General features: G+C 71.3%; 49 protein-coding genes and 2 tRNA genes (1 of these 51 running past the window's edge). 16 read left to right on the top strand and 35 right to left on the bottom strand.

The window, feature by feature from the left end; translation table 11 throughout:
• Nucleotides 1-176: 176 nt before the first annotated feature.
• From B1759_RS10615 to B1759_RS10605, 3 genes are all read right to left on the bottom strand, one after another.
• Nucleotides 177-1589 (bottom strand): T9SS type A sorting domain-containing protein, encoded by a 1413-nt coding sequence (locus B1759_RS10615; protein WP_095514980.1) that lies wholly within the window; start codon nucleotides 1587-1589, stop codon nucleotides 177-179.
• Nucleotides 1590-1671: 82 nt separating this feature from the next.
• Complete coding sequence (locus tag B1759_RS10610) at nucleotides 1672-3189, bottom strand: cell wall metabolism sensor histidine kinase WalK (RefSeq protein ID WP_095514979.1); 1518 nt, start codon at nucleotides 3187-3189, stop codon at nucleotides 1672-1674.
• On the bottom strand, nucleotides 3182-3901 hold the full coding sequence (locus B1759_RS10605; RefSeq protein WP_095514978.1) for a response regulator transcription factor: 720 nt from the start codon (nucleotides 3899-3901) through the stop codon (nucleotides 3182-3184). The genes B1759_RS10610 and B1759_RS10605 overlap by 8 nt, the downstream gene beginning before the upstream one ends.
• Before the next feature lie 234 nt (nucleotides 3902-4135).
• On the opposite strand from B1759_RS10605, the gene B1759_RS10600 reads away from it, so the two are divergent.
• Entirely contained in the window at nucleotides 4136-5506 is a 1371-nt protein-coding gene (locus B1759_RS10600; protein WP_095514977.1) for an amidohydrolase family protein, read from the top strand.
• Nucleotides 5507-5532: 26 nt separating this feature from the next.
• Here B1759_RS10600 and B1759_RS10595 read toward each other — a convergent pair whose 3' ends face one another.
• From B1759_RS10595 to B1759_RS10530, 15 genes are all read right to left on the bottom strand, one after another.
• A complete protein-coding gene (locus B1759_RS10595) occupies nucleotides 5533-6138 on the bottom strand; it encodes a class I SAM-dependent methyltransferase (protein WP_095514976.1) in 606 nt (201 codons plus the stop codon).
• Complete coding sequence (locus B1759_RS10590) at nucleotides 6131-6892, bottom strand: PIG-L deacetylase family protein (RefSeq protein ID WP_095514975.1); 762 nt, start codon at nucleotides 6890-6892, stop codon at nucleotides 6131-6133. Before B1759_RS10590 ends, B1759_RS10595 begins: the two co-directional genes overlap by 8 nt.
• A gap of 11 nt (nucleotides 6893-6903) precedes the next feature.
• Nucleotides 6904-8070, bottom strand: coding sequence for an acyl-CoA dehydrogenase family protein (locus B1759_RS10585; RefSeq protein WP_095514974.1), 1167 nt, complete (start codon nucleotides 8068-8070; stop codon nucleotides 6904-6906).
• Between the two features lie 3 nt (nucleotides 8071-8073).
• Entirely contained in the window at nucleotides 8074-9198 is a 1125-nt protein-coding gene (locus B1759_RS10580) for a glycosyltransferase family 2 protein (protein ID WP_158225211.1), read from the bottom strand.
• A gap of 141 nt (nucleotides 9199-9339) precedes the next feature.
• Nucleotides 9340-9711, bottom strand: a complete 372-nt coding sequence (locus tag B1759_RS10575; RefSeq protein WP_198948813.1) for a CHY zinc finger protein — start codon at nucleotides 9709-9711, stop codon at nucleotides 9340-9342.
• On the bottom strand, nucleotides 9708-10286 hold the full coding sequence (locus B1759_RS10570) for a biotin transporter BioY (protein WP_095514972.1): 579 nt from the start codon (nucleotides 10284-10286) through the stop codon (nucleotides 9708-9710). Before B1759_RS10570 ends, B1759_RS10575 begins: the two co-directional genes overlap by 4 nt.
• A 79-nt stretch (nucleotides 10287-10365) precedes the next feature.
• Nucleotides 10366-10872 (bottom strand): VOC family protein, encoded by a 507-nt coding sequence (locus B1759_RS10565; RefSeq protein WP_095514971.1) that lies wholly within the window; start codon nucleotides 10870-10872, stop codon nucleotides 10366-10368.
• A gap of 572 nt (nucleotides 10873-11444) precedes the next feature.
• Complete coding sequence (locus B1759_RS19270; RefSeq protein ID WP_143537338.1) at nucleotides 11445-12065, bottom strand: hypothetical protein; 621 nt, start codon at nucleotides 12063-12065, stop codon at nucleotides 11445-11447.
• Complete coding sequence (locus B1759_RS10560; RefSeq protein ID WP_158225210.1) at nucleotides 12055-12984, bottom strand: tyrosine-type recombinase/integrase; 930 nt, start codon at nucleotides 12982-12984, stop codon at nucleotides 12055-12057. The genes B1759_RS19270 and B1759_RS10560 overlap by 11 nt, the downstream gene beginning before the upstream one ends.
• A gap of 31 nt (nucleotides 12985-13015) precedes the next feature.
• Nucleotides 13016-13303 carry a hypothetical protein gene (locus tag B1759_RS10555; protein ID WP_095514969.1) on the bottom strand — a complete coding sequence of 96 codons (288 nt, stop codon included), beginning with the start codon at nucleotides 13301-13303 and terminating at the stop codon, nucleotides 13016-13018.
• 84 nt (nucleotides 13304-13387) lie between these two features.
• The gene (locus B1759_RS10550) at nucleotides 13388-13732 is read right to left on the bottom strand and encodes a hypothetical protein (protein WP_095514968.1); all 345 of its coding nucleotides are present in this window, start codon (nucleotides 13730-13732) and stop codon (nucleotides 13388-13390) included.
• Nucleotides 13733-13953: 221 nt separating this feature from the next.
• A tRNA-Val gene (locus B1759_RS10545) sits at nucleotides 13954-14027 on the bottom strand.
• A gap of 192 nt (nucleotides 14028-14219) precedes the next feature.
• Complete coding sequence (locus tag B1759_RS10540) at nucleotides 14220-14795, bottom strand: RNA polymerase sigma factor (protein WP_369811372.1); 576 nt, start codon at nucleotides 14793-14795, stop codon at nucleotides 14220-14222.
• Between the two features lie 214 nt (nucleotides 14796-15009).
• Nucleotides 15010-16047, bottom strand: a complete 1038-nt coding sequence (holA, locus tag B1759_RS10535; protein WP_095514966.1) for a DNA polymerase III subunit delta — start codon at nucleotides 16045-16047, stop codon at nucleotides 15010-15012.
• Between the two features lie 94 nt (nucleotides 16048-16141).
• Nucleotides 16142-16432 (bottom strand): hypothetical protein, encoded by a 291-nt coding sequence (locus tag B1759_RS10530; protein ID WP_095514965.1) that lies wholly within the window; start codon nucleotides 16430-16432, stop codon nucleotides 16142-16144.
• 120 nt (nucleotides 16433-16552) lie between these two features.
• Here B1759_RS10530 and B1759_RS10525 point away from each other — a divergent pair, with 120 nt between their 5' ends.
• Nucleotides 16553-17206, top strand: coding sequence for an MIP/aquaporin family protein (locus B1759_RS10525; protein WP_095514964.1), 654 nt, complete (start codon nucleotides 16553-16555; stop codon nucleotides 17204-17206).
• An 89-nt stretch (nucleotides 17207-17295) separates the two neighbouring features.
• Nucleotides 17296-18237, top strand: coding sequence for an aldo/keto reductase (locus tag B1759_RS10520; protein ID WP_095514963.1), 942 nt, complete (start codon nucleotides 17296-17298; stop codon nucleotides 18235-18237).
• On the opposite strand, the gene B1759_RS10515 is transcribed toward B1759_RS10520, so the two are convergent.
• From B1759_RS10515 to B1759_RS10505, 3 genes are all read right to left on the bottom strand, one after another.
• Nucleotides 18227-18700, bottom strand: coding sequence for a hypothetical protein (locus B1759_RS10515; protein WP_095514962.1), 474 nt, complete (start codon nucleotides 18698-18700; stop codon nucleotides 18227-18229). The genes B1759_RS10520 and B1759_RS10515 overlap by 11 nt on opposite strands.
• Before the next feature lie 5 nt (nucleotides 18701-18705).
• Nucleotides 18706-19515 carry a hypothetical protein gene (locus B1759_RS10510; protein ID WP_095514961.1) on the bottom strand — a complete coding sequence of 270 codons (810 nt, stop codon included), beginning with the start codon at nucleotides 19513-19515 and terminating at the stop codon, nucleotides 18706-18708.
• Nucleotides 19516-19663: 148 nt separating this feature from the next.
• Entirely contained in the window at nucleotides 19664-20065 is a 402-nt protein-coding gene (locus tag B1759_RS10505; protein WP_095514960.1) for a hypothetical protein, read from the bottom strand.
• A gap of 249 nt (nucleotides 20066-20314) precedes the next feature.
• Between B1759_RS10505 and typA the strand changes: the two genes are divergently transcribed.
• From typA to B1759_RS10480, 5 genes are all read left to right on the top strand, one after another.
• A complete protein-coding gene (typA, locus tag B1759_RS10500) occupies nucleotides 20315-22150 on the top strand; it encodes a translational GTPase TypA (protein ID WP_095514959.1) in 1836 nt (611 codons plus the stop codon).
• A 178-nt stretch (nucleotides 22151-22328) separates the two neighbouring features.
• Entirely contained in the window at nucleotides 22329-24491 is a 2163-nt protein-coding gene (locus B1759_RS10495; protein ID WP_143537337.1) for a carboxypeptidase regulatory-like domain-containing protein, read from the top strand.
• Nucleotides 24488-25285, top strand: a complete 798-nt coding sequence (locus tag B1759_RS10490; RefSeq protein WP_095514957.1) for a hypothetical protein — start codon at nucleotides 24488-24490, stop codon at nucleotides 25283-25285. The genes B1759_RS10495 and B1759_RS10490 overlap by 4 nt, the downstream gene beginning before the upstream one ends.
• Nucleotides 25285-25998, top strand: a complete 714-nt coding sequence (locus B1759_RS10485) for a glycosyltransferase family 2 protein (protein ID WP_095514956.1) — start codon at nucleotides 25285-25287, stop codon at nucleotides 25996-25998. Before B1759_RS10490 ends, B1759_RS10485 begins: the two co-directional genes overlap by 1 nt.
• A 217-nt stretch (nucleotides 25999-26215) precedes the next feature.
• On the top strand, nucleotides 26216-26800 hold the full coding sequence (locus B1759_RS10480) for an SEC-C metal-binding domain-containing protein (protein WP_095514955.1): 585 nt from the start codon (nucleotides 26216-26218) through the stop codon (nucleotides 26798-26800).
• A 275-nt stretch (nucleotides 26801-27075) separates the two neighbouring features.
• On the opposite strand, the gene B1759_RS10475 is transcribed toward B1759_RS10480, so the two are convergent.
• The 3 genes from B1759_RS10475 to pyrH form a co-directional block, all read right to left on the bottom strand.
• Nucleotides 27076-27162: transfer RNA gene (locus B1759_RS10475), tRNA-Ser, on the bottom strand.
• An 85-nt stretch (nucleotides 27163-27247) separates the two neighbouring features.
• Complete coding sequence (frr, locus tag B1759_RS10470; protein WP_095514954.1) at nucleotides 27248-27817, bottom strand: ribosome recycling factor; 570 nt, start codon at nucleotides 27815-27817, stop codon at nucleotides 27248-27250.
• Between the two features lie 32 nt (nucleotides 27818-27849).
• Nucleotides 27850-28626, bottom strand: coding sequence for a UMP kinase (gene pyrH / locus B1759_RS10465; RefSeq protein ID WP_095514953.1), 777 nt, complete (start codon nucleotides 28624-28626; stop codon nucleotides 27850-27852).
• Between the two features lie 208 nt (nucleotides 28627-28834).
• Here pyrH and B1759_RS10460 point away from each other — a divergent pair, with 208 nt between their 5' ends.
• Nucleotides 28835-29401, top strand: coding sequence for a TetR/AcrR family transcriptional regulator (locus tag B1759_RS10460; RefSeq protein WP_095514952.1), 567 nt, complete (start codon nucleotides 28835-28837; stop codon nucleotides 29399-29401).
• Nucleotides 29402-29530: 129 nt separating this feature from the next.
• Here the strand turns inward: B1759_RS10460 and B1759_RS10455 are convergent, their stop codons facing one another.
• On the bottom strand, nucleotides 29531-32311 hold the full coding sequence (locus B1759_RS10455) for a serine/threonine-protein kinase (protein WP_095514951.1): 2781 nt from the start codon (nucleotides 32309-32311) through the stop codon (nucleotides 29531-29533).
• 48 nt (nucleotides 32312-32359) lie between these two features.
• Complete coding sequence (locus B1759_RS10450) at nucleotides 32360-32944, bottom strand: sigma-70 family RNA polymerase sigma factor (RefSeq protein ID WP_095514950.1); 585 nt, start codon at nucleotides 32942-32944, stop codon at nucleotides 32360-32362.
• Between the two features lie 112 nt (nucleotides 32945-33056).
• On the opposite strand from B1759_RS10450, the gene B1759_RS10445 reads away from it, so the two are divergent.
• Complete coding sequence (locus B1759_RS10445) at nucleotides 33057-33575, top strand: hypothetical protein (RefSeq protein ID WP_095514949.1); 519 nt, start codon at nucleotides 33057-33059, stop codon at nucleotides 33573-33575.
• 99 nt (nucleotides 33576-33674) lie between these two features.
• Here the strand turns inward: B1759_RS10445 and B1759_RS10440 are convergent, their stop codons facing one another.
• The 6 genes from B1759_RS10440 to rplM form a co-directional block, all read right to left on the bottom strand.
• On the bottom strand, nucleotides 33675-35285 hold the full coding sequence (locus B1759_RS10440; RefSeq protein ID WP_095514948.1) for a M56 family metallopeptidase: 1611 nt from the start codon (nucleotides 35283-35285) through the stop codon (nucleotides 33675-33677).
• Complete coding sequence (locus B1759_RS10435) at nucleotides 35278-35661, bottom strand: BlaI/MecI/CopY family transcriptional regulator (protein WP_095514947.1); 384 nt, start codon at nucleotides 35659-35661, stop codon at nucleotides 35278-35280. Before B1759_RS10435 ends, B1759_RS10440 begins: the two co-directional genes overlap by 8 nt.
• A 144-nt stretch (nucleotides 35662-35805) precedes the next feature.
• Nucleotides 35806-36639: a translation elongation factor Ts gene (gene tsf, locus B1759_RS10430; protein WP_095514946.1), complete on the bottom strand. Its 834-nt coding sequence runs from the start codon at nucleotides 36637-36639 to the stop codon at nucleotides 35806-35808.
• Nucleotides 36640-36742: 103 nt separating this feature from the next.
• Complete coding sequence (gene rpsB / locus B1759_RS10425) at nucleotides 36743-37591, bottom strand: 30S ribosomal protein S2 (protein ID WP_095514945.1); 849 nt, start codon at nucleotides 37589-37591, stop codon at nucleotides 36743-36745.
• A gap of 198 nt (nucleotides 37592-37789) precedes the next feature.
• Nucleotides 37790-38179 carry a 30S ribosomal protein S9 gene (gene rpsI / locus B1759_RS10420; protein WP_095514944.1) on the bottom strand — a complete coding sequence of 130 codons (390 nt, stop codon included), beginning with the start codon at nucleotides 38177-38179 and terminating at the stop codon, nucleotides 37790-37792.
• A gap of 79 nt (nucleotides 38180-38258) precedes the next feature.
• Nucleotides 38259-38705 (bottom strand): 50S ribosomal protein L13, encoded by a 447-nt coding sequence (gene rplM, locus B1759_RS10415; protein WP_095514943.1) that lies wholly within the window; start codon nucleotides 38703-38705, stop codon nucleotides 38259-38261.
• A 294-nt stretch (nucleotides 38706-38999) separates the two neighbouring features.
• Between rplM and B1759_RS10410 the strand changes: the two genes are divergently transcribed.
• From B1759_RS10410 to B1759_RS10385, 6 genes are all read left to right on the top strand, one after another.
• Complete coding sequence (locus B1759_RS10410) at nucleotides 39000-39668, top strand: sigma-70 family RNA polymerase sigma factor (protein WP_095514942.1); 669 nt, start codon at nucleotides 39000-39002, stop codon at nucleotides 39666-39668.
• A 43-nt stretch (nucleotides 39669-39711) separates the two neighbouring features.
• Entirely contained in the window at nucleotides 39712-40644 is a 933-nt protein-coding gene (locus B1759_RS10405; protein ID WP_095514941.1) for a hypothetical protein, read from the top strand.
• Between the two features lie 65 nt (nucleotides 40645-40709).
• A complete protein-coding gene (gene ruvA / locus B1759_RS10400; RefSeq protein ID WP_095514940.1) occupies nucleotides 40710-41309 on the top strand; it encodes a Holliday junction branch migration protein RuvA in 600 nt (199 codons plus the stop codon).
• A 94-nt stretch (nucleotides 41310-41403) separates the two neighbouring features.
• Nucleotides 41404-42135, top strand: a complete 732-nt coding sequence (locus B1759_RS10395; protein ID WP_095514939.1) for a response regulator transcription factor — start codon at nucleotides 41404-41406, stop codon at nucleotides 42133-42135.
• Nucleotides 42136-42297: 162 nt separating this feature from the next.
• On the top strand, nucleotides 42298-43386 hold the full coding sequence (locus B1759_RS10390) for a cell wall metabolism sensor histidine kinase WalK (RefSeq protein WP_198948812.1): 1089 nt from the start codon (nucleotides 42298-42300) through the stop codon (nucleotides 43384-43386).
• 32 nt (nucleotides 43387-43418) lie between these two features.
• Nucleotides 43419-43883, top strand: a complete 465-nt coding sequence (locus B1759_RS10385) for a MarR family winged helix-turn-helix transcriptional regulator (RefSeq protein ID WP_095514937.1) — start codon at nucleotides 43419-43421, stop codon at nucleotides 43881-43883.
• 111 nt (nucleotides 43884-43994) lie between these two features.
• Here B1759_RS10385 and B1759_RS10380 read toward each other — a convergent pair whose 3' ends face one another.
• The 3 genes from B1759_RS10380 to B1759_RS10370 form a co-directional block, all read right to left on the bottom strand.
• Nucleotides 43995-44438: a peptidase S1 gene (locus B1759_RS10380; protein WP_095514936.1), complete on the bottom strand. Its 444-nt coding sequence runs from the start codon at nucleotides 44436-44438 to the stop codon at nucleotides 43995-43997.
• 110 nt (nucleotides 44439-44548) lie between these two features.
• Nucleotides 44549-46315: a hypothetical protein gene (locus tag B1759_RS10375; protein ID WP_095514935.1), complete on the bottom strand. Its 1767-nt coding sequence runs from the start codon at nucleotides 46313-46315 to the stop codon at nucleotides 44549-44551.
• Nucleotides 46316-46410: 95 nt separating this feature from the next.
• Nucleotides 46411-47335, bottom strand: the 3' portion of a protein-coding gene (locus B1759_RS10370; RefSeq protein WP_095514934.1) for a DUF3459 domain-containing protein. It continues 689 nt past the right edge of the window; only the last 925 of its 1614 coding nucleotides appear in the window; its start codon lies beyond the right edge, outside the window; it ends in the stop codon at nucleotides 46411-46413.

The raw sequence follows: 47335 nt of genomic DNA, 5'->3' as shown, positions 1-47335 counted from the left end.
TCCTGTCATCCTGAGCGGAGGCTGTCCTCGGCCGGAGTCCACCGCAAAGCGTCGGCGCAGCCAAGGATCTCTGCCGAGCACGCACATCCAGGTCGGCAGAGATCCTTCGACTGCGCTCGCTACCTCTCGCTCCGCTCAGGATGACAAAGGGGTGGGTTTGAGCAGGCACACAGTCCCTACCGCGCGACCGTCAGCCCTGTGCTTACGGTCCCCGCCTCGGTCACGACGCGGACCGAGTAGGCGCCCACCGGCCAGCCCTCCGCGTCCAGCGCGAGCCGCTGGCCGTCCGTCGCCGCGCCCTCGTGGAGCACCGCCACCTCCCGGCCCAGCGCGTCGAGCACGCTCACTCGCACCGCCTGCGGCGACGCCAGCGACAGCCTCACCGTCACGGCTCCGCCCGTCGGGTTCGGCCACACCGACACACCGACCGAGGCGGGCACCCCAGGCTCCGACTCGCGCGCCACCGGCTGCATCGCCTCCGCCACCCGGCCCCGCGACCGATACGACCACGACGCCAAGTTGCCGCTTCGCGAGGTCCCGGCGTACAACCTCCCGTCCGGGCCGACCTCCACTACTTGGACTCGCGTGATGTGGGCATCTGGATGAGACATCACCCCAGGCACCCGACCGATGTACGTCCACGTCTCGCCGCCGTCGGTCGTCGCCCACACCCGGCTCGGATACGCGTCTGCCACCACTGCCCACTCGGGACCACCGCCGACCTCTGCCGGGACCGCCGTGATGGAGGCCGTTCCAGCGTACTGGAAGGCGTGGACCTCGCGCCACGTCTCGCCCTCGTCGTCCGAGGCCCAGACGTAGGTGCTCGGGCGTCCTGCCTGCGTGCCGAGCACCAGCAGCCGGCCCTCCTCGGAGTCGCCCGGGCGGCCCGTCACGAAGCCGTCGAGCATCAGCATCTCCGTCAGGTCGAAGCCGATCTGCGTCGTGTCGTAGAGCGCCGGGATGGGGGCGTAGGTCTGCCCACCGTCGCGCGAGAGGACGGCCCCATAGAAGCCCGCGGCGACGACGCGGCCGGAGCGGAAGGTGTGGAGGCGGAAGCTGTAGTACTCGACCGAGGGCTCGGAACGCGTCCAGGTGTCGCCGCCGTCGTCTGAGTAGGCCGTCTCGCGCCCATCGCCGGAGACGAGGCGGCCGGGGTAGGGCGAGTCGTACGAGAACTGGTCGAGGGCGCCATTCGGGCTGATGCGTCCATCTGACCCACCAGCCGGGCTCTCGACACGGTCGAAGGTCTCGCCGCCATCGACGGAGCGGTAGAGGCCTGCCCCGACGAAGAGCGTGTCGGGTCCGACCTCATCGAATGGGTCACCGAGGAACATGACTGGGCCATCCGATGAGAAGATGAAGACCTCGCTCCAAGCTTGGCCGATCTGGTCGAGTCGGAAGACACCTGCCCCTCCACCCCAGACGGTCGGCGCGTCGCGGTCACCGGAGAAGGCGAGGGCACGAAGTTGCTGTCTCGCGTTGCCGAGGGGCTCCCATGCGGTCGTGTCGTCGAGCGCGCCCTGCGCGTCGGCGCTCGCCCCCAGCGTGAGGGCGAGCGCGAGCAGGCAGACGGAATGCAGACGCAGCATCGGGACAGAGTGAGCCCCGAAGGATAGGCACACGCTCCCACCGACCCCGCCCGCCTCGGCGCCGAGGCGGAGGGAGCGAGGGCTACGACAAGGTCTCCACGAGGTCGCCCTCCTCCACCCGCACGCGGGGCGCGACCGGCAGCACGAGCACGAAGGTGGCCCCCGCACCGAGCGTGCTCTCGACGCGCACGGTGCCCCCGTGGAGCGCCGCGATGCGCTTGACGATGGCGAGCCCGAGCCCGGCGCCGCCGTCCACCGCCCGGCTCTCGTCGGCGCGGACGAAGCGGTCGAACACGCGCGGCAGCAGCTCCGGCGCGATGCCCTCACCCGTGTCGCGGACCGAGACGGCCAGCGCGGACGCGTCGGCGCGGGCGACCTCGACCTCGACGGCGCCGCCGGGCGGCGTGTGGCGGAGCGCGTTGTCGACCAGGTTGCCCAGCGCGCGGTCTACCAGCCCCGGGTCGAGCGCCGCCAGCGGCAGCCCGTCCTCGGCGCGGATGTGGAGGCGGATGTCGCGACGGCCCGCCTCGGCGCGGCGGTCGGCGACCACGTCGGCCGCGAGGTCGGCGAGGTCGGTGGGCTCGGGGCGCGGGCGGACCTCGGCGGCGTCGAAGCGGGCGAGGTCGAACAGGTCGGCGACGAGGCCGGAGAGCCGCTCGGCGCTGCGGAGGGCGCGGGCGGTGTGCGCCTCGCGCTCGTCGGCGGGCGCGTCGGGGCGCAGGACGAGGGTTTCGAGGTAGCCCTGGAGCGACGCGAGCGGGCTCCGGAGGTCGTGGCTCACGTTGGCGACGAGATCGCGCCGTTGGCGGTCGGTGCGCCGGAGCGCGTCCACCTGCGCCTCGATGCGGGCGGCCATGCGGTTGAAGGCCCGGCCGAGCGCGCCGATCTCGTCCGCCCCGTCCTCGCTCGCGCGGACGGCGAGCGCGCCCCGCTCGACGGCGCCGACGGTCGCGGTGAGTCGCTGGAGGCGGCTCGTGAGGCCCCAGAACGCCAGCACGCCGACGAGGGCCGTCAGTCCGAGGGCGAGCAGCAGGCCGCGGGCGGCGGCCCCGCCGAGGGCGCTCGGCCAGAGCGCCGCCGCCACGTCGTCGTAGCGCTCGCCCTGGAGGATGACGTACAGGTAGCAGCCCGCCTCGCCCATGATCTCGATGGGGGCCACGCTGAAGGGCCGCGCCTCGCCCGGCCGCGCGGGGTCCGGCCCGAGGACCGGCGGCATCGCGCCTGCCATCAGCCGGTCCAGCGGCGCCGTCTCCACGACTGGCTCCAGCGGGCGCCCGCGGGCGTCCATGAACCACGACTTGATCATGCCGTCGCTGCCGAGCAGGTACACGTCGATCCGCCGGTTGACCTGCGACAGCCCCGCGATGATGTCCGCGATGGCGACCGTGTCGATGTCGGTCATCAGGTGCGGCTGGAAGCGCGGTGCCAGTTCGGCGGCGAAGTCGAGGTGGAGCGCCTGGTCGGCCGTGGCGACGGCGTCGCGGGCCGAGCGCGCCGTGAGCGCCAGCACGGCGACGCCGAGCACCAGAAGCAGCGCCAGGAACAGGCCCGACAGGCGGACGCCGAACCGGCTCCAGAACGGAATGGCGGGCTCAGGCATCGGCGACCTCGGCGGGCTCTGCGAATCGGTACCCGACGCCCCAGACGGTCTGGACGAAGACGGGCGAGGCGGGGTCCGGCTCCACCTTCGCGCGGAGCCGGTTGATGTGCGTGTTGACGGTGTGGGCGTAGCCCGCGAACTGGACGCCCCAGACCTTGTCCAGCAGCTCCTGCCGGCTGAACGCGCGACCGGGGTGCCGCGCGAACAGCACCAGCAGCTCCAGTTCCTTCTTCGTCACGTCCACCGGCTCGCCGTCGATCTCGACGCGGGCGCGCTGGGGGAAGACGGTCAGCGGCCCGAACCGCAACGCCTCGTCGGGGTCGGCCGGGGGCCGGTCGTAATCCACGCGGCGCAGCAGGGCGCGGACACGCGCCATCACCTCGCGGACGGAGAACGGCTTCGGGACGTAGTCGTCGGCGCCGGTCTCCAGGCCGAGCACGCGGTCGGTCTCGGAGCCGCGCGCGGTCAGCATCAGCACCGGCACGGTCCGGTCGGCCTCGCGGAGACGGCGGCAGACCTCCATGCCGCCCAGGCCGGGCAGCATCAGGTCCAGCACGACGAGGTCGAACGGGTCGGCGAGGGCGCGCTGGAGCGCGAGCGCCCCGTCGGCGACGGCCTCGACGGCGTAGCCCGCCTCGCGGAGGTGGAGGCCGAGCAGGTCGGCGAGGTCGCGGTCGTCCTCGACGAGCAGCACGCGGGCGGCGGCGGTCATGGGTCGGGAGGGTGTGGCAGTGGACGCGGCGCGGCGCCCGGGTCTTTCGGCAGGCCCGCCTCGGGGCCGAGGCGGACGGTACCAGTGTCGCCCCGACTCGCGCCCGAGTCCTCACGGGTCTGTAAACACCCGGCGCCGGGCCGTCGCCTGGACGTGGCGCCACGGGCTGGCGGAGGATGAGGAGAACCCGGGGCCCCGACCAGTTGCAGATTCCGCCATCCCCTCCATCCTCGGATGCGCTCGCTCGCCCTCGTCCTCCTCTCGCTCCTCGCCGGCTGCGAGGCGCCCCCCATCGGCCCCTCCGAGACGACCGTGCGCGTCCTCCGCGGCGCGACGCTGATCGACGGCACCGGCGGGCCTCCCCTCGCCGACGCCGTGGTGGTGGTCGCCGACGGACGGATCGCGGCGGTCGGGCGCGACGGCGAGGTCGCGATTCCCGACGGCGCCCGCGTGGACGACCTCGCGGGCGGCTTCCTGATTCCGGGCCTCATCGACGTGCACGCCCACGCCCTCGTGCCGACGTGCGACGGAGCCGGATTCGACGAGGCGCTGTCCGAGCGGCTGGTGGCGGCCCTCCTCCGGTTCGGCGTGACGACGGCGCGGAGCCCGGCGACGCCGACGGCCCACGGCGTCGCCCTCCGGGATCGCATCGCGGCGGGCGCGATCCCCGGCCCCCGGCTCCTCGTAGCGGGCGAGTTGATCGACGGCCGCGAGACGACGCCCGAGGCCGTCCGCGCGGAGGTCGACGCGCAGGCCGCGGCGGGCGTGGACTTCGTCAAGCTGTACAGCCGCCTGTCTCCGGAGGCGGTCCGTGCGGGCGTCGAGGCCGCACACGCGCACGGCCTCCCCGTCATCGGCCACCTCCAGCGGACCTCGTGGACGGAGGGCCTGGCCGCGGGCGTCGACCAGCTCACGCACGCGGCCCCGTGGACCGAGGAGATGCTCGCCCCGGCCGACCGCGCAGGCTACCGCGACGCCGTCGCCCGCCGCGGCCCGATGCGGGCGCGGATCGACTGGCTGGAGGCGCTCGACCCCGACGGCCCCGAAGTGGGTGCGGTCGTGGACGCGCTCGTCCGCCAGCGCGTGCCGCTGGACCCCACGCTCGTCGCCTTCGATACCAAGTTCTCGACCGACGGGACGCGGCCGGTCGCCGCGCGCTACCGCGACCACCCCGACCGGGACGCGGCCGAAGGCCTGCCCGCCCTCTGGGAGGCGTGCGGCGCCGAGACTGACGCCTGGACGCCCGACGCCTTCCGACGCGCCGAGGCCGCGTGGCCGACGCTGCTCGCCCTCGTCCGCCGCTACCACGAGGCGGGCGTCCGGCTCACTGCCGGGAGCGACACGCCCAACACCTGGGTGATCCCGGGCGAGGGCCTTCACCGCGAGTTGGAGCTGCTCGCGGACGCGGGCCTCCCGCCCGCCGACGTGCTCCGCATCGCGACCCGCAACGGTGCCGAGGCCCTCGGGCTGCTCGCCGAGGTGGGCACGGTCGAGGCCGGCAAGCGCGCCGACCTCGTGCTCCTCACGGCGGACCCGCTCGCCTCGATCTCGAACACCCGCCAGATCGCGTGGGTGATGCAGGGCGGCGAGCGCGTCGAGCGGTAGCGAGAGTCTGCCCCGCCTCGGCGGCGCTACAGCCGGGCCACCACGTCGAGCCGGTAGTCCGGCGCTCGGTGGCCGTCGAGGCGGTGCCAGCGGGCGTCGGCGAGGAACCGGGCGTGGACGTCGTCGGCCGTCTGGGGGTAGTCGGTCGGTCCGGTCCAGTGGACGAGGAGGAGGTGGCCGCCGGGCACGACGGCCGCCGCGAGCCGGTCCGCGAGGGCGTCGAGGTCGGGACGCGAGAGGTAGTACCCGACCTCACTGAGCACGGCGAGGTCGAACGGCCCTCCCGGCGTCTCGGCAGGGAGGGTCCGGCGCTCGAAGGTGACGTGCCCCAGGCCGGCGCACCGCTGCCGGCCCTGGTCCAGCGCCGCGTCCGACACGTCGACGCCGAGCAGCGCGTCGGCGCGCGAGGCCAGGTGCCGGGTGAGGACGCCGATGGAACAGCCCAACTCGACGGCCCGGCGGTAGCGGACGCGAGGAAGGGCCACGAGCGTGGCCGCGTACTTGGCGGCCTCGTAGGGACTCGTCGCGTAATCCCAGGGATCGGTCTGGTCGAGGTAAAGGCGATCGAAGTAGCCCGGTGCCACCGAGCCCGTGGGCGTCCGGTGCGGACCGGTGGGCGGTGGGTCAGGCATGGGCATGGGGATCGGTCGCCGTGACGGGACGGCCGGGTTCGAGGAACAGCTCCCAGGACCGATCGAAGAAGGCCAGCATGTCGGGCGCGAGGCGGAAGCCGTCGGGGTCGTCGGTGATGAGTCCGGTCTGGGAGCGGTGGGCCGCGATGGCGCGGCGCTTCGCCGGAAGCACGGCGCCGATGTCGAGCCGCCACGCCCGCGCCTCCCCTTCGTGGGGGGCCTCCTCGCCGTCGGCATGGGGCCACGCCCAGACGGGGTACTCGATCCACCTCGGCGGGTCGTCGAGCCGAGTGGCGGCGGCTGCGGCCAGCGCCCATGTGCCGACGTGGTCGCAGTGGGGATCGCGGCGCCACGGCACGAGCACGGTCTCGGCACGGCCCAGCGCCTCGGCCAGCCGCTCGGCCGCCGCCTCGAAGGGCGCCGAGCCCGGCACGGGCAGGCCACAGTCGGGGTGCCCGAGGAACACGATGTCGTCCACGCCGAGCGCGGCGACGGCCGCACGCGCCTCGGCCTCGCGGAGGGCACGGAGCCGCTCCGGCGGGTACGCCGCCGAGCCGGGGTGCGACTGCGCCCCATCGGTCACCACGACGACGCGAGCCGGTACGCCGTGGGCCGCCAGCCGCGCCAGCAACCCGCCGCAGCCCAGCGACTCGTCGTCCGGGTGCGGCGCGAGGACGACCGTCCGCCCCAGCGTGCGGACGCTGTCGCCGGGGCGGAGGGGGTGGCGCTCTGGATCGATCAGGAGAGAAGACACGGCGATGGGGGTCAGAGGTCGGAGCCGAGAGGGCGGGCGTCGTGGGAGAGGGCGTAGGCGCCAGCGGCTTCGACGGCGCCGTCGGGGTCTGGCTGGCGGAGGTAGAGGCGCAGGTCCCGCCCGACGCGCTCGGAGGGGCCGGGCGCCCCGAGCCCCCGCGCGCCGACCGTCCGGTCGGTCCACTCCAGCACGTCGAGGCAGACCCGCTCGATGGCCGTCCGCGCCATCTGGGCGTAGGCACGGACGGCCTCCGGGTCGGGCGTGCCGGCCGGTGGATCCATCAGGCGCGACGCGCCCAGCAGCCAGAGCGCGCCCGTTTCGAGCGCCGTCGTGATCTGGCCGAACCGGGCCTGCTGGCCCGCGTGATCGGTCCGCCCGAGGCGGGCGAGGTGGGCCCGTGCCGCCCGGGCGAGCGCCTCGGCACCGCCCAACTGGACCGCCGCGAACCGGATGCTGCCTCCCGTGAAGGCCGGCTCGCGGAGGTAGTCGCCCGGCGTCCCGAGCAGCGCCCCGGTCCCGACCGTGGTACCGGACACGTCGACCCGGCCGCTCTGCGAGGCCCGCATCCCCTCGGCCTGCCACCACTCGGGCTCGACGGTCGCGTCCAGCGTGTCGAGCGGGAGCACGGCCATCTGCCAGCCGTCGCCGAGAGCGCCGGGCACCAGCGGCCGCGTGACGTGCGCGCAGCCCGAGGCGAACGTCTTGGCGCCCTCGACGCGGACGCGGTCCCTGTCCACCGTGTAGCGGACGCCGTCGGCAGGGATCTCGGTGTTCCACACGCCGAACAAGTGGCCGTCACGAGCGTCGGCGGCCCACCGCGACCGCTGCGCGTCGGTCCCGAACTGGTCGATGAGCAGGAGCGCGTTCACGTGCCCCTCGTAGAGCCGCCCGAGCGGCAGGCTCCCGCGCCCGACTGTCCGCAGGACAGTCAGGAGGGCGTGGAGAGAGCCGGGTGCGGTGCCCAGCCCGATGCCCCCGTCCTGTCCGCGGAGCGGGGCCGCGAGCAACCCGGCCTCGCGGAGGGCCTCGACGTCCGCCTCGGGAAAGCCACCGGGGTGGTCGACCTCGGCGGCGCGACGGGAGGCCGCGTCGGCCACGCGGCGGGCGGCATCGACGGCAGCGTCCAGGGGGTCGGCGCGGCCATCACCGGCGGGGCGGGCGAGGATGGGGAACGGCATGGGTCAGGCAGCGAGCGGAAGCCGGGCCCGCGCAGGTGCGGACCGACGGACCAGGCGGGCGGCGTGATCGAGGCGAGCCGCCAGCGGGAGTGGGTGGAGGACGGCGATGCGTCGGCGGAGGTCGGCGATGGCGTCCGGGAGCGGCTGGCCGTCGGGCACGTCGGGCGTGGTGCGGAGGGCCGTCGGGTGGGGCTCGCCGGGATGGGCCGCGGCGAACAGCCCGAGGGCCGCGAGCCGCTGCTCGGCCGCGACCGCGGGCTCGACCCTCGGCTCCTGCCCCGCAGCGACCTGCTCGGCCCACCACGCGAAGGCGTCGGCCAGCCCGCCCTCGGCCCGACCGGCTGCGCGCGCCGAGGTCCGCACGCGGACGGCCGGGCTGTGGCGGAGGCGCCACCCGTCCGCACGGAGCGCGTCGACCAGGGCCACGTCTTCGCTCGTCCGACGCGCCGGGAGCCCACCGACGGCGACGTAGGCGCGCGCCGTCACGGCGAGGCTGGCCCCGAACTGGTGGTGATGGCGCGGGAGCGGGTCCCACGGCTCGGGCGCGTAGAGCGCGCACAGCGTCTCCAGTGCCCGCCGGTAGGCGAGGTCGAGCAGGTAGAGCCGCCGGACACCCGGCGCCAGAGCGGCGCGGTCCACGGCGTGGAGCAGCGCCCGCCCCCCGACCGCGTCGGCGCCCGCCTCGACCTCGGCCTGCGTCGCCTCGATCCACGTCGGCTCCGGCATGGTGTCGGCGTCGGTCGTGAGCACGACGCCCGACGTGCCGGCCGCGAGCAGGCGCGCCGCGGCGGCGTCCATCGCCAGTTGCCGCGCTCGCCCGACGTGCGCGTCGTCTCCATGGAGAGCGACGTGGACCGCACGCAGCCAGGGGCGCTCCGCGGCGAGCGCCTCGGCCAGCTCGGAGCTCCCGTCGGTGCAGTTGTTGAGCACGAGCAGCGCCTCCGCGCGTCCGTCGGCGAACGGCGAGACGCCCGCGACGCGCTGCGCGCCGAGCGCGTCCACGGTCTTCGCGAGGCGCTCGGCCTCGTTGCGGGCGGGAATCGCCACCGACCACCGAAGCTCCGGTGAGACCTCGCCGAAGAGACGCGGCCGGGCCCGGAGCAGGGCCTCTCGCTGGAACGAAGTCATAGACGGATCAGGCCATGTCATGTCGCCCGACCTACCCCCTGATCCACCCTCTGATCCGCCCTCGAATGAGCTCCAGCCCCTACCCGACGCCCTCCCCAGCTTTTCCCCGATGTGACGTCTCAGCCGCCCCAGCAAGGGGAGTCACCCCGCCTCGGCGTAGTGGTGAGCGTGGGCCGAGCAGCCCGGGTTGAACGCGGCCTTGCAGACCGGGCAGGCGTGATCGGCGGCGCGGTACGCAGGCCATGTCATCGTCGCCCGGCAGACGCCGCAGAGGACGGACGGCTCGTCGAACCGGGCGCGGGGCCAGACCTCGGCCGGGTGGTCCGCTGTCGCGTCGTGGCAGCGGTGGCACGGCGCGAACGTGTCGCAGCAGGCGAAGCGGAGCGCGACCACGTCCGTCGGCCCGTGGTAGTGCACGCACCGCGTCTCCGCGTCCACGTCGAGGCCGCGGAGGGAGACGGCGAAGCGGTCGTCGAGGACCGGTGTGCGGGTCGTCCGACGCGCGGTCGTCACGCGATGCGACGGAGTCCCGCGTATCCACCCGCGACGAGCCAGACCTTCGCGAGGTCCCAGACGATGAACAGCAGCGCGCCCTTCAGGATCGACTCGCCCCACGTCTCGTGCCCAGCAGCTACGTGCAGCCAGATGACGCCGACGGTGAACAGCAGCACCACGCCCAGCGTCATCCCGGCAGCCGAGGCGAGGAAGCCGCGCCGCTCGTCGGTCAGCCGCCCGATCAGCAGCGCCACGACCGGGTAGGCCAGCAGGTAGCCCGCCGACGCCGAGCCCATCAGGTAGCCCAGCCCGGACGCGCCGCCCGCGAACACCGGCAGCACGAGCCCGGCCGCGAGGTAGAGCGCCATCGCCAGGAAGCCGTTGCGCCCGCCCAGGACCAGCCCGGCGCCGTAGACGGCCACCGTCTGGAGCGTGATCGGGACTTCCCACAGGTACACCTTCGCGTGCGCGCCGAGCGCCGCCAGCGCGGCGAACCCGACGATGCCCGCGACCTGCATGCCGACAGAGGCGTCGGAGCGGCTCAGGAAGTCGGCGAGGGGAGAGCGGCGGACAAGGGCGGAGAGGGAGGCCATGGGCGACGAGGCGGAGAGGGGCCCGCAACATACCGTCGCCCGCCGCGCGTCCGTCTCGGAGACCGCTCGAAACCAGGCGTCAGCCTGCACCGCGAGCAGGACCGCTGGCCTCGGCGAGGAGCGCGCCGAGGTCGAGCGCCTCGGTGACCATCGCGAGCGTGCCGTCCGGCCGACGAGGCCAGGCCTCCCGGGGTCGATCCCACATCAGTTCGACGCCGTTGCCATCCGGGTCGCGCAGGTAGAGCGCCTCGCTGACGCCGTGGTCGGCCGCGCCGTCGAGTGGGACGCCCGCGTCCACCAGCCGCCGGAGGGCATCGGCGAGCGTGGCGCGGTCGGGGTAGCGAATCGCGACGTGGAACAGGCCCGTCGTGCCGGGCGCGGGTGGGCCGCCGCCGCGGCTCTGCCACGTGTTGAGTCCGATGTGGTGGTGGTAGCCGCCCGCGCTCAGGAACGCCGCCTGGTCGCCCATCCGCTGCATCACCTCGAAGCCGAGCACGCCGTGGTAGAAGGCCAGCGCGCGGTCCAGGTGGGCCACTTTCAGGTGGACGTGCCCGATGCCGACGCGGGGATCGATGGGAGCGCTCATTTTGGTCTGCCTGGGAATCTCAGGAGGGCCAGCACACGGGGAGCGACGGCCAGTTCCCCGCTCGGCCTGAACGACAAAACCCCTGCCTTCAAGATTCTTGAAGACAGGGGCAGTGGGCCCTGATGGATTCGTCACATTCGCCTTATCCCGTTACAGGACACCAGACATGGGGAGGTCAGGTACAACATTCGCTCCGAAAGGAGACTCCGCGCCAATGTGCGTTCCGCAGAGTTGACCCCGTGAGACTGTGAGACTGAGACTGACGTGAGACTCTACTCGCCGTGGGATTCGAGTCGGTCCAGTTCGGCACGAATCGCTTCTGAGAGTTCAGTTGGCAAGTCGGCCACCCTGTCGAGTTCTGCGAGCGCAGCCCGGCGCCACTGAACATGATCGGCTTCGAGGTGACGCAAACTCCGCTGGCTCGATGGCGGGAGGCCCGCGCCTAGGAGATGCGGGATCATACCACGGCGAGAAGGCTCGGCATTCACTTCCGCCCAGAGCCACTTGATCAGCAGACCCCGGCTTTCCTCGCTCTTTTTTATCCTGTAATCATCTATGTATTTTACTTCATCCTAATACATATCGATTAATTTAGACTTTATCCATGTCCTAAGTTCAACAACTCGATTATGCTGTTCTCTAAAAAGGTGTGCGGCGTCCACCTTTTCGGGCATACGGTTAACTACTTCAACAGCCGTCTTCTTCATATCCGGGCCTGCAAGCAGAAAGGCACGTGACACCCAAGCCCGGCCCTTTTCTTCCCCCGAGTCTACACTGATCTCTAGCGGTGCTAAAGCTGTGTGAGTACACACATTCCTTAAAGCTACTAACCAATTATGCTCATTGCTGTCAAAGAATCTATCATTCAGATACCTAACCAGCTTGCCCTCTTCTTTACGCAACCGAAACAGGGACGGAATGGGGGACGAGCCTGAACCGTCCCTACCTGCCTTTACCCTATCAACTACTGCGGTCAAGGAACTCAGATACAGGAAGGTGAAACCACGCCAGAGCTGCTCTTTCTCCTGAAACCGCCAGCGGTGGAGTTGGCTCACAAAGTCGTGCGGTTGGGCGTCAAGCGGGCCGAAGATGGCATCTTCCAAGAGACGCATTCCCGTTGCCTCCAACTCACACGCCGCGTCGAGTTCAGCCAACGCTCGGTCCAAGAGCCTAGCCCGTTCATCAAGAGTCATCGTGGCCGAGGGGATACTGCACAGAGATGAAGTCGGCTGCACAGTTAGCCAGCCGATCTCTCTGGTGAAGGTAGAGCATCGTCGTCCCGATGTTCTTGTGGCGCGCGTGCGCCTGCACCTGCTGGAGCGTCGCCCCCGCCTCCAGGGCCAGCGTGCAGCCGGTGTGACGCAGGACGTGCGGCGTGATCGGGGGCAGCCCCGCACGCTCTGCCGCCTGCATCACGATCTTGTACACAGCCTGCCCCCCGAGCCGTGCCCCCGGCGGCCTCCCCGTCAGGAGCGTACGGAACACCGGGCCGGTCTCCTCGCCGTACAGCTCGGCGACGGCGGCCACGCTCGCCACCACGTCGTCGGTCGCCTTGATGTGCTGGTCGGCGCCTCCCTTCGCTCTGGGGATCGTGAGTGTCCAGTAGCCTCCCACGCGGCGGACGTGCTCAAAGTCGAGGGCGACGGCTTCACCACGCCGCAGGCAGCCCTTGATGAGCACGCGCAACAGCGCCCGGTCGCGGATGCCGGTTCGTGACTCGGCGTCGGTGCAGTCGATCAGCGCGCGGGCCTCGGCGAGCGTCAGGACGTGGATGGGACGCTCGCGCCAGTCGGTGCGCGGGATGCGCCGGACCAGCATCCGGTCGGCCGGGTTGCGCTGGACCAGCCCTTGGGCGGCGAGCCAGCCGTAGAAGGACCGGAGCACGGAGAGCGTCCCCCGGATGGACGACAGGGCGAGGCCGTGCTCCTCCAGGGCCTCGATGTAGCGGTTCACGTCCACCGAGGTGACACGCCGGGCCGTGTCGAGCGTCACCAGATCCGTCCCAAAGAAGCGGGTGAGCGCAGATCGGTAGGTGGTCTGCGTCGTCTCCCGGTCGTAGCGCAGGAGGAACTGGCGTAGCAGATCCTCCCCCCTCCCGGGTGCCGGGCTCATCGTGGACGACGCTTCGCGCGCACTGCGCGCGTTAGTAGGGGATGTCGTCGTCGGGCTCGAAGGAGTAGTCATCGCGAGGGTCCTGTCTTGGCCTCGGCGGAGCGTCGGTCATGAGCAGGCGAACGACCCTCTCATCCTCCGTCTCGGGCCGCTCGTCGTCGTAGCCGAAGTAGGGCGCGGGGTCCTCCGGCGGCAATCCTGCTTCCTTCCGGATTCGCTGCCACCGCCTCTCCTCCCGCCACGACGAGCCGAACACGTACACGAGGGGGGCGATGAAGAACAGCACCAGCGAGAGCAGGACGAGAAGAATCTCTAGCACAGTCGGCGGCGAAGTAGGCAGCCAAGCTAGCGCCCCCGCCAGCCGAAGCGGACGGGGGCGCGGATCGTCCACCGGAGGCGGGGCCTAGTCGTCGCCTCGGAAGACGTTGACCGTGGAGCGCGGGCCGTACGTCTGGAGGAAGGCCGACGCGGGCGGCTCCGCCTCGATGGCCGCGGCCTCCCCGTCCGGCGCGAAGTCGCCCGACCCGAGGGCGCGGGCGGCGTCCATCGCGCCGAGCGCGTCGGCCAGGGCGGCGCGGGCCGACTCGACGGCCTCGGCGGCGTGTGCCCACGCGGCGCGGGCGACGGCGCGGGAGAGGATGAGATGAGGGTGAACCGTCAGGGTCGTCCGGTGCGGGAGCGTGGCGCCGGTCTCCGTCTCCCGGTCGAAGAACAGCGTCGGCACCGGGGCGCCGGTCGGGACGGCCACGGCTCAGACGCCTCCGCCAGCAAAGTCCACAAAGTCCACCGTCCAGTCGTCCAGTCCCGTCGTGGCCTGCGCAAAGGCGGGAGAGGCCTCCGGTACAACATGGGTACAACGTTCGCCGTCAGACAGCGGCGTGGGGCCTGCCAGCAGGTGCCGAGAGAGGGGCATAAACGACGAAACCGGCGCGTACTGTCAGAAGCTACGACAGTACGCGCCGGTTCTCGTGGGCCCTGATGGATTTGAACCATCGACCTCTCGCGTGTGAGGCGAGCGCTCTAAACCCCTGAGCTAAGGGCCCAACGCCGCAGGCGGCAGGCGCCAGCGGGACGACGAAACTAGCGGATGCACCCGCCGCCCGGCAAGCGTTGTCGGTGGAGAGACCGCGAGGACGACGGCCCTGCCCACCTCGGCGGTGACTGCACCGAGGCGGCCCCAACGAAAACGGGCGGCCCTCCAGGAGAGCCGCCCGCTGACAGGAGCCGGAAGAGAGCTACGCCTCCTCGGGCGTGTAGACCTCCTTGAGGATGCCCTGCAGCTTGGTCCGGCCGCGGTTGATGCGGCTCTTGACCGTGCCCATCGGGAGGCCCGTGATGTCGGCGATCTCCTCGTAGGCGAGCTGCTGCACGTCGCGGAGGACGACCACCTCGCGGAACTCCTCGGGGATCTGCGCGAGCGCCTCCTGGATGTACTTGTCCTGGATGGTGCCCTCGGCGTGCTTGTCCGGGAGGAAGGTCTCGTCGGGGATCTCGACCTCGTACTCCTCGTCGTCACGGTTGACGGACTGGAGGCTGTACAGGCGGCGGCGCTTGCGCTTGCGGTACTCGGACCGGGCGAGGTTGCCGGCGATGGTGTAGAGCCACGTCGAGAACTTGGCAATTCGACGGTAGCTGTGGCGGTTGCGGTAGACGCGCAGGAACGTCTCCTGGAGCAGATCCTCACACTCCTTGAGGTCGCCGAGGAACCGGTAGATGTAGTTCGTCAGCGGGTCGTGGTAGCGGCTGACGAGGATGTCGAACGCCTCGACCGTCCCCATCTGGAACTGGGACATCAGGTCCTCGTCGTTCATCTGCGACAGCACGCCGTGGTTCTTGGACGCCGGAGTTACGGTCCGGTTGGCCTTGGCGAACGTCTGCTTCTTCAGGGTCGGCATAGGGATCGAGGGGAGGTGGTGGGCGAGGAGGGGCGCCGGTTTGTCAGCGGCCAGAGAAACGCAAGGAGCGTGCCCACAGTCTCTGTCGGAACAGAGATCACTGGGCTTTCGTGCTTTCCCCCGTGCCTCGCTAAGGAGCTGTCGCCGCTGCACGACGGAGTGCGAGGGTCAGGATGAGCCGCTCGTCGCGGTGAGAGCCCCCCTTGAGTTCGAGATCGGCTGCCAGGAGCGCTTCGAAAGCCCGGCGGACGCCTGCGCGCCCGTACCGCTTCGCGGGTGGCACGTAGTCACGGAGGAAGTACGGACTCACGCCGATCTGTCCGGCCCACTCGCGTTCTGGCGTGCCGGACTCAAGACAGCCTGTCAGCTTCCAGAGCTTCGTCATGTGAGACGCCAGCAGGGCGACCATGCGGATGGCCTCGCCGCGCCGGTTGCCCGCCTGCGCGAGGAGCGCGTCGGCGATGGCGAGCGCGTGCGGGACGTCGCCGCGGCCGAGTGCACTCTGGAGTTCGAACGGGTTCTGGTCGGCCGAGTGGCCTGCGGCCCGCAGGACGTCGTCGCGCGTGACCCGCTTCCGCTCGCCGACGTACGTGATGAGCTTCTCCACCTCGGCGTCGAGGGAGCGGAGGTCGGAGCCCGCCATCTCGGCGAGCAGCGCTGCTGCCCCCGACTCGGTCTCGACGCGCCGCGCGCGGAACCGTTTGTCGACCCAGCCGGGCAGCGCGGCGGGCTTGAGCGGCTCGAAGTTGGACCAGACGGCCTTCTCGCGGAGCGCCCGGTAGGGATGCGCCGAGACGTTCGGCTTCGCGTTGCACAGCAGGACGACGACGGTGTGGGGGTTCGGCGCCTCGGCGTAGCTCTTGAAGAGGCTGTTGTCGTCGAGCTTCTCGAACCCACGCACGACCACGAGCCGACGTGCAGCCATCATCGGGAACTGGGCGCACTGTGCGAGGACGGCCTGCGCGCTCGCCTCCGGCCCGAACACGACATCGAGGTTGAAGTCGCGCTCGTGGGGCGCCACGGCGTGGTCTACCGCCAGCCGCTGCAGCTCGTCCATGAACCAGCCCTCCTCGCCGTAGAAGAAGTACAGCGGCGCGAACTGGCCGTTTTTGAAGCCGGTGGCGAGGTCGTCGAACGAGGCGCCGGTCTTGGAGCGGCCTTTGGCCATGGCGGAGCGGTGGGAAGCCGGGCAGGTCCGAAGGTAGGCCCGAGGCGGACGGCGCCCGGCGGGTTCGCGGAGTCCCCATGCGGCCCGGTCCTGGCTACCCGGCCGGGCGGTAGGCGCAGGTGCAGCGCTTTCCCGGGTCCACCTCGTGCGGGATCGGCTGGAGGCGCATCGCGTCGTCGGCCGTCATCACGAAGCCGTCCGTCTCGCGGCACGCCTGCGCGGTATCGGCGCCCGTCCCAGCCGTCAGGCGGACGCGCCGTACCCCGGACTCCACCAGCAGGAACAGCTGGTAGGTCTCCGCTTCCGTCCGCGTCATCGGGCCCGTCGGGGCGAAGTCGTGGGGGTCGCGCGGGTTGGTGAACTGCGTGGGGCGAGAGGTACCCATGCGACCAAGGAAGTCCTCACTCGTCGCGTCCGAGACGACCCGGCCACTTCGGTACGAATCCGTTCCACCCGGACGCAGTGACGGCGGGTCTAGCTTCGGCTCAGTCGTCTCCCCCCTGCCATGGCCGCCAAGCTGCTCACGGAGTTCCTCGGCACGTTCTTCCTCGTGCTCACCATCGGCCTGACGGTACTCATCGGGAGCACGTATGCGCCGTTCGCCATCGCGGGCGTGCTGATCGGCGCCATCTACATGGGCGGGCACATCTCGCGGGCGCACTACAACCCCGCCGTGACGCTGGCCTTCTGGCTGCGCGGCGGGATCCCTGGCTCGCAGGTGGTGCCGTACATGGGCGTGCAGGTGCTCGCCGCCATCGTGGCCGCCTTCGCCGCCGACACCATCACCGGGGACGTGCTCCAGGTGATGCCCGCGGAGGAGACCGGGCTCGGGGCCTTCTTCCTGCTGGAGCTGCTGTTCACGTTCCTGCTGGCGCTCGTCATCCTCAACGTGGCGATCGCGCCCACCACGCGGGGCAACGATTCGTACGGCCTGGCCATCGGGATGGTCGTGCTCGGAGGGGCCCTCGCGGCCGGCCCCATCTCGGGGGGCGCCTTCAACCCGGCGGTCGCGGTCGGGCCCATCCTCGTCGACCAGATGATCGGCGACGGAGCCTCGCTCGCAGGGCTCTGGGTGTACCTCGTGGCCCCGTTCTCGGGGGGCGCGCTGGCAGCGCTCGCGTACGGGGTGATGAACCCGGACGCCCCAGACGGTGCGTGACGTGGCCGCGTGAGGGATCCGACAAGAGGAATCAGGGACCGGCGCCTGCGAGTCAGAGCCCCGACTCCTCTCTCCAGATCCCCTCCCCCATGCAGACTCGCTCCATCGGTTCGCTGACCGTCTCCACCGTCGGCCTCGGGTGCAACAACTTTGGCTGGCACATCGACGAGGCCACCTCGCAGACGGTCGTGGACGCGGCGCTCGACGCGGGCATCACGCACTTCGACACGGCCGAGCTGTACGGCGAGGGCGCGTCGGAGGCGTTCCTCGGCCGCGCCCTCGGGTCCCGCCGGGACGAGGTCGTGATCGCGACCAAGTTCGGATACCGGAGCGGCGACGGTCCGACCGGGAAGGGGGCCCCGGACGCCGTTCGCGCGGCGTGCGAGGGCAGCCTGCGGCGCCTCGGCACCGACCGCATCGACCTGTACTACCTCCACCGACCGGACCCGGCCACGCCCATCGCCGACACGCTCGGCGCGCTGGCCGACCTGGTGACCGAAGGCAAGGTGCGCGAAGTCGGCTGCTCGGGCTTCTCCGCCGACCAGCTTCGCGAGGCCGAAGCCGCGGCGACCGGCGTCCGGTTCGTGGCTGTCCAGAACGAGTACAGCCTGCTCCACCGCGAGCCCGAGGACGGGATGCTCGACGCGTGCCACGAGGCCGACGTAGCCTTCGTGCCGTACTTCCCGCTCAAGAGCGGCCTGCTGACGGGCAAGTACCGCAAGGGCGACGCTCCGCCCGAGGGCTCCCGCCTCGGCGGCGCCGAGGGCAGCCGCTTCCAGTCCATGGGCGACGCGCTCCTGACGCCCGCCAACCTCGACACGGTCGAGCGGCTGATCGCGTTTTCGGAAGCGTGCGGCCACACCATCCTGGACCTCGCCTTCGCATACCTGCTCGCCCACGAGCCGGTCGCGAGCGTCATCGCGGGCGCCACGAAGCCGTCCCAGATCGGGGGCAACGTCGCCGCGGCGGCCTGGACGCTCTCGCCCGACGACCTCGCCGAGGTGGACGCGGTGCTGGCGGCTACCGCGTGAGCGACCAGATCGTGCGGATCACCGTGCCGTCGTCGCGCGGGCCGTAGAAGTGCCATTCCTGCCGGCCGTCCTCGTCGACGGCGAGGTTGGCGGCCTCGTCCATGGTGGCGCCGAGGAACACGACCCGCTCCTGATCCCGGTCGACGGTCAGGATGCCGCATGACCGGAATGCGGTGGCATCGTCCGGGTCGAACACGACGAACGCTCGAAACAGGTCGCCCTCGGCCCGCAGAGGCTGGCTCCGGTTGCAGATCACCTCGCGCGCGATCTCGATGGCACTGGCCTCGGGCTGTCCCTGGGGCATGACGGCGCCGTCGTACGCAATTCGCTCCGCGCGGACGCTCCGGGTCCACACGCCTTCGAGGCGTTCGACGGCCGCCTCGCGCTCGTTGTCGTCCACGGGATCGAAGAAGGCATCGCAGCCAACCAGCAGGAGGGCGACGACCAGAAGAGAGAGACGCATGGGAATCAGAATTTCAGGACGATGACCTCGACGCCCGCCTCGACGCGCATCCCTTCGAGGTGCTCGGGCTGCACGGCGACGGCGTCGTTGAGGCCCGCCGGGTCGGCCGCCCAGGCCTGGAAGTCGAGCGGGAAGGCGTCGTTGAAGGCCTGCACGTCGTCGTCGCGCATCGGGATGCCGGACGCGCCGCCGGGCTCGGGGAGGTCGAACAGCACCCGCACCGGGATGGTGATGCGGTCGGTGATCGCCAGCCGGAGCGTGCCCCCGGCCTCGAACAGGAAGCGCGACCCACCCACGTCGCGGTAGATGCCGTTGATGCGATACTCCGAGCCGACGCTCTCCGAGCCGTCCGGGTACACCCAGGCGGCTCGGATCACGTCCTCTCTCAGTGACGCCTGAATGACGGGCCCCACCGTCACGCGCGGCACCACGGCCACCAGAACCTCCAGAAACGTGGACTGGTCAATGGAGGTCGTGGTCACCCGCAGGCCTGAGTCGTTCTCGAACACGGCGCGGGCGTCGGTCGCACCACGGGCATACGTGTACCCGAGCGCGAACTCGACGCCGTCGGCGCGGACGCGGGTCGTGACGCCGCCCGAGAGGCCCTGCACGTGGTCCGGCAGCAGATCCACCGGCCCGTCGAGGCGCTGGGCGTAGAACTCGCTGAACGTCCGGTCGAAGGTGTCGAGGGTCTCCCCGTCGTAGCCGAGGCGGGTGAAGCCGCCGGTGAGGGCGATCCCACTGGTGAAGGTGACGTCGCCGGACTGGGCGAAGGCCGGGGCGGCGAGGAGCAGGGCGAGGAGCGAGAGGCGCATCGGCGAGGTGACGGCGGCGGCGAGCGATGATCGCTCCGACAGGATGGGCGCCCCTCCCCTTATCCGGGGATGTCCGCAGGGAACGTGTGGCCGGTCTCCCGCGCCTCCACCTCGGCGAGCCGACGGCGAGGAGGACGCGCCGGGCCGGTCAGCCGGTCGAGCGCTCCAGCCGGAGCGTGCCGCTTGCGCCTCTCGTGTCCGGGCAGGACCCCGCATCCAGGTTGATGGAGCCCTCCATCCGATCCTCCGACTCGTCGAGGGACAGGATGCCGCTCCAGCGCTCGCACCCGCTCTGGAGCGTCCACGAGAGGCGCCCGAGGTCGTCGATGTCGCCCGAGAGATCGGTCGGGTTGAATACGCCGGAGATCCGGAGCGTGCCGCCGACCGTCGTGCCGGACTGGGAGAGATCGGCGGAGGCGGAGAACCCGTTGGGGAGAAGGGCGCTTCCGGCCCAGGAGCCGGCCAGGTCGGGCGTGTCCGACGCGGTCAGGTCGCAGCCAGAGGTACCGGCGAGGAGCGCAAGGAAAAGGACGAAGCGAAGGCAGGGCATGGTGGACAGGGGGAGTGTACCTGAGACACGCACCGTACGGCGACGGAACCGCTCATCCGCCACGGCACCGAGGCGCTCACGTCTCCCCTCCCCCGGGCCGAGACCGTCCGCCTCGGCACCGAGGTGGGAGCGGAGACCTGCCCTTCTTGCGAGCCCCGTCTTCGCCTCGAACGCACCGGCCCTCGGCGTCCGCCTCACTGTCTCCGGCGGACCTTGGCGGTTTGACCCCCTCGGCCACCGGCCCGAAGCATGCAGATCCGCAACGTCGCCATCGTCGCCCACGTCGACCACGGCAAGACCACCCTCGTCGACGCCCTGCTGCAGCAGAGCGGCACCTTCGCCGCCCACGAGGCCATCACCGAACGCGTGATGGACTCCATGGACCTCGAGCGCGAGAAGGGCATCACGATCATGGCCAAGAACACGGCCGTGCGCTACGCGACCGACGCGGGCGAGAAGATGAAGATCAACATCGTCGACACCCCCGGCCACGCCGACTTCGGGGGCGAGGTCGAGCGCACACTCCGCATGGTGGACGGCATCATGCTGCTGGTCGACGCCGCCGAGGGACCGCTGCCGCAGACGCGCTTCGTGCTCTCGAAGGCGCTCGCGCTCGGGCTGGTGCCCATCGTGGTCATCAACAAGATCGACCGCGGCGACGCCCGCGCCTCCGAGGTGCTGGACGAGATCTACGACCTGTTCATCGACCTCGACGCCGACGAGCATCAGCTCGACTTCCCGGTCATCTACGCCGTCGCGCGTGACGGCGAGTGCACGCTGGAGCTGGGCTCGGAGCTGACCGACCTCAAGCCGGTCTTCGAGACCATCGTGAACACCGTCCCGGCGCCCGCCGGCGACCCGGAGGCGACGCTGCAGGTGCTCGTCACGGACGTCAAGCCGGACAACTTCCTGGGTCCGATCGCCATCGCACGCGTGGTCAACGGCACGCTCAAGGTGAAGCAGCGCGTGCTGATGTGCCACCGCACCGGTGAGACCAAGGCCGCGCAGGTGACCAGCCTGTTCGTCTCCGAAGGCCTGGACCGCGTCGAGGCGGAGACGGCCACCGCCGGTGACATCGTCTACATCGGCGGCATGACCGGCATCGGGCTGGGCGAGTCGCTCACCGACATCGACGACCCCCAGCCGCTGGCGGCGCTCGACATCGACGAGCCGACGCTGTCGATGGAGTTCCGCGTCAACGACTCGCCGTTCGTGGGCAAGGACGGCAAGTACGTCACCTCCCGCAACCTGCGCGACCGGCTGATGAAGGAGGGCGAGGCCAACCTGGCCCTCCGCATCGACGAGACCGAGACGACGGACCGCTACCTCGTCTTCGGCCGGGGCGAGCTGCAGATGGCGATCCTGATCGAGCAGATGCGCCGCGAGGGCTACGAGTTCGCCGTCGGCATGCCGCAGGTGATCACGAAGCAGGTCAACGGCAAGACGCACGAGCCGTACGAGCGCGCGACGGTCGACGTGGCCGAGGAGTTCATGGGCGTCGTGATCGAGACGCTGGGCACGCGCAAGGGCATGATGGTCGAGATGAAGAACAACGGCGGCGGGCGCATCCGGATGACGTTCGAGATCCCGGCGCGCGGCCTGATCGGCTACCGGACCGAGTTCCTGACCGACACCAAGGGGACGGGCCTGCTGACGCACCTCTTCGACGGCTACCGGCCGTGGGCGGGCAACATCACGCACCGCGCGACGGGCGCCATCGTGGCGGACCGCAACGGCAAGGTGACGCCCTACACCATCGTCAACCTGCAGGAGCGCGGCCAGCTGTTCGTGGAGCCCGGCGACGAGGTCTACAACGGCATGATCGTCGGCGAGAACGCGCGTGACGAGGACATGGAGGTCAACGCGACCAAGGAGAAGAAGCTGACCAACATGCGGGCCTCGGGCTCGGACAACTTCCTCAAGATGAACCCCTCCAAGAAGATGTCCCTGGAGGAGGCCATCGAGTTCATCCGGGACGACGAGCTGATCGAGATCACGCCCCACCACATGCGGCTCCGCAAGCGCCACCTCGACACGCACGAGCGCAAGCGCGCCACCAACGCCCGCAAGAACGCGGAGGGGTAACGCTCCAGAGCACGGGCTCTCGCGAGCGCAGGATGGAGCACGGGCCGGTCCCTCGGGGGTCGGCCCGTGTCTCGTTCGGGCCGCCTCGGCGACAGGGCCGAGGCGCGGGGAGCGGAGGCCGACGGGGCGTACGTCGTGCCTCCCCGAGGCCCCGCCGCGGCCCGTAAACTCCGGGCCCGTGATTCGCCCCCTCACCCTGCTCGCCATGCTCCTGGTCGCCGGCCCCGCCGCGGCCCAGGCCGACCTGTTCGGCGTCGTGGCCGATGCCGAGTCGGCGGGGCCCATCGTGGGCGCGGCGGTGGTGCTGACCGACAGTGCGGGCACGGTACGCGGGCGGGGCGCCGGGACTGAGGGCCAGTTCGTCTTCCGCGGGCTCCTGTCGGGTCGCTACGTGCTTCGCGTGACGGCGCTCGGGTACGCGCCGCTCGTCGACACGCTCGCCCTGGCCGACGGCGAGCGCCGCGACCTGGCCGTGTCGCTGACACCGCGGACGGCCGCCCTCGGCGCCGTCGAGGTGGAGGCGATCGAGGGCGCGGCGGTGCGGGAGCCCGGCCTGACGCGCCTCCGCCCGGCCGACCTCGCGGCGCTCCCCACCCTCGACCCCGGCGGCGACCTCGCCTCGGGCATCCTCGCCCAACCCGGCGTGAGCACCCTCGGCGACCGCGGCGGGCAGCTCTCCGTCCGCGGCGGCACGCCGACGCAGAACCTGGTGCTGGTGGACGGCATCCCGCTCTTCCAGCCGTTCCACCTGCTCGGCGGCTACAGCGCGCTCCCGGCGGGCGTCGTCCGCTCGGCGGACGTGTACGCGGGCGGGTGGCCAGCCCGCTTCGGCGGTCGGATCGCGTCGGTGGTGGACGTGACCGGGCGGACGGGCCACAAGCGGCGCGTCGGCGGGGCGGTGACGGCGTCGCCGGTGCTCCTCGGCGCCGAAGTGGAGCTTCCGATCGTGCCGGGCGACATGTCGTTCCTCGGCTCGGTGCGCCAGTCGGTCGTGGAGCAGTCGGGCGAGGCGCTCGGCATCGCGCTGCCGTACCGGTTCTCGGACGCCTACGGCAAGCTCCACGCACGCCTCGACGCGACCTCGACGCTCCAGGGGACGGTCCTCTTCGCCGACGACGAGGGCGATCTCGGCATCAACGGCAACCGCATCACCACGCGGACCGAGGCGGCGGGCGGGCAGTTCTTCTCGATCTCGTCGGCCTTCGCGGCGGCCATCGACGTGAGCGCCTACTGGTCGCGGTTCACGACCACGTTCGATCCCATCGGGGCTCCCTTCCGGGAGGCGTCGGCGGAGACGTTCGGCGGACGCTTCGGGTACGTCTACTACGTCGGGCCCCACACCGTACGGACGGGCATCCAGGCGTCCTCGTACCTGTTCCAGTACAGCTTCCAGCCGAACGCAGAGACGGGCCAGAACACGAGCGAGGGGTCGATCTTCGTCGACGCCGACCTCGACCTCGGGGCGGGCGTCCGCCTGGAGCCGGGGCTCCGCGTGCAGACGTTCCCCGCGCAAGCGCGGACGACCTCCGTCGAGCCGCGGCTGCTGATGTCCTGGGCGACGGGGCCGAGCCTCTTCCGAGCGGCGGCGGGCGTGTACCGGCAGGAGATCGTCGGCTTGCAGGACCAGCGCGATGTGGGCGACGTGTTCACGGCCTGGACGACCACCCAGACGGCCTTCCCCGTGCCGACGGCCGTTCACAGGCTCGTCGGCTGGGAGGGCGGGTTCGGGCCGGTGCGGCTCGGCGTGGAGGGGTACGCGAAGGCGCTCTCGGGCCAGACGATCCTCCTGGACGGTCGCCTCCTCTCCACCAATGGCAACGCCCGCGGCGTGGAGGTAACCGCGGCCCTCCGGCGCCCCGGCCTCCGCCTCGACGCCCGCTACGGCGCCCAGTCACTGACGTACCGCGACGCCGAGCGGACGTACCGGCCGCCGTTCCACCGTCCCCACCGGCTGTCGGTGGACGGCCGCGTCGAGCGCGGGCCGTTCGCGCTGGCCGCCGCCTTCCAGCTCACCTCCGGACGGCCGATCTCCGAGGTCGCTGGGGCCTACCTGGACCTGACCGAAGCGATCGCGCGCGGCATCCCGATCGAGGCCGCGTCCGGGCCGGGCGTCGTCCTGTTCGCCCCGGAGCCGTACGGGGGGCGGACGCCCCCCTATGCCCGCCTGGACGTGTCGGCGGAGTGGGCCGTCCGGATCCCCGGCGCGCGGGCCGTCGTGCAGGCAGCCGTCCTCAATGCCACCGACCGGGCCAACGTGTTCTACTACGACGCCCTCCGCGCTGAGCCGGTGAATCAGCTTCCGCTCCTGCCGACGCTCGGCCTGCGCGTCGAGGTGGAATGACGCGCTGGTCGCTCCTGCTGCTGCTCGCCGCCGCCCTCAGCGCCTGCGACGACGGGTTCTCCCCGCGAGTCGATGACACCCGCGCGTTCGCGCTCTACGGCACCCTCGATGGCCGGACGGCTCGTCAGGCCATCCGTGTGCAGGACCTCGCCGGGAGCGTGCTCGACACGCCCGACCGGCTGCCCGTGACCGTCACCTCGACCGAACTGACGACTGGCCGGACGACCGCCTGGCGCGACTCGGTCGTGACCCTCCCCGACGGCATCCGCGCGCACCTGTTCGTGGCCGACCTCGCGGTGGCGCCGGGCGACGCCCACCGCATCGAAGCCCTCCGCGACGCCGACGGGGCCCGGAGCGTGGTGACGGTCACAATCCCTTCGTCGGTCGTGACCTCGGGGCCGTCGCCCTCCGCATCCAGCAACGCCGCGCCCGTCGTCCTGTCCGTCGCCAGCGGGCGGCTGGAGGGCGCCCGGGTGCGCTTCGTGGTGCGGCGGGTGGACACCGACGACAGCGCCTCGTTCCTCACCCAGCCGACCCCGCAGGAAGGCGGAGGGCAGGCGTCGTTCCTCTCGTTCCTCGACACGGCGGAGCTCCAGGCGACGAGCCTCCTCTACGGCTCCACCCCCGGCGACCCGGTGTTCGTGGGCGCCCAGTTGGAAGGCGTCGTCGTGGGCACCACGCCGACGCCTGTCATCGGAGGCGTGGGGAGCATCGGCTGGGTCTACCCGATCTCCCTGTCGATCCCCTTCCCCACCCAGACCGTGACGCGGGTCGGCTTCGTGGACGGTCGCTGATGCGCGTCTCCGTGGTGATCCCGGCGCGAAACGAGGAGGGCTCGGTGGGCGCCGTCGTCCGCGAGATGCTGGCGACGGGCCTCGTCGGCGAAGTCGTGGTGACCGACAACGGCTCACGCGACGGGACGGCGGCCGAGGCGCGGGCCGCGGGCGCGACGGTGGTCTCGGAGCCCCGAGCGGGCTACGGGCGGGCCTGCCTGGCAGCCCTCGCCGAGGTGCGCCGCCGTCCGCCCGAGGTGGTCGTGTTCGTGGACGCCGACCGCAGCGACGACCCGGCCGACCTCAGTGCCCTGCTGGCGCCCCTTGTCCGCGACGAGGCCGACCTCGTGATCGGGAGCCGCGTGCTCGGCCAGCGCGCGGGGCGTGTCGAGGCGGGGGCGCTGCTGCCGCAGGCGCGCTGGGGCAACGCGCTCGCCTGCGCGCTGGTGCGCCTCCGCTGGGGCGCGCGCTTCACCGACCTCGGCCCGTTCCGCGCGATCCGCTGGGACGCCTACGAGCGGCTCGGGATGCGCGACGAGACGTTCGGGTGGACGGTCGAGATGCAGGTCCGCGCCGTTCGCGCCGGGCTGCGGACGGCCGAGGTGCCGGTGGCGTACCGCAAGCGCGTCGGGAAGTCGCAGATCACGGGGACCCTCAACGGGACCGTCCGCGCCGGGACCAAAATCCTGTGGACGGTCGGGGCACACGCTCTGCGAGGGCCGCTCCCCCGGTAGGTCCACCTCGGCACCTCCACCGAGGCGGGCGCCCTCGACGACATCGCCCCGCCACGAGCACCAGCGGGGTACCGATGTGCGCACCATCCAGCGCGTACTGTGGCACTCGTCGGTGACCGTCACCGAGCACGGCCTCGCCGACTTCGACACCGCGGCCGCGGACGGGATCACTCGCAGCATTAACATCTGATCCTTATCGCAACTCAATCCCTAGGTGATGGACGAGACGACCGTATTCAAGCCACCCGCCTTTTGCAGAGAGTGTGGCGAAATGACTTTCGATCACGGTCTCACCTTCGAGGGCAGAAACTTTTCGGTCTCTGGAATGGCCCTCGTCCTTGGCGACAGGACCTGCGACTGCGGAGGAGACCTTGAGATAGGAAACATTGCGGTTCGTAAAGGACAAGTGTACTTCCTAGAGCAGGCATACCGCGTCCTCTCCCGCCCCGACATCGGGCCCTCGGACCTGCAGATGTTGTTGCGCCTGATCGACCGAGCGCAGCGTGAGAAGCTATCCCAGGGGGACCTGAGAGAGTCGATAGAGAGAGAAGCGCCTGGGCTCAAGCCCATCGCGGATCTCATGGTCCCGAACGATCCGGGTTCATTCTGGGCCATGCTCGCCGTGCTTGCCTCTGTCATACAGATACTCCTCAACAAGCCGAGACGTAGTACGAAACGGCTGGACAGGAAATCCCGCAGAGCCGTCTCCGGCCCTAATGCTTCGTGTCCGTGTGGGAGCGGGGCCAAGTTCAAGCACTGTCACGGACGATCCGGTACCGGCAGTTCTCCTGAGGACGAGTAACAGAACGCCTCTATGTCTTCGTGGCGGAATTACCACTTCCTCGACTCGGTGCTCTATTCCGTTGGAGAGAGGACGCCGGCGGCGACGTACTCGCGGACACCCTTCACGCCGCAGCCGAGCACGCAGGCGGCCTTCCGGAAGGCGAAGGCGGGGTGACTCGCCGTCCCCACGTTGTCCACATTGGGAAAAGTATCGGTGTCCGCGTCGGCTCGACCCGTCACGAATGCAAAAACCGGCCCCCGCGTGACGCAGGGGCCGGTTTTGAGATTTCAAAGCGGAGAGAGAGGGATTCGAACCCTCGGTACGGTTACCCGCACACACGCTTTCCAGGCGTGCCCCTTCAGCCACTCGGGCACCTCTCCGGGGACCGCAAATCTACACGGTCTCGGCGCGCGCGCATCCAAAGGAACGCAGAAGACGGGCCCGCCCGCCTCGGCGCCGAGGCGGTCAGACCTTCATGATGTCGGCCTCCTTGGCGTCGAGCGTCCGGTCGACGCGGCCGACGTACTTGTCGGTCATCTCCTGGAGCGTCTGCTCGGCCTCGTACTGCATGTCCTCCGAGAGCGACTCGGCGTTGGCGGTCTTCTTGATGGTGTCCTTCGCCGAGCGGCGGGCGTTGCGGATCGAGATCTTCGCCTCCTCGCCCTTGGCGCGGGCGTTCTTGGCGAGGTCCCGGCGGCGCTCCTCGGTCAGCGGCGGAATCGAGAGCAGGATCTGCGAGCCGTTGTTGGTCGGGTTGAGGCCCAGGTTGGCGTTCGTGATGCCGCGCTCAATGGCCCCGATGGTGCCCTTGTCGAATGGCGTCACCGTGATCAGGTCGGACTGGGGCGCAGCCGTGTTGGCGACCTGATTGAGCGGCATCGTGGCGCCGTAGGCCTCCACGCGGACGCTGTCGAGCATCTGCGGGTTGGCGCGCCCGGCGCGGATGGTGTTGAGCTCGTGGACGAGGTGGTCGAGCGCGGCGTCCATGTCCATCTCGGCCTCGTCGAGGGCCTCTTGCAACTGGGGGTCGATCATGGCGGGGTCGGTCTAAAAGCGGAGGGACAGGATCAGGCGAGAACGAGCGGCTCGGCCGCCTCGTCCCAGTGGACGGTCGTGCCGACGGGCTCGCCGCGCAGGACCCGGGCGAAGGTGCCGGGCGCGTTCATGTTGAACACGATCAGGGGGAGGCCGCTCTCCTTCGCGAGCGTGACGGCCGTGAGGTCCATCACCTTGAGGTCGCGCTGGATGACCTCGGCGCCGTAGATGGCCTCGTAGCGCTTCGCCGAGGGGTCGGTCTCCGGATCGCCGGTGTAGACGCCATCGACGCGGGTGCCCTTGAGGATCACCTCGGCGTCCATCTCGGCGGCGCGGAGCGCGGCAGCGGTGTCGGTCGAGAAGTAGGGGTGGCCCGTGCCGGCGCCGAAGACCACCACGCGTCCCTTCTCCAGGTGGCGGATGGCGCGGCGGCGGATGAACGGCTCCGCGATCTCGTTCATGTCGATGGCCGAGATCAGGCGCGTGTGCATGCCCGCGGCCTCCAGCGCGTCCTGCAGCGCCATGCCGTTGATCATGGTCGCCAGCATGCCCATGTAGTCGGCGTGGGCGCGGCTGGACATCTTCGCGCCTTCGTTGGAGACACCCCGAAAGATGTTGCCTCCGCCGATGACGAGCGCCACCTGTGCGCCCTCGTCCACGGCCTCCTTGACATCGGCGGCGTACTGCCGGAGGACGGCGTGGTCGATGCCGAATGCCTGATCGCCGAGGAGGGCTTCGCCGCTCAGCTTGAGGAGAACGCGGCGGTAGCGGAGGCCGTCGGTGCGGTGCGACGGGTCGTCGGAGGCCATGGGAGGAGGCGTCGAGAGGGGACGGGAAGGTACGGCCGCGCGGCGAGGCCCGGCAACGCGCGAGCCGCCTCCCCGTAGCGTGGCCTCCTGCCCGACATGGCGGACCGGCAGCCGAGGCTGGAGCCCATCACAGAGCGCGCCGGGCCGCTCCCAGGGAACCGACGGTCGCCAACGGTTTACCTAGTCCTTCCTCCTCCTCCCCTGGCGTATGGCTCGTTCGAAGCCGCCCATCACCGGCGACCGCGCGGCGACGCGCGCGAAGCTCCTGGCCGCCGGACGGCGGCAGTTCTCGCGCGCGGGCTACGGGCAGGTCGGCGTCCGCGAGATCGCGGCCGAGGCAGGCGTCAACGCGGCGCTCATCAACCGCTACTTCGGCTCCAAGATGGGGCTCTTCACCGAGGTCGTCGGCGACAGCTTCACCATCGGCGACCTGCTCGTGGGCGACCGGGGCACCCTCGGCGAGCGACTGGCAGGCTACCTCCTCCGCCCCCGGCGCCAGGGATTCGACCCGACGCTGGTGCTCCTCCACTCGGCGCCCCACCCCGACGCGGGCGGCGTCCTCCGGGCGGCCCTCGCCGAGCAGGTCGCGACGCCACTCGCCGTCTGGCTCGGCGGGCCCGACGCCCGTGAGCGTGCCGGGCTGATGGTGGCCGCGTTGTTCGGCTTCACCCTCACGCGCGACGTGATCGGCGCGTCCGTGCTCGGTGGGGATGAGGCCGTGCTGGCGGGCCACCTCGGCGATGTTCTGCAGCGCCTGATCGACGGAGCCCCGTAGGGGCACACCGCCGGTGTGCCCCTACCGATCGCAGAAGTTGGCTCTTCCGCGGTGCCGGATCCGCACACCGAGGTGGCCCTCCGCGCGGTGAGCCCGCGGCCTCGGTGGGACGATGGGCACGCAGAGCCCTCACTCGCCCCGCTCCGTCCGGACAGCCACCGGCAGGCCAGCGAGTCGCGCCTCGGCACTCTCGACCAGTTCGGCGTCGGCGCGAGCGGACCGGAGGCGGCGGAGGCTGGCGGTCAGCAGCGCGCGGGCGTCGGCCGGGCGGCCGAGGCCGACCAAGACATCGGAGAGGCGGCGCTCGGACCGGGCCGTGTAGCGGTGACCCGCCGGGAGCGCGGCGCGGCGGACCGCGACGGCCTCCCGGAGCAACGGCTCGGCCTCGGCGAAGCGCTCCTGACCGCTGAGGAGCGTGCCCAGGCTTTCGAGCGGGAACGCGAGATCCGCGCTCTCGGCAGGGACGGCGGCCCGCAGCTCGCGGAGCGATTCCCGGTAGAGCGCCTCGGCCTGATCCGCCCGACCGACCTGCTCGTAGTACTCGCCGAGGTTGCCGGTCGCGAACGCGACGCGCATCGGCTCGGCGTCGGGCTGGGCGCGGTAGATGCGGAGGACCTCACGGCTGAGCGCGATGGCGCCCTCGAGGTCGCCCTCCTCGGCCCGGAGCTTGCCGAAGCTGTTGAGGAGGTTGGCCACGCGGGGGTGGTCCGGCCCGAGCGCCGCGCGCCGGATGTCGAGCGCCGCCTGATAGAGCCGCCCCGCCTCATCGTACTGCTCGCGGTCGCGGAGGATGGAGGCCAGGTTGCGCATACTGGTCGCCGTCTGCGGGTGGGCATCGCCGAACACGGACTGGTCGAGGGCCAGCGCCTCCCGGGCGGCGGCTTCGGCGCCGTCGAGGTCGCCCTGTTCGCGGAGGAGCGTGCCCAGCGTCGCCAGCGTGGCCGAGAGCGACGCGTCCACGCCCGTCTCGGACTGCGCGGCCTGCCGCCGCTGTGCGGCGACCACCTCTCGCATCAGCCCGACGGCCTCGTCGAACTGCCCTGTCTGCTCCAGCAGCACGCTCAGGCTGTTCTTGACGTCGAGCACGTCCGGGTGGTCGTCGCCGAGGGTGCTCCGGAAGGACGCCAGCGAGGCGCGGTAGAGGCGCTCGGCCTCGTCGTACTCGCCGCGGTTGCGGAGGAGCGACGCGAGGTGGCGCTGGGTGTAGGCCGCCTCGGGATCGTCCGGGCCGAGGCGGCGACGCTGGACGTCGAGCGCGTGGCGAAGGAGAGGCTCGGCGCGGTCACCATCCCGGATTCGGCGGTAGACGATGCCCAACGCTCGCTCGGTCTCGGCCACGTCGAGGTGGTCGCTCCCGTAGAGGCGGCGGCGCGTGTCGAGGGCGGCGACCAGAAGGGCCTCGGCCTCCTCGTAGCGCCCCAGGTTTTCGTAGACGCCGCCCATGACGTACTGCATGGCCGCCTGGACGTCGGGCTGGTCGGCGAGGTCCTCCTCGATGCGCGCGGCGCCCCGTTCGAGCAGGTCGAAGGCCGACAGGGTGTCGCCCGCGGCCTGGTAGGGGTCGGCGCCTTCGAGGATGGAGGCGAGGAAGGCAGAGACCTCGGCCGCCTTGTCCGCCTCGGTCTGCGCCCGGTCGCGCTCGGCGCTGACGCGCGCGAACGCGAGCGCGGTCACCAACCCGACGGCGAGGAGGGAGGCGACCGTCGCGGCCAGCCCCACGCGGTGGCGCCGCGCGAACAGGCCCGCCCGGTAGCGCGCCGTCGCGGGCCGCGCCTCGACCGGCAGCCCGGCGAGGTGGCGGCGTACATCGGCCAGCAGTTCCGCCGCGGAGCCGTAGCGCCGCTCGGGCTCCTTGCGGAGCGCTTTCCCGCAGATGGTATCCAGGTCGCCTCGCAGCCGCTTCGCCAGCGCCGTCTCGGCGGTGCCGCGGGCCGCCGCGGCCGACGGCGTGACGCGCATGCTCGGGGCAGCGGGCACGGTCTCCAGCACGGCCCGCTCCAGCGCCGAGGCGGAGAGGCCAGGGTCGAGCGGGAGGGCGCCGCAGAGCAGCCGGTAGAGCAACCCGCCGAGGGCGTACACGTCGGTCGCCGTCGTCGGCGGCTCGCCGCGGACCTGCTCGGGCGCCGCCGTGGCGGGCGTGAGCACGCGGTGGCCGGTGCGCGTCAGCCCGTCGTCGGCGTCGGCGTCGGCGGAGAGGAGGCGTGCGATGCCGAAGTCAAGCAGCTTGACGCGCCCATCTTCCGAGACGAGAACGTTGGACGGCTTCAGGTCGCGGTGGACCACGAGCTGGCGATGGGCATAGGCGACGGCCTCGCAGGTCTGCGCGAACAGCTCCAGCCGGTCGTCGACGGAGAGACGCCGGGCGTCCGCGAGGTCCGTGATCGGCTCGCCATCGACCAGTTCCATCGCGAAGTAGGGGCGCCCGTCGGCATCGAGCCCACCGTCGAGGAGACGCGCGATGCCGGGGTGTTCGAGGCGGGCGAGGATCTGGCGCTCGGCGCGGAAGCGCGCGAGGACGGCCTCGGAGTCCATGCCCGGCTTGATGCGCTTGAGCGCCGCCGTCTGCTCGAAATCCCCGTCGCGCGTCGCACGGTAGACCGTCCCCATGCCCCCCGCACCGATCCGCTCGCCGAGCACCCACGGCCCGACGTGCGCCCCTGCATCGTCGGCTCCGAGCGCCTGGTCGAGGTCGGCGGGGTCGAACAGGTCGGCGGCGAAGCCGTCGAGGAGGGTGTCCCGCGTCCGGTGCCCCCCGAGCATGGCCGCGACCTCACGGTAGAGGTCGGGGTCGTCACCACACTCGGCGCGGAGCCACGCCGTCCGGGCGTCGCCGTCGTGGTCGAGGGCCGCCTCGAAGAGGGTCTGGACGCGCGTCCAGCGGTCGAGGGCGTCGGGCTGGCGGTCGGGCATGGGCAGCGGGGCATTTCGAGGAGACGCACCAGACCGGCGCCGAAGCGATCACCCAGCAGGCGCGTCGGCGGGCGGACCGAGGTCGGCGCTCAGCCACGCGCGCGCCGCCTGCCAGTCGCGGCGGACGGTCGGCTCGGAGAGGCCCAGCACCTCGGCGATCTCGGCGTGGGTGAGGCCGCCGAAGAAGCGCATCTCGACCACGCGCGCGGGCCGAGGCGCACGAGCGGCCAACCGGTCCAGCGCCTCGTCGAGCGCCAGCAACTCGTCGGACCGCGTCACGCGCCCGACCGCGCCGTCGTCGAAGGTGGCCAGCGGCGCGTCGCCGCCGCGCTTCACGCGGCTCCGTCGCTTGGCGTAGTTGACCAGGATGCGCCGCATGGCCAGCGAGGCGACCCCGAGAAAGTGGGCCCGGTTCTGCCACGAGACGCGGTCCTGCCGGATCAGCTTGAGGTAGGCCTCGTGGACGAGCGCGGCGGTGTCGAGCGTGTGGCCGGCGCGCTCGCCTCGGAGCTGCCGCCGGGCCATCGCCTGGAGTTCGGTGTAGACGTGCGGCAGGAGCGCGTCGACGGCGGCCGGGTCGTCGCCGTCGAGGGCGAGCAACAGGTGCGTTACGTCGGGGGCAGGATCGGCCACGGCAGAGGGCGAAGTCCAAAAAAGCTAACGCCCGTGATCGCTTCCCGCTGCCGACGGTGCGCCTGAGGGTGACGGGCGCCCATCGCCCGACGACATCCACCTCCCTCCTGCCATGACACGCCTCGCACTCTTCCTGCTCCTGCTCCTCCCGCTCGCCGCCTGCGACTCTGCCGACCCGGGCCCGGAGGCGGCCTCCATTTCGATCGCGCTGGGCGCGATCACTGCGAACTCGAACTGCGACAGCGCCACCAACCCCGGCGACTTCCAGTTTCTGATCGAGGTCACGGACCTCGGCAACAACCCCATCGAGGCCATCACCTTGCCTGCAGGCGCGACCTATGGGACACACTCCGCAGCAGTGATCCCTCTGTTCTCAGGAAACCAGGCGACCGTCGGACAGACCATCTCGCTCCAGCAGCCACGCGCTGAGGGCAGCGGGTTCGCGGTCTCGTTGTCCGGGATGGAGTGGGACTCGACGACCCGCCGGGATGCCAACATGGACGACCGGACCTCGGTACGAACGCACCGGTTCGCGAGCGGTCAGTTCTCGAGCGTCGTCGGCACGCAGCAGCTCTCTGTCGGCAACGGCGCGTGCAACGCGACGCTGGACTACGTGGTGACGGTTCAGTAGCGCTCCTCCCGATCGACCGAGGCCCGCCCGACATCGCGCCGGGCGGGCCTCGCCGGGCTCGTCCCCCTCGGTCGGGTCCATGGGCGGACCGAGGCCGCCTCAGTCGGCGCCGAGCGACAGGGTCGAGCGCGTGATCCGCTCGCCGTCCGCCAGGATCACGACCAGCTCACCCGGCGACCCGCCAGCGGAGTACGCGTCGGCGATCGCCGTGGCAACACGACGGGACGTGCCTGGCTTCACCTGGATCTCGACGCGAGGGGTCGCTCCCTCCTCCTTCCACACGGACACCGACTCGATGTCCCCGACGCGAGCCGGAACTGTCGGCGGAGGCGGAGGTGCAGCGGGCGGTGCTGGCGCGGGGGCAGAGGGCGGCGCGGGGGGCGGTGGCGCAGGAGCCGAGGGCGGGAGCGGAGGGGCGGGCGCTGAGGGCGGAGCCGGAGGAGCGGGCGGCGGCGGCGGGGGAATCGCGCTGAGGGACAGCGTCGACCGGGTAATGGTCTCACCGCTCGCGGCGACCACCACCAGCTCGCCGGGGGTCCCTCCGCCGGAATACCGGTCGGCGATGGACACGGCATCCTCCACCGAGGTCCCCGCCTCCATCCGGATCTCGACTCGGGGATCCGAGTCGTCGCTCCGCCAGACCGAGACGCTCTCGATGGCATCGTCCGTCGTGTCGGCCGGGGCCGACGTGACCTCGTGTGGGGCGGAGGACTTCGGCGTGGGCGTCGCGTCGGGGAAGGCAGCGGCGGCGAGGACGAGCGGGAGCCCCAGCAGGGCGGCGCCGACGAGCCGAGCCCGTAGCGTGCGGTCGGGATGGGGATGCGTCATGGCAGTCAGGCGGTGAATGAGTGTGGACGAGGAGGCCCCGAGCGCGAGACCTGGGGTGGGGCGCGTGGAGAAGACCGTCAGCAAGCGACCGTAGCGGGCGGCTCGGTCCGGCCAGAGGCGGACCACGTCGGCGTCGGCCACGCGCTCGCGGTCGAGGGCGAGCCCCCGGGCAAGAACATGGACGGCCGGGTGCCACACGAACGCGGCGCAGACCACGCGCTCGGCGAGGTGCCAGCCGAAGTGCGCACGGCGGACGTGCGACAGTTCGTGGGCCAGGGTCATCTCGCGCGCCTCGTGGGCCAGGCCGTCCGGCACGGCCACAACCGGCTCACGCCAGCCGACCGTGAACGGCGCCGAAGACGGGGCCACGGCCACGACCGCGACGCGGTGACAGAGACCGATCCGGGCACTCAGTGCGCGACTCTCGGCGCGGACGTCAGCGCCAGCGGCTCGCAGCGACCGTCGCGTACGGGCCAGCCACACCACGCCCCCGGCCAGCACGACGAGCGCACACGCGGACGCCAGCACGGCCAGCACTGCGAGGCCTCCCAGCATCACCTCGGCACTCTCGGGCGCCGCTGACACGACGGGCAATGTGCGCTCCGCGAGCCTGGCGACGCCGGTCGAGACGACCGGGGCAACGGGAGCGTCTGCCAGCAGAGACGGCACGAGCGGCGCCAGTACCGGCGGCAGCACCACGAGCGCGGGCAGCAGCGTCAACGTCGCGCCGCGTGCCCACAGACTCACCGAGGCGGACGGCCTCACGGCGCGCGCGAGGGTCTCGACCGTCAGCGCCACGGCGGTCCACGTCAACATGGGCGCTGCGAAGGCCGCCCAGACGGTCGCCCCGAACGCTGCGAGGTGTGAAAGCGGCTCAGTCATCGGTCTCCCCTCCCAACTGGTAGAGCAACCGCTCGACCTCGGCCTGCTCGTCGGGCGTGAGCGACTCGTGTCGCGCCAACGTCTGAATGAGCGTCCGCGCCGAGCCGCCGAACACCTTCTCGACGATGGTCGAGAGGAGCGAGCCGCGCACCTCGTCGGCCGGGCGGGCGGCCGTGTAGACGAACGTGGCGCCGTCGCGCTCGAAGGCGAGGTAGCCCTTGTCGGCGAGGTTTTTCATGACGGTCGTGACCGTCGTATAGGCCACCTCCCGGTCGATCCGGTCGTGCACCTCACGGGCGGTGGCGCGGCCGAGCGCCCAGACCTCGCGGAGGATCTCCATCTCGGTGCCGCCGAGCGGAGTGATGGGGTTGCGCATGACCTTCTTCGATTCGGTTCGAAGGACAGGGTACGAACCGGATCGAAGCGTTGTCAACCTTCTTCTCGAAACGCAGCGAGGCCCGACCACCGGAGCGGTCGGGCCTCGCCGAATCGGTTCGCCTCGGCACCGAGGCGAGCGGGGCTAGCCGCCCAGCGCGAAGCGGACGAACCGCTTCAGGGTGGCGCCGTGCCCCTTGAGCATCTGCTCGACCGTCTGCGAGGAGTCCTTCACGAAGGGCTGCTCGACGAGGACGTTGTCCTTGAAGTAGCGGCCCAGCTTGCCCTCCGCGATCTTGTCGAGGATCGCCTCCGGCTTGCCCTCGGCGCGGGCCTGCTCACGGCCGATCTCGCGCTCCTTGTCCTGCACGTCCTGCGGAACGTCGTCACGGGTGGCGGCGATGGGGTTCATGGCAGCGGCCTGCATGGCCACGTCGCGGCCGGCCTCCGAGAGGTCGCCGGTGCCCGTCATCTCGACCACCACGCCCAGCTTGGCGCCCGGGTGGATGTAATCGACCACGGAGCCCCCCTCGGCGGCCTCCACGATCTCGAAGCGGCGGACGTCGATCTTCTCGCCGATCTTGCCCGTCATCTGGGTGAGGGCGTCGCCGAGCGGCTGGCCGTCGATCTGGACCTCGGCCTTGGCAGCGTCGAGGTCGGCCGGGCGGGCCGCCAGGAGCGCGTCGGCGATGGACTGGGCGAACGCGACGAACTGGTCGTTGCGCGCCACGAAGTCGGTCTCCGAGTTGACCTCAGCGATGACGGCCACCGAGCCGTCGGCGGTGGTGGCGGTCACGATGGCGCCCTCCGAGGCGTCACGGTCGGCGCGCTGGGCGGCGACCTTCTGGCCCTTGGTGCGGAGGATCTCGATGGCCTTGTCGAAGTCACCGTCGGCTTCGACGAGCGCCTTCTTGCAGTCCATCATGCCGACGCCGGTGGCCTCGCGGAGCTTCTTGACGTCCTGTGCCTTGATTGCCATGATTCTGGTGCGTGGTGCGTTGTACGTGGGGTGTCACGACGAAGGGCGCAGGGCGGGGGGATCCCCACGCTCTACGCCCCTCGTCCTTCGAGCGAAGCGAGCGCTACGCCGTCTTGTCGATGATGGCCTGCGTCTTGGCCTCGGCCTCGGCGTCGGCCATGGTGGTGACCGGCTCGGCCTCCTCGGCGGCGGCCTCGGCCTGGTCGGCCTTGACCTCGTCGGCCGCGCGGCTCTGGGCCTCGGCGACGGCCGCGTCGCGCTCAATGGCGCCCGACTTCTGGCCTTCGATGATCGCGTCGGCGATGGCGCGCGTGAAGAGCGCCACCGACTTCATGGCGTCGTCGTTGGCCGGGATCGGGAAGTCGACCAGGTCCGGGTCGACGTTCGAGTCGACGAGGGCGATGATCGGGATGTTGAGCTTGCGGGCCTCGTCGACGGCGATGTGCTCGCGCTTGATGTCGACGACGAAGACGGCGCCGGGCAGCTTGCCCATGTCCGAGATGCCGCCGAGCACGCGGTCGAGCTTCTCGAGCTCGCGGGACCGCATGAGGCGCTCCTTCTTCTTGAGCTTGGCCGTGGTACCGTCGGCCTCCTCGCGGCGGAGCGTCTCCATGCGACGCAGCGAACCACGGATGGTCGCAAAGTTGGTCATCATGCCGCCCTGCCAGCGGTCGACGACGAACGGCATCCCGGCGCGCTCTGCCTCCTCGCGGACGACGTTCTGCGCCTGCTTCTTGGTGCCGATGAAGAGAACCTTGCGCCCCTTCGAGGCGAACCGGCCGGCGGCGTCGGCCGCCTGGTCCAAGAGGGCCTGCGTCTGCTTCAGGTCCAGGATGTGGATCCCGTTCCGCTGCATGAAGATGTACGGGGCCATCTTCGGGTTCCAGCGCGAGGTGAGGTGCCCGAAGTGGGCGCCCGCGCGGAGGAGGTCTTCGATCGAGGCGCGTGCCATGATGTGGTCTGAGTGGGGCCACCGAGGCAGCGCTCGGGGCCGAGGTTGATCCTGACCCCGCCGTCATGCGCGCCGCCGACCCGCCGAGGCGGGCACCCGACGGCGCGTCGGGCGGGGGGTGTGATAAGGGTCAGAAGCTCGAAAGGCGAAAACGGTCGAACGTTCTCGCTTTCCAAGCCTCCCGACCCACGAAGCGGCTTAGCGCTTCGAGAACTGGAACTTCTTGCGGGCCTTGGGCTGGCCGGGCTTCTTGCGCTCGACCATGCGCGGGTCACGCGTCATGTAGCCCGCGTCGCGGAGGGGCTTGCGGAGCTCCTCGTTGAACTGGACGAGGCACCGGGCGATGCCGAGTTGGATGGCCTCGGCCTGACCGGTGAGGCCACCGCCCTTGGCGTTGACGAGGACGTCGAACTGGCCGCGGAGTTCGGTGAGGTCGAGCGGCGCCGTGGCCGAGGCCTGGCGGATCGTCGTCGGGAGGTACTCCGCGAGCTCGCGCTTGTTGACGATGACGTTGCCGCTGCCGGGGCGGAGGTAGACGCGGGCGACCGACGTCTTGCGGCGGCCGACGGCCTGGAACTGGGTTGCCATACTGGGGGAGGTGCGAGTGATCGAGTGCGCAGGCAGGGTGCGACGCACCCGAGGGGTGCACACCCGAACCCTCGCAGAACTAGTCGATGGTGAGCGTCTGCGGCTGCTGAGCCTCGTGCGGGTGCTCGGCACCGGCGTAGACGTGGAGCTTCCGGTAGAGATCGCGGCCGAGCTTGGTGCGCGGGAGCATGCCCTTGACGGCATTCTCGAGGATCCGCTCGGGGTGCGTGGCGCGGACCTCCTTGGGCGTCCGCGAGCGGATGCCGCCGGGGTAGCCGGAGTGCCGGTAGTACTGCTTGTCGGTCTCCTTCTTGCCCGTAAAGCGGACCTTGTCCGCGTTCACGATGACGACGTGGTCGCCCACGTCCATGTGGGGCGTGTACTCGGGCTTGTGCTTGCCGCGGAGGATCGTGGCGACGCGGGCAGCGAGGCGGCCGACGACGACGTTCTCGGCGTCCACCACGTGCCAGGCCTGCTCGACGTCGCCGGGCTTGGCGCTGTAGGTCTTGAACGAGGTCGTGTTCATAAGGGGGAGGGTCTGGGTGCCCGGAGGGCGGGCGGCGTCGCCGGTGGACAAAAAAACGGGCGGCCTCGGGACCGGCAGGACGTGCCGTCCCGGCCGCGCCGCGACCGGCGCGCCAGCAGTCCGCGAGCCCTTCGGGGCGGACCGGGCGCAATCGAAGGGGTCAAGCTAGACGCCGCCCTGCGCGCGGTCAACGCGCGGAGCCCTCCTGAGCGCCCATATCGGCCGGGTTCAAGGATTCTTCCCCGGTCCTCTGGGGGGCCTCTATCTTCGCGTCTGCCCGACGACGCCTGCCACGTGCCCCTCGACCGCTCTGCACGGCTCGGCGCACTCGCGCGCCACCTCCCTTTCCGCGTCGACGACTTCGACGCGGCGCGCGAGGCCTTCCTCGCGTGGCGCCGCAGTGAGTCCGAAGCCGACCGCCACATCGCCCAGCTCTGGGCCTACTGCTACATCGTCTGGTACTTCTACGGCAAGTTCGCTCGGGAGCGGACGGGCGGGCCGAGCGACCTCGACGGCGTGATCGAGCGAGCCTGCCGCCGGGTCTTCCGGTCGATGGAGACCGTGCGAGACCCCGGGCGCTTCCCGCAGTTCGTCAGCGTGGTGTGTCGCAACGTGCTGCTGTCGTACCGCGAGCGACGGCGAGACCTCGTCGAGATGGACGAGCAGACCTATGTCGTCCCGGCCCGTGAGTCCCTCGGGCTGGACCGCACCCTCGTCCGCAAGCTCATCGTGCGCGCCATCGACGACCTGCCCCCTGCCATCTCGGAGGTCGCTCGGCGACGGCTCCTGGAGGGTCAGTCGTACCAGGACATCGCCGACGCCACCGACCGCACGCTGGCCACCACCCGGACGTACTACTCGAAGGCGATCGCCAAGCTGCGCACCGACCCAGACCTCCGCGCGGTCCACTTCGACGACCCGGATCTCTCGCTCGATTCTGATGAAGGATCTCTCGAAGGTTAGATCTGCACGTTTCGCGGGTCTATAGGCTCGACCCCCTCCTGCCGTGACTGACATCGCCACCCTGCTCGACGCCTACCCGGCCCTCTCCCCCGCAGAACGCGCACAGGTGGACGCGCGCCTCGCCGACCTCCCCGAGTGGGCCGATGCCCTCGCCGAGGCCCATCGCCTCGCCGACCTCGTGGACGCGGCGACCGCGCCGATCGATGCGGACGCCCTCGCCCGCCATGCCGTCGACCAGCGCATGGGCCTTACGTCCGACGACGACGCCGTCGCGGAGGCGCGCGCGCGCGACCCCGAGCTTGACGCCGAGGCGGGGCGCATCGAGGCCCACCTCCGCGACCTCGAGGCGGGGGCCGAGGACCCGCTCCGCCGCTACGAGCGACTGACAGGGCTCTTCTTCTCGGAGGCCCCCGCAGTGGGCGGCGACTCGCTGGCTGCCCGCCCCCTCCTCGACCGCCCCGCTGCGCCCCCGCCACGGACCACCCGGTGGCGAGCCCCGCGGTGGCTGGCTGCCGCCGCCGTCCTGCTGGTGGCCTACGGGGCGGCGTTCGCCGTGTCCACGGCGACCCAGCCCGAGCGCGCCCGCGTGGCCGCCCTCACCGACATTGACGCTGTTCCCCCGTCCGTGCTGCGCGGCGGAGACCCAGCCGACGCCCAGGCTGAGGAGCTCACCGAGGCGCTGGACGCTGTCCACGAGGCCCGGCGCTCCGTCCTCGGGCTCTTCCCGACGTACGACGCCGAGGCTCTGACTGCCGCCGCCGCCCGCCTCGGCACGATCGCCGATCAGGCCGGCCCCACGTCGTGGATCGCTCAGGAGGCCCGCCTCGCGCAGGGCCGCGTGCTCCTCCATCTCGGCCGCGACGCCGAGGCGGCTCGCGTCCTCGGCGGGCTCGTCGAGCAGGGGAGCTACCGCGGCTCTGTGGCCCGGCGCCTGCTGGACGCACTCCGCGAGGGCGCGCTACCCGCTACCCCGTAGCGACCGAGTGCCGGACCGGTGACAGTGGGCGGCTCTAGCTTGCGGGCCGTCTCCCCCGTCCGTCCGTGTACGCCTACGTCTCCGGCACGCTCGCCGACAAGAAGCCAACCGAAGCCATCGTCGATGTCGGCGGCATCGGTTACCGTCTCCTGATCCCCGCCTCGTCGTACGAGAAGCTGCCGCTGGTGGGCCAGCCGGCGAAGCTGATCACCGCCTTCGTCGTCCGGGAGGACGCGATGACGCTTTACGGGTTCGCCACCGATGGCGAGAAGACGGCCTTCGAGACCTTGACTGCCGTCTCGGGCGTCGGGCCCAAGCTGGCCCTGGCGGCGCTGAGCGCGATGAGCCCCGGCGAACTGCGCGACACCGTCGTCGCGGGCGATGCCGCGTTGCTGACCCGCATCCCCGGCATCGGCAAGCGGACCGCCGAGCGCCTCATCGTCGAGCTCCGGGACAAGTTCGCGGGCATGGACGGGCTCGACACCGGCGGCGCGCTCGGGGGCGACGGCGCCGTCGCCGAGGCTCGCGCCGACGCGCGGTCGGGCCTGGAGGCCCTCGGCCTCAGCCGCGCCGAGGCCGAGAAGCGCCTCCGCAAGGTCCTCCGCGCCCATCCCGGCACGCAGTCCGCCGAGGACCTGCTGCGGTTGGCGCTGCGCGAGTCGTAGCGCCCGCACGCCAGGGGCGGACACACTCCCGTAACACGGTGTGCGGCGCAGGCTCCTAGCTTGCCCGCCGACCGACACCGCTCCCGCCTCTCCCATGGCCGCCGCTCCCTCCGAGGGCTCCCCCGACAACGACCGCGCCACCGTGCTGGTCGTCGACGACGAACCCGACCTCGTCGAGTTGCTCCAGTACGCGCTCGAAACCGAGGGCTTCACCGTCCTGACCGCCAGCGACGGCGTCGCGGGGCTCGCGATCGCCGAGGCGGAGAAGCCGGACCTCATCGTGGTGGACATCATGATGCCACGCATGGACGGCATCGCGCTGACGGCGCAGATTCGCGAGCGGGCGGCGCTCCGGCTCACCCCGATCCTCATGCTGACCGCGCGCACCGACGAGCGTGACGAGATCGCAGGACTGGAAGCGGGCGCCGACGACTACCTCCCGAAGCCCGTCTCCCCGAAGCGGCTCGTCAGCCGGGTGAAGGCGCTGCTCCGCCGCGTCGAGCGGGAGGAGGAGGCCACGACAGCCCAGGTTCGCGTCCACGACCTCGTGATCGACCGGGACCGCTACCTCGTCGAGCGCCCGGCCTCGGGCGAGACGTTCCGCCTGCCACGCAAGGAGTTCGAGTTGCTGTTCTTCCTGGCGAGCCACCCCGGTCGCGTCTTCGAGCGTGACGAACTGCTGAGCGCGGTCTGGGGCGCCGACGTGGTCGTGGTAGACCGGACGGTGGATGTCCACGTGCGGAAGATCCGGGAGAAGATCGGCAGCGACTACATCGAGACCGTCAAGGGGGTCGGGTACCGCCTCGCGGAAGCGCTGGAGGGGTAGAGAACCGAAGGGAGCGGGAGGACTTCTTCCCCCCTGAGGTCCCTCCTCTCTCCGTACGAAAGGGAACAGATCCATCGGATCGGGTATGACACACCGGTCTGGTGCCGCCCCTCTGTACGCTCCCCTCCAGCCCTGACTGCTCCGACGCCCCGCTCGCCCCGGTTGCACCGCCTCGCCCTCCGAGTGGCGATGCAGGTGGCAGTGCCGGTGGCCATCGTGGCTGCGCTGGGAGCCGGGATCGCCCGCGGTACCGGCATCGGCTTGGCCGCCGGGCTGCTGGTGGGCACGGTGGCGGGCGGCGCAGCGTACCGGGCCGTCTCGAAAACGGTGGCCGGACGCCTCGAACTGGCCCGGCAGACCCTCCGCGAGGCTCGGAAGCGCCGCTTCGACGTGCTCGCGGCACTCCCGGGCACCCCGGACCGGGACGAACTGGACGCTCTCATCCATCAGGTCGGGCGCGCCGGGCGGACGCTCCAGAGTGAGATCGAGCGCCTGGAACAGGTCGAGAGCTACCGCCGCGAGTTCCTCGGGGACGTCAGCCACGAGCTCCGAACGCCCATCTTCGCCATCGTCGGGTTCGCCGAGACGCTGCTCGACGGGGCCCTCGACGACGACCGGGTCCGCCAGCGGTTCGTCGAGAAGATCGCCCGCAACGCCGAGCGACTGGACGCCCTCACGCGCGACCTCTCGGAGATCTCGAAGCTGGAAACGGGCCGCCTCCAGGTCGTGCGCGAGCCGTTCGACCTCGCCGCGCTCGCCGCCGAGGTGACCGAGGGGCTCGAGCACGCCGCCCGCGACCACGACGTGGACGTGGTCGCACGTGTCCCCGAGACGCTTCCGCTGGTGCTCGGCGACCGCGGCCGCATCCGGCAGGTGCTCACCAACCTGGTCGAGAACGCCGTCAAGTACAACGAGCCGGGCGGGCACGTCGAGATCACCGCCCGGCCCCGCGACACCGGCGACGTGCGCATCACCGTCGTCGACGACGGGATCGGCATCCCAGACGCGGCGTTGGGCCGGCTCACGGAGCGATTCTTTCGCGTCGACAAGAGCCGCTCTCGGGAGGGGGGCGGGACGGGCCTCGGGCTGGCCATCGTCAAGCACATCCTGGAGGCCCACGGACAACGACTGGAGGTCGAGAGCCGGGTCGGCTATGGGTCCGCGTTCGGGTTCGCTCTGCCGGTCGCCCCGCAGGGCTTCGGCGCTCCGCAGAACGCCGCGCCGATGGTTGTCGGAACATCGAACGGATAGACGGCCGTACGACCGGCCCGATTCCCGCATTCGTGACTCTCTCCGATCTAATCCGACAGGACCGCTTCGCCTCGCCCGCTCACGAGGCGCTGCTCAACGTCATCGCCACCGCGTCCTGGATCTCCACCGAGATGGCGGCCGCCCTGGCGCCGTTCGGCGTCACACAGGCCCAGTACAACGTGCTGCGCATCCTGCGCGGTCGCCACCCGAACCAGTACGCGTGCTCGGAGATCGGCGAGCGCCTGCTGGACCGGACACCCGACGTGACACGGCTGCTCGTACGCCTGGAGTCGCGCGGCCTCATCAAGCGCGAGCGGGCCGCGCACGACCGGCGCGTGGTCGAGGTCGAGATCACCGACGAAGGGCTGGAGGTTCTGAGCCAGCTCGACGGCCCCGTGAACGCCTCCATGGAGCGCATCGGCGGCCACCTCTCCGAGACCGACCTGATCCGGCTCTCGCAGTTGCTCGAAACGCTCCGGACCGACCAGACGGACTGAGTCGGCGCGGGAAGGCGCAAGAGACGCGCTCCGCGTCCAGGCGAAACAGAGCGACGGGGCACGAGGGGCGTCGCCTCATGCCCCGTCGGGACGGTCATCGAAGGAGCAGGCCTACCAAGCGGGCTGCCCACGCACGGCCGACAGCGTGGCCTGCGCCGCCGCGTTCGGCGAGAAGGTGCCCACCCAGACGACGTAGGTGCCAGGCGCGGCCCGGGCGAACGTGACGGCAGGGTTGCTGCCGTTGGCGTCGTCCGAGCAGTGCCAGCGGCCGGAAGGGTCTGAGACGAGCAGCGTCGTATCGGAGCCAGAGACGGCGTAGATCGCGAGCGGGCCGTCGCCGGAGACGGTCAGCTTGGCCGACGGCTGGTTGTTGTTGATGTAGCCCGAGCACCCACTGCCGGGGACCGCGTTGCGGTCAGCGCCGCCAGCCTGGAGGGCCACCGAGGCCGCCTCGGCACCGACGGCGAGCGTGTGGGCCGGGGCCGCGCCGGTGCGAGGCTGGGCCTGCACGGCGGTCGCAGCGAGAACGAGCGCGAGGAGAGGAACGAGACGCATGGCCAGAAGGGGGCGGAGGAACCGGGAGCCCTGCAAACGCAGTGCCGGGACCGCTTGGTACGGCCCCACGACTCCGGTCCCTCAAGATTCCCCCGAGGCCCGCGAGGTTCCTACTCGACGCTGAGCGTCGCCGCGACGGAGTCGGTCCGGCGAGAGTAGGTCCCGATCCAGACCGAGTACGTGCCTGCGCCACCGTCCACGGTCACGGCCGGATCCGAGCCATCGGCGTCGTCGCTGCACGTCCAGGTGCCATCCGGGGCCTGCACGACCATCGTGAGGTCGGCGTCGGCCGACGCCGAGACGGTCAGCATGCCGTCCGCCTCGATGGTCGCCGAGGGCGTGCGGCTCAGGAACCCGTAGCAGGCCTCGCCCGCGACCGGGTTGAGCACCGTGCCTCCGGCCATCACCTCCACGCTCTGCGGCGCGCCGCCAGTGATCGAGACGCCCCCGGTACCGCCCACGATTTCGGACCCATCGTAGTCTCCTTCGGACTGCGTGATGCCTTCGTCGTAGACGCCCCCGTCGTAGTCGCTGGTCACCACGACCTCACCTGCCGTCGCCGAGATCGTCGCGTCCACGGACACGTCGTCGCCGTACGCGCCGAACGAGCCGACCCAGGCGAGGTAGAGGCCCGCCTCGGGCGCGTCGATCTGGATGCCCGGGTCGAGTCCGTCGGCGTCGTCGCTGCAGAACCAGCCGCCGCTCGGCGTCCGAACGAGGAGCGTCAGGTCGTCGTCGGAGGAGGCGGTCAGGGCGAAGGGGCCATCGCCGCGGAGCGTGATGCCCGCCGTGGGCGCCGTCTCGATGTAGCCCGAGCACTCGGAGCCCTGGACCGGGTTCGGCGCCGCCGGGCGGACGGAGACCTCCGCCGATCCCGCGTCTGTCTCGGAGGCTGCGATGCGAACCGACGGCGTCGCGTCGAGGTCCAGGGGGACGTAGGTGCCCTCCGAGTACGGCGTCGGCTCGTAGTCGTAGTCGTCGATGTATATGTCCTCCTGCAGATCCGCCTCTCCGACACTCAGCATCGCGTCGACGGTACCTGCGCTCGCGCTGTAGGTGCCCGCCCAGACCGCGTAGGCGCCGCTCGCGGGCCCATCGATCTGGACCATCGGGTTGATCCCGTTGAAGTCGTCGTTGCAGTACGGGGTGCCGTCCGGCCCGACCACCAGGAGCACGAGGTCGGCATCCTCGGACATCGCGCCGATGGTGAGGGTGCCCGTTCCGCCATCGGCCTCGTACGCGAGCGCGGCCGTCGGGCGCGAGGCGTCGATGTAGCCGGTGCAGTAGAGGTCATCGCTGCCGATGTCGATGGAGTCGACCGGGTCCGGACCACCCGCGCTGACGGACAGCGTGAGGCTCCCCTGTGACGCCTCGAAGCCGCCCGGAGCGCTCACCGTGCCTGCCCCCGGAGCCGCTTGCGGGTTCAAGACCGGCCGCGGCGGCGGGGTCCCGGCGTAGAGCGTTACGTCGGTGTCCATCGGGTCGGGCGCGAACGCACCCACCCAGACCGCGTAGCGCCCCGCAGGCGCCGACCGAATGTCGACGACGGGCAGCATGCCCTCCGTGTCGTCGTCACACGACCAGCCGTCGGGGCCGTAGACGAGCATGGTCGCGTCGAAGTCGGCGCGGACCCAGAAGCGCAGGTCTCCGCCCCCCCAGTTCACGACGGCGTCCGGGGAGGAGGGGTCGGCGTACCCGAAGCAGCCCACCGCATCGAGCGTGAGTTCGGTCCCGGTGCGAGCCGCGAAGGACACCGACGACGCGTCCGCGGTCGGCGAGAGCGTGCCGAACGCGGGCAGGGCGTCGGTCGCCATCGGCTGGGCCGCGGCGGAAGTGGCGAGCCCGAGGGCGAGGGCGGCGAGAAGGACGCGAGACATGGAGCGATCGGAATGGGTGAGGTCTGCAATGTCGGCACGGCCACCCGGTCGGCGCACCCCCTCTGCGAGGGAAGCCGCGTCCTCCGGCGCGTGGGCTACAGATCGACGCTCCGCACGAACACAGCCCCTGAGCGGGGGGCCAGCACCACCTCTCCGCCGATGGCCCCCGGCGGGACCCCGACGTGAAACGCCAGCGTCGTCGCGTCCACCGCCACCCGCGCCGCCTCGGTGCCGAGGTTCACCACCACGACGGCCTCCTCGCGCTCGCTCCGGCGGACGAACCGGAGCAGGTCGCCCTCGGGCTCCCATGCGAGGGTCCCGCGGGCGAAGAGGTCGGGATGGTCTCTGCGGAGGCGGAGCGCCTCGCTCGTCAGCGCCCGCAGCGCGGCGTCGGGGACGGGCGCACGTGTGGCCGAGCCCGCGAGCGCAGGGACCAGGTCGGGCCACGGCATCGGTCGCCGGTTGTCGGGCGCGCGGGCGCCCCAGACCCCGATCTCGTCTCCCGCGAGCACGTGCGGGGCGGCGGGCAGCGTCGCCTGGAGCAACCGGTACAGGCCGACGGCACGCGTGGCGTCGGGCCCCGGTCGCGACGCGTCATAGCCGGACCGAATCCGCGGCGAGGCCTGGGCATCCGGAACGCCCGCGTTGCGGAGTGCGGTCGCGAGGCGGGGCGCGTCGGCGGGCCCCGCTGTGGACAGGAACGCCGGCAGGTGGTCGGGGGGGGTGGCCGCGTAGACCGCGCCGAGAGCCGCGGCGACCTCGGCAGGGGTGACCTGGGGACCGAGCGGGTCGAGCACGAGTTGGAGCACGCGGAACGCGCGGTCGTCGGCGAGCGCGTCGAGGGACCCGACGGTCGGCGCCAGGCCGGCCGGGCGGCCGATCAGGATGGCCTCGGGATGGATGGCCTTCACGACCCGCCGCAGTTCCGCCCGGAAGGCTGCGCTGCCCGCGTCGGCGTCGAGGCGGAACCCATCGACGCCGTCCGACGAGTCGCCGTCGCCGTCGGGGTCGAGCCAGCGG

Origin of the sequence: Rubrivirga sp. SAORIC476 (assembly GCF_002283555.1) — a bacterium.
Taxonomy (GTDB): Bacteria; Bacteroidota; Rhodothermia; order Rhodothermales; family Rubricoccaceae; genus Rubrivirga.
The sequence above is the reverse complement of the archived record's forward strand: the minus strand, read 5'-3'. Positions and strand labels throughout refer to the sequence as shown.

What these genes read in the sequence shown, in the direction of transcription:
- B1759_RS10615 (WP_095514980.1), bottom strand. Translation starts at nt 1,589, where the DNA reads ATGCTGCGTCTGCATTCCGTCTGCCTGCTCGCGCTCGCCCTCACGCTG.
- B1759_RS10610 (WP_095514979.1), bottom strand. Translation starts at nt 3,189, where the DNA reads ATGCCTGAGCCCGCCATTCCGTTCTGGAGCCGGTTCGGCGTCCGCCTG.
- B1759_RS10605 (WP_095514978.1), bottom strand. Translation starts at nt 3,901, where the DNA reads ATGACCGCCGCCGCCCGCGTGCTGCTCGTCGAGGACGACCGCGACCTC.
- B1759_RS10600 (WP_095514977.1), top strand. Translation starts at nt 4,136, where the DNA reads ATGCGCTCGCTCGCCCTCGTCCTCCTCTCGCTCCTCGCCGGCTGCGAG.
- B1759_RS10595 (WP_095514976.1), bottom strand. Translation starts at nt 6,138, where the DNA reads ATGCCTGACCCACCGCCCACCGGTCCGCACCGGACGCCCACGGGCTCG.
- B1759_RS10585 (WP_095514974.1), bottom strand. Translation starts at nt 8,070, where the DNA reads ATGCCGTTCCCCATCCTCGCCCGCCCCGCCGGTGATGGCCGCGCCGAC.
- B1759_RS10580 (WP_158225211.1), bottom strand. Translation starts at nt 9,198, where the DNA reads ATGACTTCGTTCCAGCGAGAGGCCCTGCTCCGGGCCCGGCCGCGTCTC.
- B1759_RS10570 (WP_095514972.1), bottom strand. Translation starts at nt 10,286, where the DNA reads ATGGCCTCCCTCTCCGCCCTTGTCCGCCGCTCTCCCCTCGCCGACTTC.
- B1759_RS10565 (WP_095514971.1), bottom strand. Translation starts at nt 10,872, where the DNA reads ATGAGCGCTCCCATCGATCCCCGCGTCGGCATCGGGCACGTCCACCTG.
- B1759_RS19270 (WP_143537338.1), bottom strand. Translation starts at nt 12,065, where the DNA reads ATGACTCTTGATGAACGGGCTAGGCTCTTGGACCGAGCGTTGGCTGAA.
- B1759_RS10560 (WP_158225210.1), bottom strand. Translation starts at nt 12,984, where the DNA reads ATGAGCCCGGCACCCGGGAGGGGGGAGGATCTGCTACGCCAGTTCCTC.
- B1759_RS10540 (WP_369811372.1), bottom strand. Translation starts at nt 14,795, where the DNA reads ATGAACGACGAGGACCTGATGTCCCAGTTCCAGATGGGGACGGTCGAG.
- holA (WP_095514966.1), bottom strand. Translation starts at nt 16,047, where the DNA reads ATGGCCAAAGGCCGCTCCAAGACCGGCGCCTCGTTCGACGACCTCGCC.
- B1759_RS10530 (WP_095514965.1), bottom strand. Translation starts at nt 16,432, where the DNA reads ATGGGTACCTCTCGCCCCACGCAGTTCACCAACCCGCGCGACCCCCAC.
- B1759_RS10525 (WP_095514964.1), top strand. Translation starts at nt 16,553, where the DNA reads ATGGCCGCCAAGCTGCTCACGGAGTTCCTCGGCACGTTCTTCCTCGTG.
- B1759_RS10520 (WP_095514963.1), top strand. Translation starts at nt 17,296, where the DNA reads ATGCAGACTCGCTCCATCGGTTCGCTGACCGTCTCCACCGTCGGCCTC.
- B1759_RS10515 (WP_095514962.1), bottom strand. Translation starts at nt 18,700, where the DNA reads ATGCGTCTCTCTCTTCTGGTCGTCGCCCTCCTGCTGGTTGGCTGCGAT.
- B1759_RS10510 (WP_095514961.1), bottom strand. Translation starts at nt 19,515, where the DNA reads ATGCGCCTCTCGCTCCTCGCCCTGCTCCTCGCCGCCCCGGCCTTCGCC.
- B1759_RS10505 (WP_095514960.1), bottom strand. Translation starts at nt 20,065, where the DNA reads ATGCCCTGCCTTCGCTTCGTCCTTTTCCTTGCGCTCCTCGCCGGTACC.
- typA (WP_095514959.1), top strand. Translation starts at nt 20,315, where the DNA reads ATGCAGATCCGCAACGTCGCCATCGTCGCCCACGTCGACCACGGCAAG.
- B1759_RS10490 (WP_095514957.1), top strand. Translation starts at nt 24,488, where the DNA reads ATGACGCGCTGGTCGCTCCTGCTGCTGCTCGCCGCCGCCCTCAGCGCC.
- B1759_RS10485 (WP_095514956.1), top strand. Translation starts at nt 25,285, where the DNA reads ATGCGCGTCTCCGTGGTGATCCCGGCGCGAAACGAGGAGGGCTCGGTG.
- B1759_RS10480 (WP_095514955.1), top strand. Translation starts at nt 26,216, where the DNA reads ATGGACGAGACGACCGTATTCAAGCCACCCGCCTTTTGCAGAGAGTGT.
- frr (WP_095514954.1), bottom strand. Translation starts at nt 27,817, where the DNA reads ATGATCGACCCCCAGTTGCAAGAGGCCCTCGACGAGGCCGAGATGGAC.
- pyrH (WP_095514953.1), bottom strand. Translation starts at nt 28,626, where the DNA reads ATGGCCTCCGACGACCCGTCGCACCGCACCGACGGCCTCCGCTACCGC.
- B1759_RS10460 (WP_095514952.1), top strand. Translation starts at nt 28,835, where the DNA reads ATGGCTCGTTCGAAGCCGCCCATCACCGGCGACCGCGCGGCGACGCGC.
- B1759_RS10455 (WP_095514951.1), bottom strand. Translation starts at nt 32,311, where the DNA reads ATGCCCGACCGCCAGCCCGACGCCCTCGACCGCTGGACGCGCGTCCAG.
- B1759_RS10445 (WP_095514949.1), top strand. Translation starts at nt 33,057, where the DNA reads ATGACACGCCTCGCACTCTTCCTGCTCCTGCTCCTCCCGCTCGCCGCC.
- B1759_RS10440 (WP_095514948.1), bottom strand. Translation starts at nt 35,285, where the DNA reads ATGACTGAGCCGCTTTCACACCTCGCAGCGTTCGGGGCGACCGTCTGG.
- B1759_RS10435 (WP_095514947.1), bottom strand. Translation starts at nt 35,661, where the DNA reads ATGCGCAACCCCATCACTCCGCTCGGCGGCACCGAGATGGAGATCCTC.
- tsf (WP_095514946.1), bottom strand. Translation starts at nt 36,639, where the DNA reads ATGGCAATCAAGGCACAGGACGTCAAGAAGCTCCGCGAGGCCACCGGC.
- rpsB (WP_095514945.1), bottom strand. Translation starts at nt 37,591, where the DNA reads ATGGCACGCGCCTCGATCGAAGACCTCCTCCGCGCGGGCGCCCACTTC.
- rpsI (WP_095514944.1), bottom strand. Translation starts at nt 38,179, where the DNA reads ATGGCAACCCAGTTCCAGGCCGTCGGCCGCCGCAAGACGTCGGTCGCC.
- rplM (WP_095514943.1), bottom strand. Translation starts at nt 38,705, where the DNA reads ATGAACACGACCTCGTTCAAGACCTACAGCGCCAAGCCCGGCGACGTC.
- B1759_RS10395 (WP_095514939.1), top strand. Translation starts at nt 41,404, where the DNA reads ATGGCCGCCGCTCCCTCCGAGGGCTCCCCCGACAACGACCGCGCCACC.
- B1759_RS10380 (WP_095514936.1), bottom strand. Translation starts at nt 44,438, where the DNA reads ATGCGTCTCGTTCCTCTCCTCGCGCTCGTTCTCGCTGCGACCGCCGTG.
- B1759_RS10375 (WP_095514935.1), bottom strand. Translation starts at nt 46,315, where the DNA reads ATGTCTCGCGTCCTTCTCGCCGCCCTCGCCCTCGGGCTCGCCACTTCC.